This is a genomic window from Pseudomonas sp. GW458-11-26-14-LB4 (assembly GCF_059423925.1).
On sequence record NZ_JBWKYU010000002.1, the window covers coordinates 278023 to 333504 of the forward strand.

Sequence of the window (55482 nt, forward strand, 5' to 3'; positions counted from 1 at the left end):
CGCTGTTGCGCGAAGTCTCTTCCGACGTACTGGTGCTGGCTCTCAAGGGTTCGGACGAAGGCGTCAAGGAGAAGATTTTCAAGAACATGTCCAAGCGTGCCGCCGAACTGCTGCGCGACGACCTCGAGGCCAAGGGCCCGGTGCGCGTCAGCGACGTGGAGACCGCGCAGAAGGAAATCCTCACCATCGCCCGCCGTATGGCCGAAGCCGGAGAAATCGTGCTCGGTGGCAAGGGCGGCGAGGAAATGATCTAAGCCCATGGACAAGCATGACGACGATGTGACGGACCTGATCCGTGCCCGGGACGTCCGTGGTTTCGAATCTTGGGCGTTGCCCAGCTTCGACCCGCCGAAACCTGAGCCCGAGCCGGAACCGGAGCCTGAACCGCCGGAAATGGAAGAGGTGCCGCTGGAAGAGGTCCAGCCACTGACTCTGGAAGAACTCGAAAGCATCCGTCAGGAGGCCTACAACGAGGGCTTCGCCATCGGCGAAAAGGAAGGCTTTCACAGCGCCACCCTCAAGGTGCGCCAGGAAGCCGAAGTGGTCCTGACGGCCAAGGTCAACAGCCTTGAGCAGCTGATGGGCCACCTGTTCGAGCCCATCGCCGAGCAAGACACCCAGATCGAAAAGTCACTGGTCGACCTCGTGCAGCACATCGCCAAGCAGGTGATTCAGCGCGAACTGGCCATCGACTCGACGCAGATCGAACACGTCATGCGCGACGCCCTCAAGCTGCTGCCGCTGGGCGTGGGCAATGTGCGGCTGTACGTCAATCCACAGGATTTCGAACAGGTCAAAGCCCTGCGCGAACGTCATGAAGAAACCTGGCGCATCGTCGAAGACGAATCCCTGCTGCCGGGCGGTTGCCGGGTCGAGACCGACCACAGCCGGATCGACGCCAGCATTGAAACCCGCGTCAGCCAGGTCATGGCCAAGCTGTTCGACCAGTTGCACGAACAGGCCCTGCACCCGGCCGCGCCGGACCTGAGCCTGGACCTGCCGGAAGCGCCGAAACCGGCACCGGTCGCAGAAGAGCCGCTCGCGGACGCCCCCGATGCGCCTTGAACGCACCAGTTTCGCCAAGCGCCTGAGCACCTACGCCGAGGCCACCGAAATCGCCGGTGCGCCGATTCTCGAAGGGCGGCTGCTGCGCATGGTCGGCCTGACGCTGGAAGCCGAAGGCCTGCGCGCCGCCATGGGCACCCGCTGCATGGTGATCAACGACGACACCTATCACCCGTCCCAGGTTGAAGCCGAAGTCATGGGTTTCTCCGGCAGCAAGGTGTTCCTGATGCCGGTCGGCAGTGTGGCTGGCATTGCCCCGGGTGCCCGCGTGGTGCCGCTGGCCGACACGGGTCGCCTGCCGATGGGCATGAGCATGCTCGGTCGCGTGCTCGACGGCGCCGGACGTGCGCTGGACGGCAAGGGCGGCATGAAGGCCGAAGACTGGGTGCCGATGGACGGCCCGACGATCAACCCGCTCAACCGTGACCCGATCAGCGTGCCGCTGGACGTCGGCATCCGTTGCATCAACGGTTTGTTGACGGTCGGTCGCGGCCAGCGTCTGGGTCTGTTCGCCGGTACCGGTGTCGGTAAATCGGTGCTGCTCGGCATGATGACCCGCTTCACCGAGGCCGACATCATTGTCGTCGGCCTGATCGGTGAGCGGGGTCGAGAAGTTAAGGAGTTCATCGAGCACATCCTCGGTGAAGAAGGCCTCAAGCGTTCCGTTGTAGTGGCGTCGCCTGCGGACGATGCGCCGCTGATGCGTCTGCGCGCGGCGATGTACTGCACGCGGATCGCCGAGTATTTCCGCGACAAGGGCAAGAATGTCCTGTTGCTGATGGATTCCCTGACCCGTTTCGCCCAGGCCCAGCGGGAAATCGCCCTGGCCATCGGCGAGCCGCCGGCGACCAAGGGGTATCCGCCGTCGGTTTTTGCCAAATTGCCGAAACTGGTGGAGCGCGCCGGTAATGCGGAGAAGGGCGGGGGTTCGATCACCGCGTTCTACACCGTATTGTCCGAAGGAGATGACCAGCAGGACCCGATCGCCGACTCGGCGCGTGGTGTGCTCGACGGCCACATCGTGCTGTCGCGACGCCTGGCCGAAGAGGGTCATTACCCGGCCATCGATATCGAAGCCTCGATCAGCCGGGTGATGCCGGCGGTGGTGTCGCCGGAGCACATGCAGCGTGCGCAATACTTCAAGCAGCTGTGGTCGCGCTATCAACAGAGTCGCGATCTGATCAGCGTCGGCGCCTATGTCGCGGGCGGTGACCGCGAGACTGACCTTGCCATCAATCTGCAGCCGCAACTGGTCAGATACCTGCGTCAGGGTCTCAACGACAACATCAGCCTGGGTGAAAGCGAAGCGTATCTCGGCACGATTTTCGCCCCGGCGGCCGGCGGGTAACCGGTCATGGCCCTGAGTCGAGCCGCGCGTCTGGCGCCGGTGGTGGACATGGCCGAGAAGGCCGAGAAAACCGCCGTGCAGCGCCTGGGTTACTTTCAGGGGCAGGTGAAGGTGGCCGAGAGCAAGCTCGCCGACCTGCATGCCTTTCGTCTGGATTACTCCGAGCAGTGGATCGTACGCGGCAGCACCGGCGTGTCCGGGCAGTGGCTGCTGGGTTTTCAGGGCTTTCTGGCGCAACTCGACACCGCCGTCGATCAGCAGCGCCAGAGTCTGCAATGGCACCAGAACAATCTGGACAAGGCCCGCGATGCCTGGCAGCAGGCATTCGCCCGGGTCGAAGGTCTGCGCAAGCTTGTACAACGTTATCTGGATGAAGCGCAGCGCGCCGAAGACAAGCGCGAACAGAAGCTGCTGGACGAGTTGTCCCAGCGTTTGCCGCGCCACGAGGCGTTTTGACGGGCAGATCTCGCACAGATCCCGACGCTATCGCGCCTTGCCCATGGCCCCTTCAGGTGCTAAACCTTGTACAGGTTCGTCAAATGACAAGGAAGCCAGTACATGTCAGTCGTTACAGAAGTGTCTGCGGACAAGAAAAAGCTGACGATTTCGGTCAAGGGGCGATTCGATTTCGCCAAGCATCAGGAATTTCGCCAATCCTACGAAAAAGAGCAGCCCGAATCTGTGATTGTCGACCTCAAGGAGGCGACCTATCTCGACAGTTCGGCACTCGGCATGCTGCTTCTGCTGCGTGATCATGTCGGCGGGGACGACTCGGAAATCCGCGTGGTCAATAGCAGTTCCGATGTGAAGAAAATCCTCGCCATCTCCAACTTCGACAAGCTGTTCGACATCAGTTGACGGCCATGCAGCCGCAAGAGCCGCTGACGATCCTGATCGCCGAAGACAGCGCCGCTGACCGGCTGTTGTTGTCGACCATCGTCCGTCGTCAGGGGCATGAAGTGCTGACGGCCACCCACGGTGCGGAGGCGGTCGAGGCATTTATCCGACAAAAGCCGCATCTGGTGCTGATGGACGCCATGATGCCGGTGATGGACGGGTTCGAAGCCGCACGCCAGATCAAGAACCTGGCGGGTGAGAATCTGGTGCCGATCATCTTCCTCACCTCGCTGACGGAAAGTGAAGCGCTGGCCCGCTGCCTTGAGGCTGGCGGTGACGACTTTCTGGCGAAGCCCTACAACCAGGTGATTCTCGCCGCCAAAATCAAGGCGATGGATCGCTTGCGCCGCTTGCAGGCCACGGTTCTTCAGCAACGCGACCTGATCGCCAAGCATCACGACTATCTGCTCAACGAGCAGCGGGTCGCCAAGGCTGTATTCGACAAGGTCGCGCATTCCGGTTGCCTGAGCGCGCCGAATATCCGTTACCTGCAATCACCCTATGCGCTGTTCAATGGCGACCTGCTGTTGGCGGCGTACACCCCGGCCGGCGACATGCATGTGTTGCTCGGTGACTTCACCGGTCACGGCTTGCCGGCGGCGGTCGGCGCCATGCCGCTGGCCGAGGTGTTCTATGGCATGACCGCCAAGGGTTACGGTCTGGCCGAGACCCTTAGGGAAATGAACGCCAAGCTCAAACGCATCCTGCCGGTGGACATGTTCTGTTGCGCGACGCTGTTGTGCCTGAGCTTTCAGCGGCGCTCGGTGGAAGTCTGGAACGGCGGCATGCCCGACGGTTATCTGCATTGCCTGGCTACCGGGGAGCGCAAGCCGCTGGCGGCTCGGCATCTGCCGCTGGGGGTGCTCAGCCCGCAGACCTTCGATGACCGCACCGAGGTTCACTCGATGGCGGTGGGCGATCGGGTGTTTCTGCTCTCCGACGGGGTCATCGACACCTGCGATGCCAACGATCAGTTGTTTGGTGTCGAGCGCTTGCACCAGGTGTTCGCCGCCAATCGCCAGCCGGATCGGCTGTTCGAGGACATCGAGCAGGCCTTGCAGGACTTTCGCGGTGAGGCCCGGGACGATGTGAGCATGGTCGAGGTCAGCCTGCTGGAGATGACGCAGGTCAATCCGTCGGCGCCGGTGTATTCCGACAGTGGTCAGTCCTGTCCGCTGGACTGGTCGGTGAGCTTCGAATTTCGCGGCGCCACGCTCAAGCGCTTCAATCCGTTGCCTTATCTGTTGCAGTTGCTACTGGAAGTGCATGGCTTGCGGGGGCAGAGTGGCGCACTGTACAGCGTGCTGGCCGAGCTTTATTCCAACGCGCTGGAGCATGGCGTGCTGGGCCTGGATTCGAGCCTCAAGCGCGATGCATCGGGTTTCGCCCGTTATTATGAGCAGCGCAATGCGCGCCTCGAGGCCTTGCAGGACGGTTACGTGCGCGTGCATTTGCAGGTGCGGCCGGAAGGTGAGGGCGGTTGTCTGGTGGTGCGGGTCGAAGACAGCGGCCAGGGATTCGATGTCTCGCGCGTGATGGAGCGGCCGCTCGACGGTGTCCGTCTGTCGGGGCGCGGAGTCAGTCTGATCCGGCAATTGGCGCGTAATGCCAGCTGGTCAGACGATGGTCGCAGTGCTCGCGTGGAGTTTTTCTGGGAGGCTCTGGCATAATCCGCGCATTCTTGATCAAGGAGTGAACAAGTGGCTGATACACATGTGGACCACGAGGCGCTAAGCGTGCTGCGGGAAGTGATGGAAGACAGCTATCCGGAACTGCTGGATACCTTCCTCGCCGATTCCGAAAATCGCCTGCGCGAGTTGCAGCAGACTGCCGATGCCGACGCATTGTCTTCCGTTGCGCACAGCTTCAAGGGCAGCAGCAGCAACATGGGTGCAACCCGTCTTGCGGTGCTGTGCCAGGAGCTGGAACAGCATGCCAGAGACAAAAGCCCTTCTGAAATCATCAAACTGGTCGCCGACATCCATAGCGAATTCGCCGATGTGCGGCCCGTTTATGTCGCCGAGCGGCAGCGCTCGCTGACCCACTGATCCTGCCGCCGGGCGGTTTTGTCGGAATTCTGACGAAACTGGCCCGGCACTTGCAGTCATCTATCCCAACTGTACCTACGATCCCAGTGCAGCGGAGACCGTGCCATGCCTGCAAGCCCCAACATTCTTCTTCAGACCGCCGCCCAGGCCAAGGCGCAAGCTGCCTCGTCCAAATCATCGGCAGTGGCCGCAGAGCCCGGGGACAAGGCCTCCAGCTTCGCTCAGGTGTTCGCCGATCAAGGCCCGAACAAGCCCTCGGTGAGCGTCGACAATTCGGCAAAACCTGCCCGTGACAAGGTCGCCGACAACAGCGGCAAGAAAGACCTCGGCAAGGATCAGTCTGCCGCCCCGGAGCCGGCGGTTGCCGATAGCGGCAAAGCCTTGCCCGCCGACAAATCGGCGACGGCGGCAACGGACGACAAGACCGCTACTGATGACGACACTGCCGACACCGCGCCGGCCCCTGTTGCCGAAACGGCGCCGGTGGATCCGGCACTGGTGGCGGCGGTAGAACCTGTCGTTACCGCACCGGTAGCCGCCACCCCTGTCGTCGATACCGCTGCGAAACCGGAAACCGATCAACCTGCCGTGGCGGCATTGCCGGGTATGGTCAAGGATCCGGCGCCGGCCACTGACCCGGCTTTCGACCCCGAGGCGGATCCGCTCGATTCACTGCCCGCCGTGCGCATGGCCATGGAGCAGAGTGGTCACATTTCTGCTTCCAGCCAGTCCCAGCCCAAGGCCACCCCGGCCCAGACTCAGGCTGACGGCGAATTGACCTCGGCGCAGACCTTCGCTGCCGGCATGGCCAGCATGCTCGATGTGCAGGCTGACAAGGACAGCACCAGTCAGGGCGGTGAGAAGGCGTTCAGCGGCCTGATCGATGACGGCCTGAAAGACCTGAAGACCGCCACAAGCGACACTCGTGTCGATGATTTCGCCAACCGTCTGGCGGCGCTGACCCAGGCTGCCACGCCGAAAACCGCCAACGCGGTGCCGGTGAACCAGCCGATTGCCATGCACCAGAACGGCTGGACCGAGGAAGTGGTCAACCGGGTCATGTACCTGTCGAGCAACAACCTGAAGGCGGCTGACATCCAGTTGCAACCGGCCGAGCTCGGACGTCTGGATATCCGGGTGAACATGGTCCCGGACCAGCAGACCCAGGTGACCTTCATGAGTGCGCATCCGAGCGTGCGTGAAGCCCTCGACGGTCAGATGCACCGCCTGCGGGACATGTTCAATCAGCAAGGCATGGGGCAGGTCGACGTCAACGTGTCCGACCAGAACCGTGGCTGGCAGGGCCAGGGTCAGGAACAGGCGCAGCAGGGGCAGAGCGGTCGTACCAGCGCTGCCGGCGGTCACCTGGATTCGGCTGAAGAAGAGTTGACCCCGACGGCTGTCGCTGAAGCCGCGGCCACCGCCACTCACGTGATCGGCTCCAGCGCCGTCGACTACTACGCCTGATCAAATCAAAAGCCCCTCACCCTAGCCCTCTCCCGGAGGGAGAGGGAACTGATTGGGGGATGCTTGAGATGCTCGCTAACCTTATTGTTTGGGCTGAATCCAAGTCGACTCGGTGCCTCAGGTCGATATATCACAACAAGACAACTCGATCGGCTCCCTCTCCCTCCGGGAGAGGGCTGGGGTGAGGGTTGCTTTTGACTTCAGCGTTGTCTCCGCTACTACCTACACTTCTGGCATAACACTTGCTCTTGCCTTGCCGTGCGACTGTGAAAACCCGATTAGTGACGGATTATTGGCATGGCGAAGAGCGAAGCTGCAGCAGTAAAAGACCCCGCAACCAAAGGCAAACTCAAGATGATCATTGCGATCGTGCTCGGGTTGCTGCTGGCCATCGGCGCATCTGTGGGGGCGACCTGGTTCTTCATGCACAGTGCCCAGAGCAAGCCCGAGGCGGCGGCCGAAGCGGCCCCGGTCGGCAAGCAACCGGCGATTTTCGAGCCGATGGCGCCGGCCTTCGTGGCCAACTACAACCAGAACGGCCGTCAGCGCTACATGCAGGTGAGCATCACCATGCTGGCGCGCAATCAGGCGGATCTGGAAGCGCTCAAAGTGCACATGCCGGTGATCCGCAACAACCTGGTGATGCTCTTCTCCGGTCAGGATTTCGCCACGCTGGCGACCCCGGTCGGTCAAGAGATGTTGCGCCAGAAGGCCACAGCCAGCGTCCAGGAAGTGGCGCAGAAAGAGCTGGGCAAAGTGGTGATCGAACAGTTGCTTTTCACTAATTTCGTACTGCAGTAGGAACACGACATGGCCGTGCAGGATCTGCTGTCCCAGGATGAAATCGACGCGCTGTTGCATGGTGTCGACGATGGTCTGGTACAGACCGATAACGCTGCCGAACCCGGCAGTGTCAAAAGCTACGACCTGACCAGCCAGGATCGCATCGTCCGTGGACGCATGCCGACTCTGGAAATGATCAACGAGCGTTTTGCCCGCTACACCCGCATCAGCATGTTCAACATGCTGCGCCGCTCGGCGGACGTTGCCGTCGGTGGCGTACAGGTGATGAAGTTCGGCGAATACGTGCACTCGCTGTACGTGCCGACCAGCCTCAACCTGGTCAAGATCAAACCCCTGCGCGGCACCGCGCTGTTCATCCTCGACGCCAAACTGGTGTTCAAGCTGGTGGACAACTTCTTCGGCGGCGACGGCCGTCACGCCAAGATCGAAGGGCGTGAATTCACCCCGACCGAACTGCGTGTGGTGCGCATGGTGCTGGAGCAGGCGTTCGTCGATTTGAAAGAAGCCTGGCAGGCGATCATGGAAGTCAACTTCGAGTACATCAACTCGGAAGTGAACCCGGCCATGGCCAACATCGTCGGCCCGAGCGAAGCGATCGTGGTCTCCACGTTCCACATCGAACTCGACGGCGGTGGCGGCGATCTGCACGTGACCATGCCGTACTCGATGATCGAGCCGGTGCGCGAAATGCTCGACGCCGGTTTCCAGTCGGACCTCGACGACCAGGACGAGCGCTGGGTCAACGCCCTGCGCCAGGACGTGCTCGACGTCGACGTGCCGATCGGTGCCACCGTGGCTCGCCGCCAGTTGAAACTGCGCGACATCCTGCACATGCAGCCGGGTGACGTGATTCCGGTCGAGATGCCGGAAGACATGATCATGCGCGCCAACGGCGTGCCGGCCTTCAAGGTCAAGATGGGCTCGCACAAAGGCAATCTTGCGTTGCAGGTTATCGAGCCGATCGAGCGCCGCTGAAGCGGCGCCCTCACTCCCTGATTCTTTTACCGGTTTTTTGCCCGCCGAGGACAAATGATGAACGACGATATGAACACCCAGGACGATCAGGCACTGGCCGATGAATGGGCTGCCGCCCTGGAAGAAACCGGTGAAGCCGGGCAGGCCGACATCGACGCGCTGCTGGCCGCCGATGCAGGTGCTTCGAGCTCCAACCGTCTGCCGATGGAAGAGTTCGGCAGCGTGCCGAAGAACAACGATCCGGTGACCCTCGACGGTCCGAACCTCGACGTGATTCTCGACATCCCAGTGTCGATCTCGATGGAAGTGGGCAGCACCGACATCAACATCCGCAACCTGCTGCAACTCAACCAGGGTTCGGTGATCGAGCTTGATCGTCTGGCCGGCGAGCCGCTGGACGTACTGGTCAATGGCACCCTGATCGCTCACGGTGAAGTGGTTGTGGTCAACGAAAAGTTCGGCATCCGTCTGACTGATGTGATCAGCCCGAGCGAACGCATCAAGAAGCTGCGCTGAGTGAAAAAGGTTCTGGGGGCTTTGTTCGGTCTGGCGCTGGCCTTGCCGTTCAGCGTGCTGGCGGCCGAGCCGGTGGCGGCAACTGCGGCCACTGCTGCGCCGGCCGTCAACAGCGGCGTGGCCGGACAGCTGACGCAACTGGTGCTGGGTCTGTTGCTGGTGCTGGGGTTGATCTTCTTCCTCGCCTGGCTGTTGCGCCGGGTGCAGCAGGCAGGTCCCGCCGGCAAGGGCCAGGTGATCGAGCTGATCGGTTCCCGCGCGCTCGGGCCGCGTGACCGTCTGATGCTGGTGCAGGTCGGCAACGAGCAGATTCTGCTCGGTCTCAGCCCCGGAACCATCACTGCGTTGCACGTGCTCAAAGAGCCGGTCGAGGTGCCGAGCACCGCCGACAAAGCGACTCCGGAATTTGCCCAGCATCTGTTGAAGATCCTCGGCAAGGATCAGAAGGATAAGAAGTAATGGGTGCGTTGCGCATCGTCTTGACCCTGGCCTTGATGTTGGCCGCGCCGCTGGCATTCGCCGCCGATCCGTTGTCGATCCCGGCGATCACCCTGGGCACCAACGCCGAGGGCGCGCAGGAGTACTCGGTCAGCCTGCAGATCCTGCTGATCATGACGGCGCTGAGCTTCATTCCGGCCGCCGTCATCCTGATGACCAGTTTCACCCGGATCATCATCGTCTTCTCGATCCTGCGTCAGGCCCTGGGCTTGCAGCAGACGCCGTCGAACCAGATCCTCACCGGCATGGCGCTGTTCCTGACGCTGTTCATCATGGCGCCGGTATTCGACCGCGTGAACAGCGATGCCTTGCAGCCGTACCTCGCGGAAAAGCTGACGGCCCAGCAGGCGGTGGAAAAGGCTCAAGTGCCGATCAAGGACTTCATGCTCGCCCAGACCCGCTCCAGCGATCTTGAGCTGTTCATGCGCCTGTCCAAACGCACCGACATCGCGACGCCGGATCAGGCGCCGCTGACGATTCTGGTGCCGGCGTTCGTGACGTCTGAACTGAAGACCGCGTTCCAGATCGGCTTCATGATCTTCATCCCGTTCCTGATCATCGACCTGGTGGTGGCGAGCGTGCTGATGGCGATGGGTATGATGATGCTCTCGCCGCTGATCATTTCCCTGCCGTTCAAAATCATGCTGTTCGTGCTGGTGGATGGCTGGGCGCTGATCATCGGCACCCTGGCCAGCAGTTTCGGAGGTGTATCGCCATGACGCCAGAAGTAGCGGTCGACATCTTTCGCGAGGCCCTGTGGCTGACCACCATGATGGTGGCGATTCTGGTGGTGCCGAGTCTGTTGGTGGGCCTGCTGGTGTCGATGTTCCAGGCCGCGACCCAGATCAACGAACAGACCCTGAGCTTCCTGCCGCGTCTGCTGGTGATGCTGGTCACGCTGATCGTCGCCGGCCCGTGGCTGGTGCAGACGTTCATGGAATACATCACTCAGCTGTACAAAAACATTCCGATGGTCATCGGCTAAGCCATGCAATCGCTGCTTCAGTTGACCGATACCCAGATCAGTACCTGGGTGGCGTCGTTCATGCTGCCGATGTTTCGCGTCGCCTCGATGTTGATGGTGATGCCCGTCTTCGGAACCACGCTGGTGCCCCGGCGGATCCGTCTGTACTTCGCCTTTGCGATCACCGTGGTGATTACGCCCAACCTGCCGGCGATGCCGGCGGTCAGCCCGCTGGACCTCAGCGGTCTGCTGCTGATCGCCGAGCAGATCCTCGTCGGTGCGGTGCTGGGCTTCTCCTTGCAGTTGTTCTTTCAGGCCTTCGTGGTGGCCGGGCAGATCGTCGCGATCCAGATGGGCATGGGCTTCGCGTCGATGATCGACCCCACCAACGGCGTGTCGGTGGCGGTGATCGGGCAGTTCTTCACGATGCTGGTGACCTTGCTGTTCCTGTCGATGAACGGGCACCTGGTGGTCTTCGAAGTGCTCACCGAGAGCTTCACCACGCTGCCGGTCGGCGGCGGGTTGATGACCACGCATTACTGGGAACTGGCCGGCAAACTCGGCTGGGTGCTGGGCGCCGCGTTGTTGCTGGTGCTGCCGGCAGTCACCGCGCTGCTGGTGGTCAACATCGCGTTTGGTGTGATGACCCGCGCCGCGCCACAGCTCAACATTTTCTCCATCGGCTTTCCGCTGACCCTGGTGCTCGGCCTGTTCATTGTCTGGGTCGGGTTGGCGGACATTCTCAATCAGTATCAACCGCTGGCTACTGAGGCCCTGCAGTTTTTACGCGAACTGGCAAAGGCGCGCTGAGTCATGGCTGAGAGCGAAAGCGGTCAGGACAAAACAGAAGACCCCACGGAGAAGCGCAAAAAGGACTCCCGGGAAAAGGGTGAAATTGCGCGCTCCAAGGAGCTCAACACCCTGGCGATCATGCTCGCCGGCTCTGCCGCGCTGCTGATTTTTGGCGGGATGCTGGCGCAGGAATTGATGGACCTGATGCGCCAGAACTTCACGCTGTCGCGGGAAGTGATCATGGACGAGCGCTCGATGGCGACGTTCCTGATGAGCTCCGGATTGCAGGCGTTGCTGGCGATCCAGCCGATCATGATCACCCTGTTGCTGGCGGCTTTCCTCGGACCGATTGCGCTGGGTGGCTGGCTGTTCGCCGCCGGTTCGCTGGCACCCAAGTTCAGTCGGATGAACCCGGCGGCGGGCCTCAAGCGGATGTTCTCGATGAAGGCTGTGGTCGAGCTGCTCAAGGCGCTGGCCAAGTTCCTTATCACCTTGGGCGTCGCGCTGGTGGTGCTCAATGCGGACATCGACGATCTGCTGCGCATCGCCCACGAGCCGCTGGACCGGGCGATCATTCACAGCTTGCAACTGGTGGGCTGGAGCTCGCTGTGGCTGGCCTGCGGGTTGATCATCATCGCGGCTGTCGACGTGCCCGTGCAGATCTGGGAAAGCATCAAAAAGCTCAAAATGACCAAGCAGGAAGTGCGCGACGAGCACAAGGACCAGGAAGGTCGGCCGGAGGTCAAACAGCGCATTCGCCAGTTGCAGCGCGAGATGTCGCAGCGGCGGATGATGGCGGCGATTCCGGATGCCGACGTGGTCATCACCAACCCGACCCACTACGCCGTGGCGCTCAAGTACGACGCCGAGAAGGGCGGGGCGCCGATGCTGCTGGCCAAGGGCAGCGACTTCCTGGCGCTGAAGATCCGCGAAATCGCCGTGGCCAACAACGTCATGCTCCTCGAATCGCCGGCGCTGGCGCGTTCGATCTATTACTCCACGGAGCTGGAAGAAGAAATCCCCGGCGGCCTGTACCTGGCGGTCGCCCAGGTGCTGGCTTACGTCTACCAGATCCGCCAGCACCGCGCGGGCAAGGGCAAGTTCCCGGAACCGCTCAAGGACGACCTGCCGATCCCGCCGGATTTGCGGCGCGATTCCTGATGGTGATGAAGCAAAAAAACCGCCATCCGGTTAAATCCGGTGGCGGTTTTTTTATGCCTGATGACCTGTGTTGCCTGCCCGCGAAGGCGTCAGCCGCCACGACACCTCTCTCAAGCCTTTACGCGGAAGTCTGCGTCGACGGTATTTCCAGATTATCCAGCACCCGATTCACTGCCAGTTCCCCGAGCATGATCAGTTGCGCAATACCCACCAATGTCCTGCGCTGGGAGGCGGGCATGAGGTGGGTGAAGTCATTGACGATGGTTCTGGCCGAGGCGAGGGTTTCGCAGGCATCGGCCAGCAGCTCTTCGTTTTTGAAGTCCGCGGTGACGGCGTACATTCTGCGGTTCTTGCGCGGTGGTGGCGTGGAGCCGGGCGGGCAGAGATAGTGATCGAGGGCGCGGTCGGCGGCTTCGTGAAGCTTTCTGGAATCGGCGGATTCGTAGGGCGAGGCGGGATCGGTTTCGGGTGGGTTGGGTGTTGGTTTGATCATGGTGAAGCTCCTGAGTTATGGAGCCACTCTCGCCTGTCGCTAAACAAGTGAAGGTGGCAGCTGTACGCAGGTTAGCGAACCGGTCTCAGGCACCCCGGTAGACCCAAAGGTCTCCCGCATACAGCCGCCATAACGTAATTGCGGACGAAGAGTCCCGCAACGAAGCCATGAACGCTGATGCACTGAGATAGTCCGGGTCGCTAAACCCGATCGCTGATTCGTCAGCGACAGATCCACAATAGAACCCGACCCCACAGCGCACAAGCCGGCGGATTCTGGCGTAGCTGTAGGCAACGGCGCAAGGATTCGTAGCCTGTAAGGCGTGTCTGAAGGTGTCTTTTAAACACCCGAGTTTAAAAGACACTTTTTGCTGACTTCTTGCGAAAGCGGCATCCCGCCCAGCAGAAAAACCACGCCCAAACCCCTCTGTTTCAATCATCGGCAAAAGTTGGAAGGCTTCTTGCAGTAGCCGCCGTGCGCCCGCTCTGGGCGTCAAAAGTTTGCTTTAAAGGAACGGGGAAAACCGGTGGATCGCTCTCAGTTATTCAACACTGCTCGCTCGAATGTTGCCGACCTCAGTCGAGGCAATCTGGGTGTGCCGCTGTTGCTGCTGGTCATGCTGGCGATGATGATGTTGCCGGTGCCGCCGTTCCTGCTCGACGTGTTCTTCACCTTCAACATTGCCCTGTCGATCGTCGTGCTGCTGGTCTGCGTATACGCCTTGCGGCCGCTGGATTTCGCGGTGTTCCCGACCATCCTGCTGGTGGCGACGCTGCTGCGGCTGGCGCTGAACGTGGCGTCGACGCGGGTGGTGATGCTCCACGGTCAGGACGGCCACGCCGCCGCCGGTAAGGTGATCCAGGCTTTCGGTGAGGTGGTGATCGGCGGTAACTACGTGGTCGGTATCGTGGTCTTCGCGATCCTGATGATCATCAACTTCGTCGTGGTAACCAAGGGGGCCGGCCGGATCTCCGAAGTGAGCGCGCGTTTCACCCTCGATGCGATGCCCGGCAAGCAAATGGCGATCGACGCCGACCTCAATGCCGGTCTGATCGACCAGGCGCAGGCCAAGGCCCGTCGTTCTGAAGTTGCCCAAGAGGCCGAGTTCTACGGTTCGATGGACGGTGCCAGCAAGTTCGTACGCGGTGACGCCATCGCCGGTCTGCTGATTCTGTTCATCAACCTGATCGGCGGTATGGCCGTCGGTATCTTCCAGCACAACATGACGTTCGCTGACGCGGGCAAGGTTTACGCCTTGCTGACCATCGGTGACGGTTTAGTGGCGCAATTGCCATCACTGTTGTTATCTACAGCGGCAGCGATCATGGTGACCCGTGCTTCCGGTTCGGAAGACATGGGCAAGCAGATCAATCGCCAGATGTTCGCCTCGCCGAAAGCGCTGGCGGTGGCTGCCGGTCTGATGGCGGTCATGGGCCTGGTGCCGGGCATGCCGCACTTCTCGTTCCTGACCATGGCTGCGCTGGCTGCCGGTGGCGCTTACCTGTTCTGGAAGAAGCAGAACGTGGCCAAGGTCATCGCGCTGGAAGAGGTCAAGCGTCAACAGGAACTGCTGCCGTCGCCAGCCCGCGCCATGGAAACCAAGGAGCTGGGCTGGGACGACGTGACCCCGATCGACATGATCGGCCTGGAAGTCGGCTACCGTCTGATTCCGTTGGTGGACCGCAACCAGGGCGGGCAATTGCTGGCGCGGATCAAGGGCGTGCGCAAAAAGCTCTCGCAGGATCTGGGCTTCCTGATGCCGACCGTGCACATCCGCGACAACCTCGACCTGGCGCCGAGCGCCTATCGCCTGACCCTGATGGGCGTGATCCTGGCCGAAGCCGAGATCTACCCGGATCGCGAACTGGCGATCAACCCGGGGCAGGTCTACGGCACGCTCAACGGCATTACCGCCAAAGATCCGGCTTTCGGCCTGGAGGCGGTGTGGATCGAAGTCAGCCAGCGCGCCCAGGCGCAATCGCTCGGTTATACCGTGGTCGATGCCAGCACCGTGGTTGCGACCCACTTGAACCAGATTCTGTACAAGCACTCCAGCGAGCTGATCGGCCACGAAGAAGTCCAGCAACTGATGCAATTGCTGGCCAAGAGCTCGCCGAAACTGGCAGAAGAGCTGGTGCCCGGCGTGGTCACGCTGTCGCAGTTGCTCAAAGTATTGCAGGCGTTGCTGGCCGAGCACGTGCCGGTGCGCGATATCCGCAGCATTGCCGAAGCCATCGCCAACAATGCCGCCAAGAGTCAAGATACCGCCGCTTTGGTGGCCGCTGTGCGGGTCGGCGTATCCCGCGCCATCGTCCAAAGCATTGTAGGGACTGAGTCGGAGCTGCCAGTTATCACGCTGGAGCCAAGGTTGGAACAAATATTGCTCAATAGTCTGCAGAAGGCAGGACAAGGCTCGGAAGAGGGCGTTCTGCTGGAGCCGAGCATGGCCGAGAAGCTGCAGCGTTCGCTGATCGAAGCGGCGCAGCGCCAGGAAATGCAAGGTCAGCCGGTGATCCTGTTGGTAGCAGGCCCGGTTCGCGCGATGCTCTCGCGCTTTGGTCGCCTGGCAGTTCCCGGACTGCATGTGCTGGCCTACCAGGAAATTCCGGACAACAAGCAAGTGACCATCGTTGCGACAGTAGGGCCCAACGGCTGAGGTAGTGGTTTATGCAAGTTAAGCGTTTTTTCGCCGCCGATATGCGTCAGGCCATGAAGCTGGTTCGTGATGAGCTGGGCGCTGATGCCGCCATCATTGGCAACCGCCGCATTGCCGGCGGCGTCGAGCTGACGGCGGCGCTCGATTACAAACTGTCGGCGCTGGCCCCGCGTGTTCCGAACATGGAACTCGAGGATGAGCTGCGCAAGACCCAGTCGCGCATCGTCACCGCCCAGGCCGAACTGAGCTTGCGTGGCGAAGCCGACGGCAACACCAATCGCCAGTTGTTCGCCGGGCTGCCGTTGACGGCCGGCCTGCCGCTGACCGCTGCCGAGCCGCTGACCGAACCGACCTACGAAGCTCCGGCTCGTCCGGCGCCGGCGCCTGCAGCGGTTTCCGCTGGCGTTGACCCGCGTGCACTGGATTCGATGCGTTTCGAACTCAACAGCCTGCGCGAACTGATGGAAGTGCAACTCGGCACCCTGGCCTGGAACCAGCTGCAAGGCAGCCGTCCGGCCCAGGCCAATCTGTACCGTCGTCTGCAACGCATCGGTTTGTCCGGCCCGTTGTCCCGTGATCTGCTGTCGATGATCACCGAGATCGACGAACCTCGTCAGGCCTGGCGCATGCTGCTGGCGCACCTGGCACGAATGATTGCCGTACCGGAAGTCGAGCCGCTGGAAGAGGGTGGGGTGATTGCGATGGTCGGTCCTGCCGGCATGGGCAAGACCACCACGCTGGCCAAACTGGCCGCCCGCTACGTGCTCAAGTACGGCGCGCAGAACATCGCGCTGGTGAGCATGGACAGTTTCCGTATCGGCGCGCAGGAGCAGCTCAAGACTCTGGGTCGCATCCTTAACGTTTCGGTGACTCACGTCGATCCGGGCCAGTCCCTGGTGCAGGCGCTGGATCCACTGCTGCGCAAACGCGTGGTGCTGATCGATACCGCCGGCCTGCAAGCCAGCGATCCGGCCCTGCGCATGCAGCTGGAAAGTCTGGCCGGTCGTGGCATTCGCTCAAAAAATTATCTGGTCCTGGCAACCACCAGCCAGAAACAGGTTCTAACCGCCGCTTATCACAGTTACAAGCGTTGCGGGCTGGCCGGCTGCATCCTGACTAAACTGGATGAGACGGCCAGCCTTGGCGAAGTGCTGAGCCTGGCGATCAGTCACGAACTGCCGGTCGCCTACCTGACCGATGGGCCGCGTATTCCGGATGATCTGCATCTGCCGCGCCGTCATCAACTGGTCAGCCGCGCCGTCAGTGTGCAAATGCAGGAAGAACCCAGCGAAGAAGCCATGGCTGACATGTTCGCTGATATCTACCACAGTCCGACCAAGCAGGTTGGCTGAGGTAATGAACCGTTTTTGTACCTACATCGATGGTCTGCCATGCATTGTTCCGGTTGTGAACGCGCAGCCAGTAATGTGGCCTCCGTCTATGCAAGACAAGGTAAAGAAATAACATGGGCAGCATGCATCCCGTACAGGTGATCGCGGTGACCGGCGGCAAAGGTGGCGTCGGCAAGACTAATGTGTCAGTGAACTTGTCCCTGGCGCTGGCAGAGCTTGGCCGTCGGGTCATGCTGCTGGACGCCGACCTGGGGCTGGCGAACGTCGACGTTCTGCTGGGCCTCACACCCAAACGCACCCTGGCCGACGTGATCGAAGGCCGCTGCGAGCTGCGCGACGTGCTGTTGCAAGGCCCCGGCGGGATCCGCATCGTGCCGGCCGCTTCCGGCACCCAGAGCATGGTTCACCTGAGCCCGGCCCAGCATGCCGGCCTGATTCAGGCGTTCAGCGACATCGGCGACAACCTCGACGTACTGGTGATCGACACCGCTGCGGGTATTGGTGACTCGGTAGTCAGTTTCGTGCGCGCGGCCCAGGAAGTGTTGCTGGTGGTCTGCGACGAGCCGACCTCGATCACCGACGCCTACGCGCTGATCAAACTGCTGAACCGCGATTACGGCATGAATCGCTTCCGCGTCCTGGCCAACATGGCCCAGAGCCCGCAGGAAGGTCGCAATCTGTTCGCCAAGTTGACCAAGGTCACGGATCGCTTCCTCGACGTCGCCCTACAATACGTCGGCGCGGTGCCCTACGACGAAAGCGTGCGCAAGGCGGTGCAGAAGCAGCGTGCGGTCTATGAAGCCTTCCCGCGTTCCAAGTGCGCACTGGCGTTCAAGGCGATCGCACAGAAGGTCGACACCTGGCCGCTGCCCGCCAACCCGCGCGGCCACCTCGAATTTTTCGTCGAGCGCCTCGTGCAGCAAACGGCAGGACCTGTGCTATGACCGCCAGCGGTATGAATTTCTACAAGAAGTCGGCGCGTGACGCGCAGTACGAGCTGATCGAGCGTTACGCGCCACTGGTCAAACGCATCGCCTACCACTTGCTGGCGCGATTGCCGGCCAGTGTGCAGGTCGAAGACCTGATCCAGGCCGGGATGATCGGCCTGCTCGAAGTCTCGACCAAATACGACGCCAGCAAGGGCGCCAGTTTTGAAACGTACGCGGGCATCCGGATCCGCGGTGCGATGCTCGATGAAGTCCGTAAGGGGGACTGGGCGCCACGCTCGGTTCACCGCAATACCCGTATGGTCAGCGACGCAATTCGCTCGATTGAAGCTAAAACCGGCCGTGACGCTAAAGATCACGAAGTTGCGGCCGAACTCCAATTGAGTCTCGACGATTACTACGGGATTTTGAACGACACCCTGGGCAGCCGGCTGTTCAGTTTCGACGACCTGTTGCAGGACGGCGAACACGAAGGGCTGCACGAGGATGGCGCCAGTGCTCATCTGGAGCCGTCGCGCGATCTGGAAGACGAACGTTTCCAGGCCGCGCTGGCGGACGCGATTGCCAATTTGCCGGAGCGTGAGCGACTGGTGTTGGCGCTGTACTACGACGAAGAGCTGAACCTCAAGGAGATCGGTGAAGTCCTTGGCGTCAGTGAATCGCGGGTCAGCCAGTTACACAGCCAGTGCGCGGCCCGCTTGCGGGGGCGTTTGGGGGAGTGGCGAGCGCGCTGAAGGCAGTGTGGGGACACTGCGAACGAGGCTGGTGCGGTGGTGAACGGCACCGGTCTTGATCTGTTGTGCTCCAGACAGTCATCGAGTGTTTTGCCGGATTGATTGAAATGGCGCGTCCAGGTGCTGGGCGCGTTTAAGACTGCTTGGAGGTCGAATTGAACAAAGACATGAAAATCCTCATCGTTGATGACTTCTCAACGATGCGGCGGATCATCAAGAACCTGTTGCGTGATCTGGGGTTCACCAACACCGTTGAAGCCGACGATGGCACCACTGCCATTCCGGTACTCAACAGCGGCAGCATCGACTTTCTGGTGACCGACTGGAACATGCCCGGCATGACCGGTATCGACCTGCTGCGCCACGTGCGTGCCGATGAAAAGCTCAAGCACCTGCCAGTGCTGATGGTGACCGCTGAAGCCAAGCGCGAGCAGATCATCGAAGCGGCCCAGGCCGGCGTTAACGGCTACGTGGTCAAACCTTTCACGGCCCAGGCGTTGAAAGAAAAAATCGAGAAGATTTTCGAACGCATCGGCTGATGAACGCGCGGGGGAGCTATGGAGCATAACGAATCTTCACAGGGCGATTTTGAGTCGACCCTGAAAAAACACGCGGTCGAACTGGTCGAGAGCCTTGAAAAAGGCAAGTTCGGCGACGCTGTGCAACTGATCCATGAGCTCAATCAGACCCGTGACCGTGGCCTGTACCAGGAAGTGGGCAAGCTCACGCGTGAACTGCACAGTGCGATCGTCAATTTCCAGATCGATCCGCACATGCCACAGGCTGAGGAAGTGTCGCAAATCACCGACGCTACCGAGCGCCTGGGCTACGTGGTCAAACTGACCGAAGCTGCCGCCAACCGCACCATGGATCTGGTGGAAAGCGCGACCCCTGTGGTCAATGGCCTGGCTGACGAAGCCCAGGCCTTGAGCGCCGATTGGAGCCGCTTCATGCGCCGTGAGGTCGGGGCTGAAGAGTTCCGTGAACTGGCGCGCCGGGTCGACGGTTTTCTGGCACGCAGCAGCGCGGACAACCGCGCGGTGTCGAGCAATCTGAACGACATTCTGCTCGCCCAGGATTACCAGGACCTCACCGGTCAGGTGATCAAGCGCGTGACCCAATTGGTCACCGAAGTCGAAAGCAACCTGCTCAAGCTCGTGCTCATGGCCAGCCAGGTGGACCGCTTTGCGGGCATCGAACATGACCGTGCGGCGATGCTTGCTGAAAAAGATCCACAAAAACATCTCTCGCAGGGTGAAGGTCCGCAGATTCATGCCGATAAACGAGAAGACGTTGTGTCCGGTCAGGACGATGTGGACGATTTGCTATCCAGCCTTGGATTTTGAGTTTTTTTGGGTTTTTAGACCTGTAGGAGCACCCCATTAATGAGCTTCGGCGCCGATGAAGAGATCCTTCAGGATTTCCTGGTTGAGGCCGGCGAGATTCTTGAGCAACTGTCCGAACAACTGGTCGAGCTGGAAAGCCGCCCGGATGACGCAGATCTGCTCAACGCAATTTTTCGCGGTTTCCACACTGTAAAAGGGGGCGCCGGCTTCCTTCAGCTCAACGAGCTGGTGGAGTGCTGTCACATCGCCGAAAACGTGTTCGACATCCTGCGCAAGGGTGAACGACGCGTCGATGCAGAACTGATGGACGTGGTGCTCGAAGCGCTGGACGCGGTGAACAGCATGTTCAGCGAAGTCCGCGATCGCAGCCCGATCACCGCCGCCACCCCGGAACTGCTGGCCGCCCTGGCGCGTCTGGCCGAACCGCAATCGGCGGATGAAGCCCCGGCTTCGCCTGTCGCCGAGATGATCGAAGAACTGGTCGTCGAAGGTGATTCGGGTGACATCACCGATAACGAATTTGAACAGTTGCTGGACTCGCTGAACGCCGTCAAGGCCGAAGCCGAAGCCCCGGCGGCTGCCGCTGCACCTGCTTCCACCGAAGCGGCCAGCGATGAAATCACCGACGCCGAGTTCGAGTCGCTGCTCGACCAGTTGCATGGCAAAGGCCAGTTCGCGGCCGACGCCGTGGCACCGGCGGCCGCTGCACCTGCTGCTCCGGCGGCGGGCGACAGCTCGGACATCACCGACGACGAATTCGAGGCCTTGCTCGATCAGTTGCACGGCAAGGGCAACTTTGCCGTTGATGCGCTGGAGTCGGCGATTGCTTCGGTTCCTGCAACGGCTGCTCCGGCAGCGGCTGCGGCCGGTAGCGATCTGATCAGCGATCACGAGTTCGAATCGCTGCTCGACGATCTGCATGGCAAAGGCAAGTTCACTGACGTCGCCACCGGTGCGGTCGTGACTGCCGGCAATGCTTCGGCTGTCGCGGCGCCTGCTGCGAAGGCCCCGGCCGCTGCGGCAAAACCTGCTGCGAAAGCGCCTGAGCCGAAAGCCGAACCGGCCAAACCGGCTGCCGCTGCGGCACCGGCTCCGGCCCGTGCACCGGCGACGCCGCCACCGGAAAAACCGGCGAGCGAAGCCGAGACCACCGTGCGTGTGGACACTGCACGTCTCGACGAAATCATGAACATGGTCGGCGAGCTGGTACTGGTGCGTAACCGTCTGGTGCGCCTGGGCTTGAACAGCGGCGACGAGTCGATGCAGAAGGCCGTGTCGAACCTCGACGTGGTCACCGCCGACTTGCAGACCGCGGTCATGAAGACCCGGATGCAGCCGATCAAGAAAGTCTTCGGCCGCTTCCCGCGTCTGGTTCGCGACCTGGCACGCCAGCTCAAGAAAGAGATCAACCTGGAACTGGTGGGCGAAGAGACCGACCTCGACAAGAACCTCGTCGAGGCACTGGCCGACCCGCTGGTCCACTTGGTGCGCAACGCGGTTGACCACGGCATCGAGTCGCCGGAAGAACGTGAAGCTTCGGGCAAGGCCCGTGGCGGCAAGGTGATTCTGGCGGCCGAGCAGGAAGGCGACCACATCCTGCTGTCGATCTCCGACGATGGCAAGGGCATGGACCCGAACGTCCTGCGCGCCATCGCCGTGAAACGCGGTGTGATGGACAAAGATGCCGCCGATCGCCTGAGCGACACCGAGTGCTACAACCTGATTTTCGCCCCGGGTTTCTCGACCAAGACCGAGATCTCCGACGTGTCCGGCCGCGGTGTCGGCATGGACGTGGTGAAGACCAAGATTTCCCAGCTCAACGGTTCGATCAACATCTACTCGACCAAGGGCCAGGGCTCGAAGATCGTCATCAAGGTGCCGCTGACGCTGGCGATCATGCCGACCCTGATGGTGATGCTCGGCAACCAGGCGTTCGCGTTCCCGCTGGTGAACGTCAACGAAATCTTCCACCTCGACCTGTCGACCACCAACGTGGTGGACGGCCAGGAAGTGGTGATCGTGCGGGACAAGGCGCTGCCATTGTTCTACCTCAAGCGCTGGCTGGTCAGCTCTGCCGCTCACGAAGAGCAGCGCGAAGGCCATGTGGTGATCCTTTCGGTGGGCACCCAGCGGATCGGCTTCGTCGTCGATCAACTGGTCGGCCAGGAAGAAGTGGTCATCAAGCCATTGGGCAAGATGCTCCAGGGAACTCCGGGCATGTCCGGCGCCACCATCACCGGTGACGGCCGCATTGCACTGATTCTCGATGTTCCGAGCATGCTCAAGCGTTACGCCGCACGGCGTATTTGAATCCGGGGCGGCGGGGCGACAACGTCCCGCCGCACCTAATGGAGTGTTTATGGCAGTCAAAGTCCTGGTGGTGGACGATTCGGGTTTTTTCCGCCGCCGCGTCTCGGAAATTCTTTCAGCGGATCCGAGCATCCAGGTTGTCGGCACGGCAACCAACGGTAAAGAGGCGATCGATCAGGCCCTGGCCCTCAAGCCGGACGTGATCACCATGGACTACGAGATGCCGATGATGGATGGCATCACGGCCGTGCGGCACATCATGCAGCGCTGCCCGACCCCGGTGTTGATGTTCTCCTCGCTGACGCACGAAGGCGCCCGGGTCACCCTGGATGCGCTGGATGCCGGCGCGGTGGATTTCCTGCCGAAGAATTTCGAAGACATCTCCCGCAATCCGGAGAAGGTCAAGCAACTGCTGTGCGAGAAGGTTCACAGCATCTCGCGCAGTAACCGTCGTTTCAGTGCCTACAGTGCGCCGGCGCCTGCCGCTACACCTGCACCTGCGCCGACTCCGGCAGCAGCGCCGTCGAGCTTTGGCAGCCACAGTGCTCCGGCCCGTCCGGCACCTGCGCCTGCACCGACTCGCGCGCCAGCGGCCAGCGCTTCGTCGCCGGCCCCTAAACGCAAAAACTACAAGCTCGTGGCGATTGGTACATCGACCGGTGGCCCGGTGGCCCTGCAACGGGTTCTGACCCAGTTGCCGGCCAACTTCCCGGCGCCGATCGTGCTGATCCAGCACATGCCGGCGGCCTTCACCAAGGCCTTCGCCGAACGTCTGGACAAGCTGTGCCGCATCAGCGTCAAGGAAGCCGAGGATGGCGACATCCTGCGTCCGGGCCTGGCGCTGCTGGCGCCGGGTGGCAAGCAGATGATGATCGATGGCCGTGGCGCGGTGAAAATCCTGCCGGGCGACGAGCGTCTGAACTACAAGCCGTGCGTGGACATCACCTTCGGTTCTGCAGCCAAATCCTACAGTGACAAAGTTCTGGCGGTGGTACTGACCGGCATGGGCGCCGACGGCCGTGAAGGCGCACGCCTGCTCAAGCAGGGTGGCAGCACGGTCTGGGCTCAGGACGAAGCCAGTTGCGTGATCTACGGCATGCCGATGGCCATCGTCAAAGCTGACCTCGCCGACGCGGTGTACAGCCTGGACGATATCGGCAAGCACATCGTCGAGGCATGCGTCTGATGGATGTTCTAAGCCTTATCGGGATCATCATGGCGTTCGTCGCCATCATCGGCGGCAACTACCTGGAAGGCGGTCACCTCGGCGCGCTGGCCAACGGCCCGGCGGCGCTGATCGTGCTCGGTGGCACCGTCGGTGCCGCGCTGCTGCAATCGCCGATGAGCGCGTTCAAGCGCGCCATGCAGATTCTGGCGTGGATCTTTTTCCCGCCGCGTGTGGATCTGGCCGGCGGTATAGACCGCGTGGTCAACTGGAGCCTCACCGCGCGCAAGGAAGGCCTGCTGGGCCTGGAAGGCGTGGCGGATGCCGAGCCTGATGCCTACTCGCGTAAAGGCCTGCAACTGCTGGTCGACGGCGCCGAGCCGGAAGCGATCCGCAGCATCCTCGAAGTGGATTTCTACACCCAGGAAGCCCGCGATGTCGAAGCAGCCAAAGTGTTTGAAAGCATGGGCGGCTACGCGCCGACCATCGGCATCATCGGTGCGGTGATGGGCCTGATCCACGTGATGGGCAACCTCGCCGATCCGTCGCAACTGGGTAACGGTATCGCGGTCGCATTCGTCGCCACCATCTACGGTGTGGCCAGTGCCAACCTGATCCTGTTGCCGGTGGCTGCCAAGCTCAAGTCAATCGCGTTGCGACAGTCGCGTTATCGCGAAATGTTGTTGGAAGGTATTTTGTCGATCGCTGAAGGTGAAAACCCACGCTCCATCGAGTTGAAGCTTCAGGGCTTCATGGATTAAGGGACTGACCTCATGGCACGTCGTCGCCAGCATGAAGAGCACGTAAACCATGAACGCTGGCTGGTTTCCTACGCCGACTTCATTACCTTGCTCTTTGCCTTTTTCGTGGTGATGTACTCCATCTCGTCGATCAACGAAGGCAAGTACAAGATCATCTCCGAAGCGCTGATCGGGGTCTTCACCGACTCCGACCGCGCGCTTAAGCCGATCCCGATCGGTGAAGAACGACCGAAGACCGTGACCCCGGCCAAGCCGCTGGTCAAGGACGCCGAACAGGTCGACGCCGGCATCGCCGGGGCCAGCGATCCGCTGAAAAGCATCGCCGATGACATCAGCGCCGCGTTCGGTGACCTGATCTCCTCGAACCAGATGACCGTGCGCGGCAACGAGCTGTGGGTCGAGATCGAACTCAACTCCAGCCTGTTGTTCGGCAGCGGTGATGCGATGCCCAGCGATATCGCGTTCAACATCATCGACAAGGTCGCAGCGATTCTCAAACCGTTCGACAACCCGATCCACGTCGAAGGCTTCACCGACGATCAACCGATCCGCACGGCGCAGTACCCGACCAACTGGGAACTGTCCTCGGCGCGTTCGGCGAGCATCGTGCGCATGCTGGCGATGCAGGGTGTCAACCCTGGCCGCATGGCGTCGGTGGGCTACGGCGAATTCCAGCCGGTGGCCAACAACGCCACCGCCGAAGGCCGGGCGAAGAACCGTCGTGTGGTGCTGGTGGTGTCGCGCAATCTTGATGTGCGCCGCAGCCTGACCGGCACCGGAACCGCCCATGCGCAACCGGATGCCGCGTTGAAGCGTGCTGGCACACAAACTGCACCGACCCCGGTCAAGACGCCGGGACGCGAGAGTGCCGTCAATTCTCCGTCGCCCGCATTAATACGCTGAACCATGTCTCGGCCGAGTATCCCGGCCGGGAGGAACGATCTGAATGAGAGTCTGGGCAGTCGCCAATCAAAAGGGTGGTGTTGGTAAAACCACTTCTTCCATCGCTTTAGCCGGTTTGCTGGCAGAGGCGGGCAAGCGCGTGGTCGTGGTCGATCTCGACCCGCACGGCTCGATGACCAGCTATTTCGGTTACGACCCCGACAGCCTGGAACACAGTAACTACGACCTGTTTCTGCATAAGGGCAGCGTGCCGCAAGGCCTGCCGGGCCAGCTGCTGCTGTCGACCAGCGATGAACGCATTTCCCTGTTGCCGTCGAGCACCGCGCTGGCCACCCTCGAGCGCCAGTCGCCGGGGCAGAGTGGCCTGGGTCTGGTGATCGCCAAGAGTCTGGCGCAACTGTGGCAGGACTTCGATTACGCGATCATCGACAGCCCGCCGTTGCTCGGCGTGTTGATGGTCAACGCCTTGGCCGCGAGTCAGCAACTGGTGATCCCGGTGCAGACCGAGCACTTGGCCGTCAAAGGCCTGGAGCGCATGGTCAACACCCTGGCGATGATCAACCGCTCGCGCAAACAGGCGCTGCCGTTCAGCATCGTGCCGACCCTGTTCGACCGCCGCACTCAGGCGTCGATGGGCACCTTGCGCGTGCTGCGCGACAAATTCCCCGACGAGATATGGCAGGGTTACATCCCGGTCGATACCCGTCTGCGCGACGCCAGTCGTGCCGGTGTCACCCCTTCGCAATTCGACGGCAAGAGCCGTGGCGTGCTGGCTTACCGCGCGCTGCTCAAGCATCTGCTGGCGCAGCAACTCGTTCCGCAGGTGGCTTGAGCATGAATCGGCCGATCAAGCTGACGTCGAAGCCGCAACTGGCGCTGCAGTCCTATCTGGACGGCTTGCTGCAGGAAGTGCCGGACGAGGTCGAGCAGCAAATCGCAGCCCCGGTCGAGGTGGTCGAGACCGCCGCGGCGCTCGATGAATTCCAGGCCGCCGTGCTTGAAGAGCAGGCCCGGGATGCGCAAAAAGCCGCCCGGCCGATCGCCCCGGTTGCAGCGCCTGCCGCTGTGGTAGCGAAGGCGCCTGCGACGTTGATCAAAGAGCCTGAGCCGGTGCGCGTGGTATCGACCCTGGCGCCGCTGCTGCAAACCCAGCTTCTGCAAACGCCTCCGGCTCCCGTAGTCCCAGAGCCAGAATCTGAAGCACCTGCGCCAGCCCCGGTCGAGCCGACCCTGGTTGCGCCGCTGGTGGAAGTGCATCTGCCGCCCAGCAACACGCCGCCACCGGTAGAAACCGACGGTCGTCCGGCCTGGGCTTCGGAAGCGTTCGAATGCCTGCTGTTCGACGTCGCCGGGTTGACCCTGGCGGTGCCGCTGGTGTGCCTGGGCTCGATCTATTCGCTGGCCGGCCATGAGCTGACGCCGCTGTTCGGTCAGCCGGAATGGTTCCTCGGGATTCTGCCGAGCCAGGCCGGCAACCTGAAGGTGCTGGACACCGCACGCTGGGTCATGCCGGATCGCTACCGCGATGATTTCCGTCAGGGCCTGCAATACGTGATTTCGGTGCAGGGTTACGAGTGGGGCCTGGCGGTGCATCAGGTCAGTCGCTCGTTGCGTCTGGACCCGAATGAAATCAAATGGAGAAGTCACCGGGGTCAGCGGCCATGGCTCGCCGGCACGGTGATTGAACACATGTGCGCCTTGCTCGATGTTTCCGCACTGGCCGAGTTGATCGCCAGCGGTGGGGCAAAGCACATGTCCGGCAGTAAGCCGAACCACAAACCGACATAAAGACAGTACCGGCATTCAAATGCCGGCGAACGAAACACACACCGCCAGGCGCGGTTTTTCGAGGGGCTAGGGTATGAACGACAAGGCTACGGCGGCAAAGGGTTCCGAAGATCCGATCCTGCAATGGGTGACCTTCAAGCTGGACAACGAAACCTACGGCATCAACGTGATGCGCGTTCAGGAAGTCCTGCGCTACACCGAGATCGCTCCGGTTCCGGGCGCGCCAAGCTACGTGCTGGGCATCATCAACCTGCGCGGCAACGTGGTGACCGTGATCGATACCCGTCAGCGCTTTGGCCTGATGAGCGGTGAAATCAGCGACAACACCCGTATCGTCATCATCGAAGCCGACAAGCAAGTGGTTGGCATCATGGTCGACAGCGTGGCCGAAGTGGTTTACCTGCGTCAGTCGGAAATCGAAACCGCACCGAACGTCGGTAACGAAGAGTCGGCCAAGTTCATCCAGGGCGTGTGCAACAAGAACAACGAGTTGCTGATCCTGGTCGAGCTGGACAAGATGATGAGCGAAGAAGAATGGTCGGAACTGGAGAACATCTGATTGATTCTCGAGGTAGCGGTCATTGTCCTGTTCCTGTTCTGGGCAGGCACGCTGGCGATGTTTCTGGCGTACATCAAGGCGCAGCGGGTGATCGCTGCGCAACAGGCCCAGGGCGATGCGCTGCGTGATCAGCGCATCAAGGACCTGGCCAAGCGTGTCGACGATTACCAGAACGGCAACGTGCGCATGGGCGAAGCCCTGCACGAGCTGCGCTCGGTCGTCGGTCCGATCCCGGACAAACTCGCCCAGCTCGAGCAGCGTGATCCATCCAGCCTGTCATTCGCCCAGGCGGCGAAACTGGTGGGGATGGGCGCGAGTGTCGATGAGCTGACCCAGTCCTGCGGGTTGACCCAGGCTGAGGCGGAGTTGATGCGCAAGCTGCACAGAAGCAGCTAAAAGCTTCAGGTGGGAACGAAAAAACGCAGTCATCGATGACTGCGTTTTTTTTGCCTTCAGTAATCGTCGCCGCGTTCGGTGACGTCTTTCTCGACCATCGGTGCATCCGGGTTGTGTCCCGCCGGGAACTTGCCCTTGAGGTTCCAGGCGAACGCGATGATCTCGGCGATCGTGCGGTACAGCTCTTCGGGGATGCTGTCGCCCAGTTCCATCCGCGCCAGCAACTTCACCAGTTCGGCGTTTTCGTAGATCGGCACTTCACAGTCGCGGGCGATCCGCAGGATTTCTTCGGCCAGTGCTTCGTCGCCCTTGGCGGTGAGGGTCGGGGCGTGGCTGCCGTCGTATTTGAGGGCGATGGCCTGGCGTGGAGCGGTGGTGTCATTCATGCGGTTTCGTCGACCCAGCGGTGTTCGAGGCGGGTTTGGATGCCTTGCGGCGGGGTGCCGAGGTGGCAGTCGATGTCGCCGACGTTCAGCCCGGAATCCAGCAGGCGCTGGCGCAGTGCAGTCAGATTGCTTTCGATCAGGCTCGCGGTGTACGGCCGCTCGGCCCATAGCTGACTGGACAGGCTGCCGCTGATCAATTGCGCCTGAATCTGCATCGGCCCCAGCGGTTCCATGTCGAACGCCAGATCGACGCGCCACAGTTGTTGTTTCGGCTCGCGCTCATCGCGGCGCTGCTCGTTCGCTTCCTGTTTCTCCGGTGCTTCTTCGCGCTGGAACTTGACCTGCAACGGCACGATGTCCTGCAGGTTGCGCATCGGGATTTCCAGTTGCCAGGTGCTCAGCAGGCGGCCGTCGTCGGTGACGCCGGTCTGTTCCAGACTCGACAGCTGATGGCTTTGCAAGCGCGACACGGCGGCTGCGGCGAGGCGCAGCAAATGTTCCAGATCGCCTTCACCTTCCAGACTTTGCAGCAGCCGGTCGGGCAGCGGAAAACTGCTCGGCACCGGTTTCGCGCTGACCTGGCCGAGCATGCCGAGGGCGTTGCGCACGAAACTCGGCAGCGCCTGGGCCAGGGTGTTGGCGGCGATAATTGCGTTCAGGTTGGTGTTGCCGGGCAGGCCGGGTGTGAGTTGGGCGATCAGCTTGAGCAGATCGGCTTTCATGTCCGGGACCAGCGTCGGGTTCTGTCCGGTCAGCAGTTTGGTTTCGAGGAACACGCCGCTGTTGGCCAGCGCCTGGGCCAGACCTTTTGGGGTGCTCAGTTGCTGCACGTCCGGCAGGTTGGCGAGCAGTTTGTCCACGGCGGCACGCAAATCCTGGGAGGTCTGATCGGTGGCGGGGGGCAGGCTCTGGAGCATTTTCAGCAAGCCGTCGAGCGAGCCCTGACGGCTTTGCTGACTGACCAGTTGCTGGCTGACCGCCAGTTGTTCCTGGCGATTGCTCAGCGGCAGGAACTTCAGGGTCTGCGAGTCCTGCACCAGCGCCGACAGCAAGGTGCCGATACGCAACGGTTGCGGGCTGTCGATGCTCAGGGTGGTGCCGCTCAACGCGGTGTTGAGCAGGCTGACCATCGAGCGATACACCGTCGGTTGCCCTGGCACCTGCGGCAAGACCTGAGCCGTGAGCACCTTGCCTTGCAGCAGCGTGCCCACCGGCAGTTGCGCGGTGTCGATGCGGGTGAGGGTGGCAACGCTGCTGGCGATGGCCTGTTGCACGGTGATCGCCAGATTGCCCGCCGACGGTTGGGTGATCGCCAGACTGGTGCCTTGAGGCAGCGGCAGATTGCTGGTCGCCTGCACGGTGGTCTGACGGCCGCTGTCCAGTGTCACCTTGAGCAGCAATTGAAAGGTCTGATCCGCCTGCTTGAGCGACAACACCTCGGCCTTGGCGCTCTGGCCGGCGGCAATCAGCCCGTCGACCGGCGTCAGCAACTTCAGCAACTCACCCACCTGCGGGCGAACGGTCGCCGGGGTGGTGGGCGGGAGCGGGAGGATGTTCATTTCGCCTGTCATACGCGGACACAACCTGAGGAAAATGCACTCTGGAGAGAGGATGGCGACATGTATAATGCCGCCCGTCGTTCCAGGAGTGGCGAAAACATTGCAATTGTTTGACGCAGCTCTCTAGATCGAGCCGTCAATGCATCTATGCTGCAACTCTTTAACGGCCGCGCCAGAGCCGACTTGAACCGTATAAGGCCCGTGAACCCTTGACCAGTCCTGTCCTGCAAACCGTTGCCCTCGCGTGTGAACGTGATCTCAGACTGCTCTTCGACAATCTCGAATTGAGACTGGCCAGTGGCGATATGGTGCAGATCAGCGGCCCCAACGGCAGCGGCAAGACCAGCCTGCTGCGTTTGCTGGCCGGTTTGATGCAGCCGACCGACGGTCAGGTACTGCTCAACGGCAAGCCGCTGGGCGAGCAACGCAGCGAGCTGGCGCGCAACCTGCTGTGGATCGGCCATGCCGCCGGGATCAAGGATCTGCTCACGCCGGAAGAAAACCTCGCCTGGCTCTGCGCCCTGCATCAACCCGCCGAACGCGACGCGATCTGGCAGGCCCTGGCGGCGGTTGGATTGCGCGGTTTCGAGGATGTTCCCTGCCACAGTCTGTCCGCCGGCCAGCAGCGCCGCGTGGCATTGGCGCGGTTGTATCTGGACAGCCCGCCGTTGTGGATTCTCGACGAACCGTTCACCGCCCTCGACAAACAGGGCGTGGCACAGCTTGAAGAACACCTGGCCGGGCACTGCGAACGGGGAGGGCTGGTGGTGCTCACCACGCACCATACGCTGAGCCGGATGCCGGCCGGTTATCGCGACATCGATCTGGGGAATTGGTCGGTATGAGTGTGTTCGGCCTGCTGGTTGCCCGTGAATCCCGACTGCTGTTCCGCCGCCCGGCGGAGCTGGCCAATCCGCTGATTTTCTTCGCCATCGTCATCGCGCTGTTCCCGCTGGCCGTCGGACCGGAAACTCAAGTATTGCAAAACTTGTCCCCGGGGTTAGTCTGGGTGGCGGCACTTTTGTCGGTCCTGCTCTCGCTGGACGGGCTTTTTCGCAGTGATTTCGAAGATGGCTCCCTTGAACAGTGGGTCCTTTCGCCGCACCCCCTGCCACTTCTGGTATTGGCCAAGGTGCTGGCACACTGGCTTTTTTCCGGGCTGGCACTGGTTTTGCTCTCGCCGTTACTGGCGTTGATGCTCGGGTTGCCGGCTGCGTGTCTGCCGGTTTTGCTGCTTTCGTTGCTGCTGGGAACACCGGTGCTGAGCTTGCTCGGCGCGGTGGGCGCGGCGCTGACGGTCGGTCTGAAACGCGGTGGCCTGTTGCTGGCGCTGCTGATTCTGCCGTTGTACATCCCGGTGTTGATCCTCGGCAGTGGCGCCTTGCAGGCGGCATTGCAGGGCATGCCGGCGCTTGGTTATCTGTTGTGGCTTGGCAGCCTGACCGCCCTGGCGATAACCCTGACACCTTTTGCAATAGCGGCTGGCCTGAAGATCAGCGTCGGCGAATAATGAGGTCTGGTTAAAATTTAACCAGCAAAGACCCTGAGACTGCTCACACCGATGAGCGGCACCCGTGATGGAAACAGTATGAACTGGACCTGGTTTCACAAGCTCGGCTCGCCCAAGTGGTTCTACGGCATCAGCAGCAAGTTGCTGCCGTGGTTGAGCCTCGCCGCGTTGTTGCTGATCTGCGTTGGCGTCATCTGGGGCCTGGCCTTCGCGCCGCCGGACTATCAGCAAGGCAACAGCTTTCGCATCATCTATATCCACGTGCCCGCCGCGATGCTCGCTCAGTCGATCTACGTGATGCTGGCGGTGTGCGGGGTGGTCGGGCTGGTGTGGAAGATGAAACTGGCCGATGTCGCCCTGCAGTGCGCCGCACCGATCGGTGCGTGGATGACCGCCGTGGCGCTGGTCACCGGGGCGATCTGGGGCAAACCGACCTGGGGTTCGTGGTGGGTCTGGGACGCGCGTCTGACCTCGATGCTGATTCTGCTGTTCCTGTATTTCGGCGTGATCGCGCTGGGCAACGCCATCAGCAACCGCGACAGCGCCGCCAAGGCCTGCGCGGTGCTGGCCATCGTCGGCGTGATCAACATTCCGATCATCAAATACTCGGTGGAGTGGTGGAACACCCTGCACCAGGGCGCGACCTTCACCCTCACCGAAAAACCGGCGATGCCCGTCGAGATGTGGCTACCGCTGCTGCTGACGGTGCTGGGTTTCTACTGTTTCTTCGGCGCCGTGCTGTTGCTGCGCATGCGCCTTGAAGTGCTCAAGCGCGAAGCCCGCGCCAGTTGGGTGAAAGAAGAAGTGCAGAACAGCCTGGAGGCCGCTCGATGAGTTTCGCGTCATTCGGCGACTTCCTCGCCATGGGCCATCACGGCCTGTATGTCTGGTCGGCCTACGGCATCTGTCTGGCGGTACTGATCCTCAACGTGGCGGCGCCGATCGCGGCCCGCAAGCGTTATCTGCAACAAGAGGCGCGTCGTCTGCGCCGGGAGAACGGCAAGTGAATCCGCTGCGTAAAAAGCGTCTGATCATCATCCTGGCAATTCTGGTCGGGGTCGGCGCTGCCGTCGGCCTGGCCCTGAGCGCCCTGCAGCAGAACATAAACCTGTTTTACACCCCGACCCAGATCGCCAACGGCGAAGCGCCGCAGGACACCCGCATCCGCGCCGGCGGCATGGTCGAGAAGGGCTCGCTGCAACGCTCCACGGATTCGCTGGACGTGAAATTCGTGGTCACTGACTTCAACAAGTCCGTGACCATCACCTACCGTGGAATCCTGCCGGATCTGTTCCGCGAAGGGCAGGGCATCGTCGCGCTCGGCAAGCTCAACGCCGATGGCGTGGTAGTCGCCGATGAAGTGCTGGCCAAGCACGACGAGAAATACATGCCGCCTGAAGTGACCAAAGCCCTGAAGGACAGCGGTCAATCCGCGCCAACCCCTGCGAAGGAGGGTTGATCGATGACATCCAGCATTTTCATTCCTGAGTTAGGCCATCTGGCCATGATTCTGGCGCTGTGTTTTGCGCTGGTGCAGGCCGTGGTGCCGTTGCTCGGTGCCTGGCGCGGCGATCGTCTGTGGATGGGCCTCGCCCAACCGGCGGCGTGGGGGCAGTTCGCATTTCTGCTGTTCGCCTTCGGTTGCCTGACCTACGCCTTCATGACCGACGATTTCTCCGTGGCTTACGTCGCGATGAACTCCAACAGCGCGCTGCCGTGGTACTACAAGTTCAGCGCGGTGTGGGGCGCCCACGAAGGGTCGCTGCTGCTGTGGGCGTTGATCCTTGGCGGCTGGACCTTCGCCGTGTCGGTGTTCTCCCGGCAACTGCCGCAAGTGATGCTCGCTCGCGTGCTGGCGGTGATGGGCATGATCAGCACCGGTTTTCTGCTGTTCCTGATCCTCACCTCGAACCCGTTTTCGCGGATCCTGCCGCAGATCCCGGCCGACGGTCGTGACCTCAACCCATTGCTGCAGGACATCGGTCTGATCGTGCATCCGCCGATGCTGTACATGGGCTACGTCGGTTTCTCGGTGGCCTTCGCGTTCGCCATCGCCGCGTTGCTCGGCGGTCGTCTCGATGCCGCGTGGGCACGCTGGTCGCGTCCGTGGACCATCGTCGCCTGGGCCTTCCTCGGCATCGGCATCACCCTCGGTTCGTGGTGGGCTTATTACGAACTCGGCTGGGGCGGCTGGTGGTTCTGGGACCCGGTGGAAAACGCCTCGTTCATGCCATGGCTGGTGGGCACGGCGCTGATTCACTCGCTGGCGGTCACCGAAAAACGCGGCGTGTTCAAGAGCTGGACGGTGTTGCTGGCGATTGCGGCGTTCTCCCTGAGTCTGCTCGGCACCTTCCTCGTGCGTTCCGGCGTGCTGACCTCGGTGCACGCGTTTGCCTCCGATCCCGAGCGCGGCGTGTTCATCCTGATCTTCCTGCTGTTCGTGGTCGGTGGTTCGCTGACCCTGTTCGCATTGCGCGCTCCGGTGGTCAAGAGCCAGGTCGGCTTCAACCTGTGGTCGCGGGAAACCCTGCTGCTGGGCAATAACCTGGTGCTGGTGGTGGCAGCGTCGATGATCCTGCTCGGCACCCTGTATCCGCTGATTCTCGACGCGATCAGCGGCGCCAAGCTGTCGGTCGGCCCGCCGTACTTCAACGCGTTGTTCATTCCGTTGATGGCGCTGTTGATGCTGGTGATGGCGGTCGGCGTGATCGTGCGCTGGAAAGACACCCCGGTGAAATGGCTGGTCAGCATGCTGACCCCGGTGCTGCTGGGCAGCGTTGCCCTGGCGGTGGTGGCCGGTGTCGCTTACGGCGATTTCAACTGGGCCGTCATCGCGACGTTCCTGCTCGCGGCCTGGGTGTTGCTGGCCGGCGTGCGCGACATCTTCGACAAGACCCGCCACAAAGGTCTGATCAAAGGCCTGCCGACCCTGACCCGCAGTTACTGGGGCATGCAGATCGCCCACCTCGGTATCGCCGTCTGTGCGCTGGGCGTGGTGTTGTCGAGCCAGAACAGTGCCGAACGCGACCTGCGTCTGGCACCAGGCGAGTCGATGGATCTGGCCGGTTATCAGTTCGTGTTCGAAGGCGCCAAGCACTTCGAAGGCCCGAACTTCACCTCCGACAAGGGCACCGTCCGGGTGATCCGCAACGGTCAGGAAGTCAGCGTGCTGCACCCGGAAAAACGTCTGTACACCGTGCAGAACTCGGTGATGACCGAGGCCGGGATCGACGCCGGTTTCACCCGCGATCTCTACGTCGCCTTGGGCGAACCGTTGGGCGATGGCGCCTGGGCGGTGCGGGTTCACGTCAAGCCGTTCGTGCGCTGGATCTGGTTCGGCGGTCTGCTGACCGGTTTCGGTGGTCTGCTGGCGGCGCTGGATCGGCGTTATCGAGTGAAGGTCAAAGCCCGCGTGCGTGAAGCGCTGGGCATGGAAGGAGCCGCTGCATGAGACGTTGGTTGATGCTGGTGCCATTGGCGATTTTCCTGCTGGTGGCCGTATTCCTTTATCGCGGTCTGTATCTGGATCCGGCGGAGCTGCCGTCGGCGATGATCAACAAGCCGTTCCCGGAGTTTTCGCTGCCGGCGGTGCAGGGCGACAAGACCCTGACCAAGGCCGACATTCTCGGCAAACCGGCACTGGTCAACGTCTGGGGCACCTGGTGCATTTCCTGCCGGGTCGAGCACCCGGTGCTGAACAAACTCGCCGAGCGCGGCGTGGTGATCTACGGCATCAACTACAAGGACACCAACGCCGATGCGTTGAAGTGGCTGGCCGAATTCCACAATCCGTATCAACTCGACATCCGCGACGACGAAGGCTCCCTGGGCCTGAACCTCGGTGTCTACGGTGCGCCGGAAACCTTCTTCATCGACGCCAAGGGCATCATCCGCGACAAGTACGTCGGGGTGATCGACGAGCAGGTCTGGCGGGAAAAACTGGCGGCCAAGTATCAGGCGCTGGTCGACGAGGCCAAGCCATGAAGCGCTTTTTAGCTGCCATGGTGCTGGGCTTGAGCCTGGCCGGTGTGGCCCACGCCGCCATCGATACCTACGAGTTCGCCAAAGAAGGCGATCGCGAACGTTTTCGCGAACTGACCAAGGAACTGCGCTGCCCCAAGTGCCAGAACCAGGACATTGCCGACTCCAACGCGCCGATTGCCGCCGACCTGCGCAAAGAGATTTTCCGCATGCTCGGCGAGGGCAAGGATAATCAGCAGATCATCGACTTCATGGTCGACCGCTACGGTGATTTCGTCCGCTACAAACCGGCGCTCAATGCCAAGACCGCTTTGCTCTGGTTCGGCCCGGCCGGCCTGTTGCTGGGTGGCTTCGTGGTGATCGCGGTGATCGTCCGCCGCCGTCGCGGGCAACGCGCCGAGACGCCGCAATCGCTGTCCCCTGAAGAGCGTCAGCGCCTCGACCAACTGTTGGATAAAAACCAAGAATGATTGATTTCTGGCTTGCCGCAGGGCTGTTGCTTCTGGTCGCCCTGAGTTTCCTGCTGATCCCCGTCCTGCGTGAACGTCGCGCCCAGCGTGAAGAGGATCGAACCGCTCTCAACGTCGCGCTGTATCAGGAACGCGTCGCCGAGCTGCAATCGCAGCAGGCCGAAGGCGTCCTCGATGCTGCGCAAATGGACAGTGGCCGTGCCGAAGCAGCCCGTGAGTTGCTTGCCGACACTGAAGGTGCGGCGCCGGCGCGGGTTTCGCGTCTGGGCAAGCCGTTGCCGCTGCTGGCAGCCGTGCTGGTGCCGGTGTTGGGACTCGGTCTGTATCTGCATTTTGGCGCGAGCGACAAGGTTGAACTGACCCGCGAGTTCGCCCAGGCGCCGCAGTCGATGGAAGAGATGACCCAGCGTCTGGAGCGCGCAGTTGCCGCACAACCGGATTCGGCTGAAGGCGTGTATTTCCTCGGTCGCACCTACATGGCTCAGGATCGCCCGGCGGACGCGGCGAAGATGTTCGAACGTGCCGTCAATCTCGCCGGTCGCCAGCCGGAACTGCTCGGCCAGTGGGCGCAGGCCCAGTACTTTGCCGACAACAAAAAATGGTCGGACAAGGTTCAGGCCCTGACCGACGAAGCGCTGAAAGCCGATCCGAAGGAAGTCACCAGTCTCGGCCTGTTGGGCATCGCCGCGTTCGAAGGCGAGCGTTATCAGGAAGCCATCGACTACTGGAACCGTCTGCTGGCGCAACTGCCGCCGCAGGACAAATCCCGCGAGGCCCTGCAAGGCGGCATCACTCGCGCCACCGAAAAACTGCAAGCCAGCGGCGGCAAGGTTGCTCAGGCACCGGCGACTAAAGCGGCGGCGCTGTTGAAAGTGCGTGTGGATCTGGCCAGCGAGCTCAAAGCCAAGGTGCAACCGGGCGACAGCGTGTTCATTTTTGCCCGCGCCACCTCGGGCCCGCCGGCACCGCTGGCGGCCAAGCGCCTGACCGTCGCCGATCTGCCGGTGACCGTCGAACTGGGCGATGCCGACGCGATGATGCCGCAATTGAAACTGTCGAACTTCCCCGAAGTCCAACTGGTTGCGCGCATCTCCCGTGCCGGTCAGCCGACCGCCGGTGAGTGGGTCGGTCGCAGCGGGCCTCTGGCCAGCAGCACCACCGCGCCGCAGACACTGACCATCGACAGCCCGGACAAATAGCCGGAACCAACAGGAAAGCACCGCCATGAACGCCATCGCCCGAATCACAGTCCTCACACTGGCCCTGGGCTTGAGCGCATGTGCGGTGCAACGACCGGAGCCGACCACCAGGCTGCCGCCTATCCCGCCGTCACAACCCAGCCCGACCCCGTCGACCACCCCGACGCCGAGCAAGCCGGGCATCCCGGCCAAACCCGCCAAACCCGTCCCGCGCACCTCCGCCAGCTTCGCCCCGCCCCCGGGCGGCAACAGCCACTGGGACCAGAAACTGGGCGTGTACGTGCTCGACGACCAGACCAACACCTTCTACCGCCAGCGCACCTACTACCGCTGGAACAACGGCTGGAGCCGCTCGATCAGCCCCAACGGCCCGTGGGAAGAAACCAACATCCACGGCGTACCGGCGGGACTGGGCAAGCAGTTCGGGGAGTAATGAAAAACGGCGATCTCAGGATCGCCGTTTTGCTGTCTGGGGTGGTGAGCAATGCCTCACTCGTATCCTGTCATCAACGCCTGAGCTTGCTTTGCGAGAAGCGCCAATGCCAGCTCGCTGGGGCAGTGCATCAATCACATGCTGCAAAACAACCGAACGTCGTGCTGCGAATTTCTGTGCTTGAGTAAAGATAACTCTAGGGTTACTTTTGTTAAGCCGAAGCAAGGAGGCGGTTGGTGCAGAGCAGGTTATTGATCAAGGAGCTGGAGGAGGCAGGCTGGACGCTGGACCGGATAACCGGCAGCCACCACATCTTCACGCACCGTTACAACCCATACACGATTCCCGTCCCGCATCCGAAAAAGGATTTGCCGGTCGGGACGGTCAAGAGCATCAGGAGGCGTGCCGGGTTGTACAACCCGCCAGCCAGTTACAGAGGAGATCCGTAATGCAATACCCAATCTGCATCGAATGGGGTGACGAGAACACCGCCATCGGGATTCAGATCCCCGATATTCCCGGCGCGATTACTGCCGGAGATACGTTTGAGGATGCCTACAACGCGGCCGTCGAGATTGCCCACATCATGCTGCAGGAGATCGCGGCGGATGGTGATTCGATTCCGATGCCGACCTCGGCGGCGACCCATCGCAACAATCCGGAATTTGCCGACATGGGCTGGGGCATGCTGGAGCTGGACATCTCGCCGTACATGGGCAAGACCGAAAAGGTCAATGTGACGTTGCCGGGCTATGTCATCCAGCGCATTGACCGCTATGTGCGTGAACACAATGTCAAAAGCCGCTCCTCTTTTCTGGCGGATGCCGCCATGGAAAAACTGGTCCGGCATTGAACCTCGAGCCCTGTCGGATCAGCGATCCAACAGGGCTTTTCAGGTTCTAGGCCGTTGCCAGAACGGTCTTCTGCGAAGCACTCAAAAACCGCACCAGCGCCAGCAGCGGGAACGCGCTGCCGACAATCACGATCCACAACCAGCCACCATGCTCGTATACCGCACTGGCCACCGACGAGCCGAAGGCGCCGCCGACGAAGATGCTGGTCATGTACAGCGCATTGAGGCGGCCGCGGCTTTTGGCGTCGAGGGAGTAGACCGCGCGCTGGCCGAGCACCATGTTCATCTGCACGCAGAAATCGAGCACCACGCCGGTCACGGCCAGGCCGATCACGCTGTAGGCCGGGTGGATGAAGGCGGGCAGGAAGCTCAGGCTGGCGAACAGCATGGCCAGCAACGAAGCGATGCGGGTGTGGCCGGCGTCGGCCAGGCGTCCGCTGATCGGCGCGGCGATGGCACCGATGGCGCCGACCAGGGCGAAGATCGCGATTTCACTCTGGGACAGGCCATGGTTGCGCGCCAGTTCCAGCGGCACGGCGGTCCAGAACAGGCTGAAGGTGGCGAACATGCAGGCCTGATAAAACGCCCGCTGACGCAGCACCGGTTGTTTGCGCAGCAGCGTCCACAACGAACCCAGCAACTGGCCGTAGGACGCGCTGTGATCCGGTTGGCGCTTGGGCACAGTCAGCGCCAGAACCACGCTGATCGCTGCCATCAAGGCTGCGGCGATCATGAACATCGCCCGCCAGCCGAGATGGTCGGCGACCACGCTCGACACTGGCCGCGCCAGCAGAATCCCCAGCAGCAAACCGCCCATGATCCCGCCGACCACCCGGCCACGGGATTCTTCCGGCGCCAGATGAGCCGCCAATGGAATCAGCACCTGCACCGACACCGAGCTGAACCCCACCAGCAACGAAATCAGCAGGAACACATTCGGTTGATCGGTAAACGCCGCGCCGAGCAGGCTGGCAATCGCCACCACGGTGGTGATGATCATCAGACGACGGTTTTCCAGCAGGTCCGCCAGCGGCACCAGGAAGAACAGGCCCAGCGCATACCCGATCTGGGTCAGCGACACGATGAAACTGGCCATGGTGTCGCTCAGGCCGATGTCCGGCGCGATCAGGCCGATGATCGGCTGGGCGTAGTAGATATTGGCAACGATGGCGCCGCAGCAGAAAGCGAACAGCAGCACCATGCCTCGGGTCATTGCGTGAGTTGTGGCGGTCATAGGGTTTCTCGATCCAGCGAAAAGGAATGCGGTGAGGCTAAGGGACGGGCCGAGCCGGCAGTAGAGGCTTCTGATCGATATCAGTTATTCCGTTGCGGAACAGGTGGCACCGAACAATCCATTGTTCATCGGCGAACCTTGCGTCCGACCGTTGAGCGTCGATGATACATTCACTTACATCTTGTTCGATAGCGTGCTTATGTTGTGACCGGGTTTCAGCGTTCATCAACGGAGGATTGCGATGTTTCGTCAGTTGCTTCGCCACACCACAACGATTGCCCTGGTCAGTCTGCTCGGCGCCACTGCCGCACAGGCCGCCGAAGCGCCCGGCATGCGCATGGGCGTGCGCGGGGAAATTACCGGGGTCAGTTCCGACTCGCTCAAGGTTCACGTCAACAGCGGTGAAAACGTCGTGATCCAGTTGACCCCGGACACCAAGGTCCGCGCGGTCACCCTGGCCAATATCGAAGACATCAAGCCCGGCAGCTACATCGGCTCGGCCGCCATTCCCCAGGAGGATGGCACGCTCAAGGCGCTGGAGGTTCACGTGTTCCCGCCAGAGCTGGCCGGCAGCGGCGACGGTCATCGGCCGTTCGACCTGGCCAAGGGCAGCAGCATGACCAACGGCAGCGTCGGCGATCTGGTGGTGAGCAACGGCCGGGTGCTGACCGTCAACTACAAGGGCGGCCAGCAGAAGATCCTGGTGCCGGAGGACGTGCCGATCGTCAACCTGACGCCGGGTGATCGCAGCCTGCTCAAGGTCGGGGTGAAGATCGTTACCTTCGTGACCCAGAGCGCGGACGGCACGCTGACCGCGCAATCGATCTCGGCAGGCAAGGATGGCGTGAAGCCGCCCATGTAGCCGCCCACAAAAAAGGCGACCTCTGCAGGTCGCCTTTTTCATGTCAGCTCAAGCCTTACTGGCCGCTGTAGATCTGGTCGAAGATCCCGCCATCGTTGAAGTGGGTCTTCTGCACGGTGCGCCAGTCGCCGAAGGTCTTCTCGACCGACAGGAAGTCGACTTTCGGGAAACGGTCGGTGTACTTGGCCAGTACCGCCGGGTCACGTGGACGCAGGTAGTTGGCGGCCGCGATTTCCTGACCTTCCGGCGACCACAGGAACTTCAGGTATTCCTCGGCAGCGGCGCGGGAGCCTTTCTTCTCGACCACTTTGTCGACCACCGACACCGGCGGCTCGGCTTCGGCGGAGACGCTCGGGTAGATGACTTCGAACTGGTCGCGGCCGAACTCGCGGGCGATCATTTCGGCTTCGTTTTCGAAGGTCACCAGCACGTCGCCGATCTGGTTGGTCATGAACGTGGTGGTCGCGGCGCGGCCACCGGTATCCAGCACCGGCGCCTGCTTGAACAGCTTGCCGACGAAGTCTTTCGCCTTGTTCTCGTCACCGCCGTTTTTCAGCACGTAGCCCCAGGCCGACAGGTAGGTGTAGCGGCCGTTGCCCGAGGTTTTCGGGTTCGGCACGATAACCTGCACGCCGTCCTTGAGCAGGTCCGGCCAGTCTTTCAGGGCTTTCGGGTTGCCTTTGCGCACGATGAATACGGTCGCGGAGGTGAATGGCGCACTGTTGTTCGGCAGACGGGTGACCCAGTCCTTCGGCACCAGTTGGCCGTTGTCGGCCAGGGCGTTGATGTCGGTGGCCATGTTCATGGTGATGACGTCAGCCGGCAGGCCGTCGATGACCGAACGGGCTTGCTTGCTCGAACCACCGAAAGACATCTGCACCGTGATGTTTTCGTTGTGTTCGGCCTGCCAGTGTTTCTGGAACGCAGTGTTGTAGTCCTTGTAGAAATCGCGCATCACGTCGTAGGACACGTTGAGCAGGGTCGGTGCAGCCTGAGCCACGCTGCCGAAGGCAAGACCAGCGGCGAGAAGTGAGGCGCCAAAGAGTTTTTTCACTGCGCATTCCTTGTTCTGTGGGGGTGTTTTTACATAGATGAGGCCATTTGCCAGCGACTATAGCGGGGCACGCATAGTCGTTTAAAGATTAAAAAGAACTTTGCTTATTCTATTTTCTTGAATAACTGATTGCCGCATCGCGAACAGAAGGCGGCGCCGCTTTCATGGCTCTTTTTCTGGCAAACCGGGCAGTCGTGTTGCAACTGTTCACCACGCATCGCATTGGCCAGTTCGGCGGTGAAGATTCCGGTGGGTACCGCGATGATCGAGTAACCAGTGATCATCACCAGCGACGAAATCACCTGACCCAATGGAGTCTTCGGCACGATGTCGCCGAAGCCGACGGTGGTCAGGGTCACGATAGCCCAATAGATGCCCTTGGGAATGCTGGTGAATCCGTGTTCCGGGCCTTCGATCACGTACATCAACGTACCGAACACCGTTACGAGTGTGCAGACGCTCACCAGAAACACCACGATCTTCTGCTTGCTGCCGCGCAGCGCCGACATCAGGTAGTTGGCTTGTTTGAGGTAGGGACTTAGTTTGAGGACGCGGAAAATTCGCAGCATCCGGATGATCCGGATAATCAGCAGGTACTGCGCATCGCTGTAGTACAGCGCGAGAATGCCCGGCACGATCGCCAGCAGATCCACCAATCCATAAAAACTGAAGGCATAGCGCAGCGGTTTGGGCGAGCAGTACAGACGCAGAATGTACTCGCCGGCAAAGATGATGGTGAACCCCCACTCGATATACGCCAGCACATCGGCGTAATTGCGGTGAACGCTGTCGATGCTGTCGAGCATCACGATCACCAGGCTGGCCAGAATGATCAGCAGCAGAATGCCGTCGAAACGTCGCCCGGCGGGGGTGTCGCTCTGGAAAATCATGACATAAAGCTGTTCACGCCAGTGCTGGTTACTGTCCATGGATCACGCCTGAATCAAAGATCAGCGCAGCCTAGGTTGATTCTCCCCGTGAGCGCAAGGCGCGCCGTTGATCTGCGGTTGCTGCATCAGGCGAATGCCGGTGCGCAGCAGCCAGCAGGCGAGAATGAACGGTGCCGTGAGGGTTGCCAGACCCAAGGCACTGAACAGCGGCGTCAGCAGCAGCGCCAGGCCGATGCCGAACAGCGGCAGCCACGGTTGCTGGCGCTGGGCGCTGAAGGCGAGGGCGGCGAGCACCGCGTTGTAGCCACCCAACCCCAGCAACGCGACCTGGCTGTCGTGGTGCAACAGACTGGAACCCAGACCGATTACCGAAGCCAGCAGCGCCCAGGCAAAGGCCCGGCGATCGGCGATCAGCAAACCGGCGGCGATCAATCCACCGGCCAACGGATGGTCGAGGAACATCACCTGACCGAAGCCTTTCAGGGCGGCACCGAGCAGGTTCACGGTGTTCAGCTCAAGTGCCGGAGCCGGCGTCGAAGGCTCGGCGAAACACAGGAACACCCAACTCAGCAGCACGAACGGCGCGGTGTAGGCGGGCAGATATTCGGTGAGGCGTGCGCGTTTGAGCCACTGCTGCGTGATCATCGCGCTCAGTCCGCCGGCCGCCAGAATCAGCGGCGGCAGCATCGGCGACCAGGGGAAATACAGGCTCAGCAACAGGCCGACCAGCACGCCGTTGTAGCTGAACAGTCCGGCCTGGCGATCCGCCTTGGCGTAGTTGCGCCGTTGCGCGGTGAGCAAACCGGCGACCGCGCCCAGCAGCGCGCCGGCAAACAGCACCGGCGCGGTGAATAAAATGGCCAGAAGGCACAGGAGTCCACACAGCGGATGACGCTGGAGGAAGATTTGACTGAAGCCGTTGAGCAAGGCCTCGGCCCAGTCAGGGCAGTGGGTGTTGAAATGATTGGCAGGCATGTCTGGAGAATCTGGGTAGTAGGAAAATCAAAAGGTCTTGCGTGAAGCGGTGGCGAGGGAGCTCGTGCCCGGTGAATGCGGTGTCTCTTGTGGAAACCGTCATGCCGGGCGGCGGGAGCACGCTCCCTCGCCACACAGGTGTTGCTTAAATCAATGTTTCGATCCGCAGCGAATTAGTCGACCCCGGCTGCCCGAACGGCACACCCGCGGTGATCAGCAACGTATCGCCACGCTCGGCCATTCCTTGCGCCTGAGCGATTTCCAGCGCGGTCGAGCACACTTCATCCACCTGACGCAGGCGATCATTGACCACCGAATGAATGCCCCACGCCACGCTCAACCGGCGGGCGGTCTGCAGGTTCGGCGTCAGATTGAGGATCGGCGCTTTCGGCCGCTCCCGCGCCGCACGCAGACTCGATGCGCCGGACTCGCTGTAGTTGACCAGCACCGCCACCGGCAGCACGTTGCTGATCCGGCGAATCGCGCAGCTGATGGCATCGGACACGGTCGCTTCGGCTTTCGGCCGGCTGACGTCGAGTTGGGTCTGGTAGTCCGGACCGTTCTCCACCTGACGGATGATCTTGCTCATCATCTGCACGGCTTCCAGCGGGTACTCGCCGGATGCGGTTTCGGCCGACAGCATCACCGCATCGGCGCCTTCGGCTACGGCGTTGGCGACGTCGGTGACTTCAGCGCGGGTCGGCGCCGGCGAGAAGCGCATCGACTCGAGCATCTGCGTCGCCACCACCACCGGTTTGCCGAGCTGGCGGCAGGTAGTGATGATGTTTTTCTGGATCTGCGGCACGCTCTCGGCCGGCACTTCCACGCCCAGGTCGCCGCGAGCCACCATGATCGCGTCGCTCAGTTCGGCGATCTCGCGCAGTTGCTCGACGGCCGACGGCTTCTCGATTTTCGCCATCAGGAACGCCTTGTCGCCGATCAGTTCGCGGGCCTCGATGATGTCTTGCGGGCGCTGCACGAACGACAGCGCGACCCAGTCCACACCCAGCTCCAGACCGAAGCTCAGGTCGCGACGATCCTTGGTGGTCAACGGGCTCAGGTCGAGCACCGCTTGCGGCACGTTCACGCCTTTGCGGTCCGACAGTTCGCCGCCGTTGAGCACGGTGGTGTCGATCGCGTCGGAGTATTTGGTGACGACGCGCAGACGCAGTTTGCCGTCATCGAGCAGCAGATCCATCCCGGCTTCCAGCGCGGCGATGATCTCCGGATGCGGCAGGTTAACCCGGCGTTCGTCGCCCGGTGTTGCGTCCAGATCGAGGCGGAAGGCCTGACCGCGATGCAACTGAACCTTGCCGTCAGCGAACTTGCCGACCCGCAGTTTCGGCCCTTGCAGGTCCATCAGGATCCCGAGCGGGTAGTTGAGCTGGCGCTCGACTTCGCGGATCCACTGATAGCGCTTGGCGTGGTCGGCGTGATCGCCGTGGCTGAAGTTGAGGCGGAAGATATTGACCCCGGCCTCGACCAGCTCGCGGATGTCTTCGATGCCGTCGACGGCAGGCCCGAGGGTGGCGAGGATTTTGACCTTTTTATCAGGCGTCATGATTTAGAGCTCTCGAGGATCAGGATGGCGCGGAAGTCGTTGACGTTGGTGCGGGTCGGCTCGGTGACGATCAGCGCATCGAGCGCCTCGAAGTAGCCGTAGCCGTTGTTGTTATCCAGCTCGTCGCTGGCGCTCAGGCCCAGGGCGGCGGCGCGGGCGTAGCTGTCCGGGGTCATGATCGCGCCGGCGTTGTCTTCCGAGCCGTCGATGCCGTCGGTGTCACCGGCCAGCGCATAAACGCCGGGCTGGCCCTTGAGGCTGTCGGTGAGGCTGAGGAGGAATTCGGCGTTGCGGCCGCCACGGCCATTGCCGCGCACGGTCACCGTGGTTTCACCGCCGGAGAGAATCACGCACGGCGCTGCCAGCGGCTGGCCGTGATGAATGATCTGGCGCGCGATGCCGGCGTGGACTTTCGCCACTTCGCGGGATTCGCCTTCCAGGTCGCCGAGGATCAGCGTGCTGAAACCGGCCTGACGGCATTTCACTGCCGCGGCATCCAGCGATTGCTGAGGGCGGGCGATCAACTGGAAGTGACTGCGGGCCAGGCTCGGATCGCCGGGTTTGACGGTTTCCGATTCAGGGCTTTGCAGCCAGGTGCGCACTGAGGCCGGAATCTCGATGCCGTAGCGCTTGATGATCGCCAGCGCTTCGGCACTGGTGCTCGGGTCGGCCACGGTCGGACCGGAGGCGATGACTGTGGCGAGGTCGCCCGGTACATCGGAAATCGCGTAGGTATAAACAGTCGCCGGCCAGCAGGCCTTGCCCAGACGTCCGCCCTTGATCGCCGAGAGGTGTTTGCGCACGCAGTTCATCTCGCCGATGGTCGCGCCGGATTTGAGCAGGGCTTTGTTGATCGATTGTTTGTCGGCCAGGGTGATGCCTTCGGCCGGCAACGCCAGCAGGGCAGAGCCGCCGCCGGACAACAGGAAGATCACGCGGTCGTCTTCGGTCAGGTTGCTGACCAGTTCCAGCACGCGTTTGGCCACGGCCAGACCGGCAGCATCCGGCACCGGGTGCGCGGCTTCGACCACTTCGATTTTTTCGCACGGGGCGCCGTGACCGTAGCGGGTCACCACAAGGCCCGAGACTTCACCTTCCCAGCAGCGCTCGACCACTTGCGCCATGGCAGCGGCAGCCTTGCCGGCGCCGATGACGATCACGCGACCTGTGCGATCGGCCGGCAGATGCGCTTCGAGGACCTGGTTCGGATGGGCCGCGTCGATGGCTGTGGCAAACAGCTCGCGCAGCAGTTGTTGCGGATCGACCGACATGGCGGGCTCCCGGAATTCTTGTTATTCGAAAGGGCAACTCGGAACCCTGTGGGAGCTAGCCTGCTAGCGATTCAGGCGCTGAGGTCTGGCAGACACTCCGCGTCGATTTCATCGCCAGCAGGCTGGCTCCCACAGGTTTGATGCAGGTTGGGGCAGGGCTTACTTCTTGTCGCGAATCGAGAAGTTGGCCATGTGTTCCAGGCCCTTGATCAGCGCCGAGTGGTCCCAGTTGCTGCCACCGATGGCCGCGCAGGTGCTGAACACTTGCTGGGCGTTGGCGGTGTTCGGCAGGTTGATGTTCAGCTCCTTGGCGCCTTGCAGGGCCAGGTTCAGGTCCTTCTGGTGCAGGCTGATGCGGAAGCCCGGATCGAAGGTGCCCTTGATCATGCGCTCGCCGTGCACTTCGAGGATCTTCGAGGAGGCGAAACCGCCCATCAGCGCTTCACGCACCTTGGCCGGATCGGCACCGTTTTTCGAAGCGAACAGCAGGGCTTCGGCGACAGCCTGAATGTTCAGGGCAACGATGATCTGGTTCGCCACCTTGGCGGTCTGACCGTCGCCATTGCCACCAACCAGGGTGATGTTCTTGCCCATGGCCTGGAACAGCGACAGTGCGCGTTCGAAGGCATCGGCATCGCCACCGACCATGATGCTCAGGGTCGCGGCCTTGGCACCGACTTCACCACCGGACACCGGGGCGTCGAGGTATTGCGCGCCTTTCTCGTTGATCTTCGCAGCGAAAGCCTTGGTGGCGGTCGGCGAGATCGAGCTCATGTCGATCACGACCTTGCCTTTGCCGATGCCGGCCGCGACGCCGTCGGCGCGGAACAGCACGTCTTCGACCTGCGGGGTATCCGGCACCATGACGATGATGAATTCGGCTTCTTGAGCCACGTCACGCGGGTTGGCCAGAGCGACGGCGCCAGCGGCGACCAGGTCGGCAGGGGCGGCGTCGTGGTGCGCCGACAGGAACAGGCTGTGACCGGCTTTCTGCAGGTTCGCCGCCATTGGGTGGCCCATGATGCCGGTGCCGATGAATCCGATTTTAGCCATGAGAAAATCCTCTTGTTTTTGTCTTGCTCAAGCAAATAGGGGTCAGATCGCGTTGTGGCTCTTCAGCCAGCCGAGGCCCGCTTCAGTGGTGGTCAGCGGTTTGTACTCGCAGCCGACCCAGCCCTGATAACCGATGCGATCGAGGTGTTCGAACAGGAAGCGGTAGTTGATCTCGCCGGTGCCCGGCTCGTTGCGGCCCGGGTTGTCGGCCAGCTGCACATGGTTGATCTCGGCCAGGTGCGATTGCAGGGTGCGGGCCAGATCGCCTTCCATGATTTGCATGTGATAGATGTCGTATTGCAGGAACAGGTTGGCGCTGCCGACCTGCTCGCGAATCGACAGGGCCTGCGCCGTGTTGTTCAGGTAGAAGCCCGGGATGTCGCGGGTGTTGATCGCTTCCATCACCAGTTTGATGCCGACGGCTTGCAGCTTGTCGGCGGCGTACTTGAGGTTGGCGACGAAGGTCTTTTCAACAGTGGCATCGTCCACGCCCTGCGGACGGATACCGGCCAGGCAGTTGACCTGGGTGTTGCCCAGAACCTGTGCGTAAGCGATGGCCAGATCGACCCCGGCGCGGAACTCTTCGACCCGGTCCGGCAGGCACGCGATACCGCGCTCGCCCTTGGCCCAGTCACCGGCCGGCAGGTTGAACAGCACTTGGGTCAGACCGTTGGCGTCGAGTTTGGCCTTTATTTCGGCAGAGCTGAAATCGTACGGGAACAGGTACTCGACACCGCTGAAGCCAGCCTTGGCGGCGGCGTCGAAACGGGCAAGGAAATCCTGTTCGGTGAACAGCATGGACAGGTTGGCTGCGAAACGCGGCATGGTGGTCTCCTAAAACAGTTTTGACACGGTTGGTCAGACTGAACGCGATCAAGTCCCCTCTCCCGGAGGGAGAGGGAGCCGGTTACGTTCAGTCGAGCAACGAAATCGCCGTAGGCGCATCGTTGCCGACCAGCGCCAGGTCTTCGAATTCGTTGACGGCGTTGATCTCGGTCCCCATGGAGATGTTGGTCACACGCTCCAGAATGATCTCGACGATCACCGGCACCTTGAACTCTTCGATCAGCTCTTCGGCCTTGCGCAGGGCAGGGGCGATGTCAGCCGGTTCGAACACACGCAGCGCTTTACAGCCCAGGCCTTCGGCGACTGCGACGTGGTCGACACCATAACCGTTGAGTTCCGGCGCGTTCAGGTTATCGAAGGACAGCTGCACGCAGTAGTCCATATCGAACCCTCTCTGGGCCTGACGGATCAGCCCCAGGTACGAGTTGTTCACCACGACGTGGATGTACGGCAGTTTGAACTGAGCGCCGACCGCCAGCTCTTCGATCATGAACTGGAAGTCATAGTCCCCCGACAGGGCCACGACTTTACGGTTCGGATCGGCCTTCACCACGCCCAGCGCTGCCGGAATGGTCCAGCCCAACGGGCCGGCCTGGCCGCAGTTGATCCAGTGACGCGGCTTGTAGACGTGCAGGAACTGCGCGCCGGCAATCTGCGACAGACCGATGGTGCTGACGTAGCAAGTGTCCTTGCCGAACACTTGGTTCATTTCTTCGTAAACGCGCTGCGGCTTGACCGGCACGTTGTCGAAATGGGTCTTGCGGTGCAGGCTGGCTTTGCGCTGCTGGCAATCCTGCAGCCAGGCAGAGCGGTTCTTCAGTTTGCCGGCGGCTTGCCATTCACGGGCGACTTCGATGAACACGGTCAGCGCGGCAGCGGCGTCGGAAACGATGCCCAGGTCCGGGGTGAACACGCGGCCGATCTGGGTCGGTTCAATGTCGACGTGAATGAACTTGCGGCCTTCGGTGTAAACGTCGACCGAACCGGTGTGACGGTTGGCCCAGCGGTTGCCGACGCCCAGTACCACGTCGGATTTCAGCATCGTGGCGTTGCCGTAGCGGTGCGAAGTCTGCAGACCGACCATGCCGACCATCAGCGGGTGATCGTCAGGAATGGTGCCCCAGCCCATCAGGGTCGGGATTACTGGAATGCCGGTCAGCTCGGCGAACTCGACCAGCAGTTCGCTGGCGTCGGCGTTGATGATGCCGCCGCCGGCGACCAGCAATGGACGTTCGGCCTGGTCCAGCATCGCCAGGGCTTTTTCGACTTGCACGCGTGTGGCGCTCGGCTTGGCCAGCGGCAGTGGCTGGTAGGCGTCGATGTCGAATTCGATTTCAGCCATCTGCACATCGAACGGCAGGTCGATCAGCACCGGGCCTGGACGGCCGGAGCGCATTTCGTAGAAGGCTTTCTGGAAGGCGTAAGGCACCTGGCCCGGCTCCAGAACGGTGGTCGCCCACTTGGTCACCGGCTTGACGATGCTGGTGATGTCGACGGCCTGGAAGTCTTCCTTGTGCATACGGGCGCGGGGGGCTTGCCCGGTGATGCAGAGGATCGGGATCGAGTCCGCGGAGGCGCTGTACAGACCGGTGACCATGTCGGTACCGGCCGGGCCGGAAGTACCGATGCACACGCCGATGTTGCCGGCCTTGGTGCGGGTGTAGCCCTCGGCCATGTGCGAGGCGCCTTCAACGTGGCGAGCGAGGACGTGATCGATGCCACCGACTTTCTGCAGGGCGGAGTACAGCGGATTGATTGCAGCGCCTGGAATGCCAAAAGCGGTATCAACCCCTTCACGGCGCATCACCAGAACGGCGGCTTCGATTGCTCTCATTTTGCTCATGGTTTTGTGCCTCTTTACGTTTTGTAATTGTATACAAGTGGCTTTGCGCAGAGTGTATTCACGGCGGACGGCGCAGGTCAATCCATTTTCTCAAGCGCCTGTTTCATTCGTCGGAAGCCCGTTCTGCTGTGGCTTTTCGTCGCATGAGGCGCTTTTAGAGAATTATTGTATACAAAAAAATAATTCATTGTGTTCTATTTGTTGCATCGGGCTGCGGCAGAAAAGCGCAGCCCAACGACTTTCCCAATAACAAAATGAGGACGGCACCATGAGCGCTTTAACCTTGAAAGTCGCAGTCAAGCTGGTCAACGAAGCCATCAATGCAGGGCGGGCCATCTCCGCCGCGCCGCTGACCATCGCGGTACTGGATACCGGCGGCCATCTGGTCACCTTGCAACGCGAAGACGGCGCCAGCCTGCTGCGCCCGAACATCGCCATCGGCAAAGCCTGGGGCGCCATCGCCCTGGGCAAGGGCTCACGCCTGCTGGCGCTGGACGCGCAACAACGTCCGGCGTTCATCGCCGCACTCAATAGCATGGGGCAGGGCAGCGTCGTGCCGGCACCGGGTGGTGTGCTGATTCGTGATCAGGCGGGAAACGTGCTGGGTGCGATCGGCATCAGCGGCGATCTGTCGGACATCGATGAGCAGGTCGCAATCAAGGCCGTGGAGGCCCTAGACCTGCGGGCAGATGCGGGGGGGGCTGCGTGATTTGCGGCGATTGAACTGACGCCATTGCTGGCTGGCTTACTGCGACAGGTGGTCACAGGTAGACACATTTCTATGGCTACCTTAAAGCCCCTGTGGGAGCGAGCCTGCTCGCGATGGCTGCCTGGCAGACACAACCTGATAAGGATCTGAACCGCCCCCCAGCCTTTTCAGGGCTAGCTTTTTTCATGACTGCAATCATGGAGGAGGCTCATCAATGTCCAATTCACCCGCTTCACACCGCCTAAGGATCGGCCGCTATGCCGAACCTGATCGCATTTATTTGCTCACTTCCAATACTTGCCAGAGAAAACCGTTTTTCAGAGATTTTGCTCTGGGCAGGTTAGTGGCCAATCAGTTTGTCTTTGCGCAGAAACAGGGTCATGTGAACTCTCTGGCTTGGGTTGTTATGCCCGATCACTTTCACTGGCTCGTTGAACTGAAGAGGGGATCGCTCGGTGAGTTGATGCAACGGACTAAATCATTCAGTACCAAAGCCGTGAACCAGTCCACTGGCGGAAAAATCAATCTTTGGCAAAAGGGGTTTTATGACCAGGCTCTGCGCCAAGAAGATGACTTGGTGAAAATGGCACGGTATGTCGTGGCTAACCCATTGCGGGCTGGATTGGTGGAAAAGCTGTCTGACTATCCGTTGTGGGATGCCATTTGGGCTCAAGCCAAAATCGAGTCGTCTTCATCGCTAGCAGGCTAGCTCCCACAGGAGAGTTTGCGGATACAGGAGAGTGGGAGCTAGCCTGCTAGCGATTAGGTCACCGCAGTCTTTCAGTCCGGCTCGCAGCCCTTGAGCACCAACCGGATGATGGTTTGTGCTGCCGCTTCATAGTCGGCTTCGTCGAGCTTGTCCTTGCCGGTGACGGCGGAGATCTGCCAGTCGAAGTCGGCGTAGGTCTGGGTTGCGGCCCAGATGCTGAACATCAGGTGGTTGGGGTCGATCGGGGCGATCTGGCCGCGGTCGATCCAGGTCTGGATGCAGTCGATGTTGTGCTTGGCCTGGCCGTTGAGCTGCTCGACCAGGTCGGCGCTCAGGTGCGGGGCGCCGTGCATGATTTCGCTGGCGAAGACCTTGGAGGCGAAGGGCAGGTCGCGGGAGATGCGGATCTTCGAGCGGATGTAGCCGCTCAGCACTTCGCTCGGTACGCCGTCCGGGTTGAACGGGGTCGAGGCCTGCAGGATCGGCACGATGATACTTTCCAGCACCTCGCGGTAGAGGTTTTCCTTGGACTTGAAGTAGTAATAGACGTTGGGCTTGGGCAGTCCTGCCTTGGCGGCGATGTCGCTGGTTTTGGTCGCAGCGAAGCCCTTGTCGGCAAACTCTTCACTGGCTGCACGCAGGATCAGTTCTTTGTTGCGCTCGCGGATTGTGCTCATAAACCCGGTGGTTCCTTGCCTGTTCTGGCGGTTGCGCATGGTAGCACCGGCCTCGCGCGGCGCTCAACAATGCCCCGTGTGGCCCACAGTCGCGGTATGCTGCGCGGCATTATTCACATAAGGAAACATGATTCATGGCAGGAAGCAGTTTGCTGGTGCTGATCGACGACATCGCCACCGTTCTGGACGACGTTGCGTTGATGACCAAAATGGCTGCCAAGAAGACCGCCGGCGTGCTCGGCGACGACTTGGCGCTCAACGCCCAGCAGGTCTCCGGCGTACGCGCGGAGCGGGAAATTCCCGTCGTTTGGGCGGTGGCCAAGGGCTCGTTCGTCAACAAACTGATTCTGGTGCCGTCGGCGCTGGCGATCAGTGCGTTCGTGCCGTGGCTGGTGACGCCGCTGCTGATGGTCGGTGGCGCCTACCTGTGTTTCGAGGGTTTCGAAAAGCTCGCGCACAAGTTCCTGCACAGCAAGGCCGAAGACGAGGCCGAGCATGCGCAACTGGTCGAGGCCGTGGCTGATCCGGCAACCGATCTGGTGGCGTACGAGAAGGACAAGATCAAAGGCGCGATCCGCACCGACTTCATCCTCTCGGCGGAAATCATCGCCATCACCCTCGGCACCGTGGCCGATGCTTCGCTGACCCAGCAAGTGATCGTGATGTCGGGCATCGCCATTGTCATGACCGTGGGCGTTTACGGCCTGGTGGCCGGTATCGTCAAACTCGATGACCTCGGTCTGTGGCTGACTCAGAAGCCCGGCCAGATGGCCAAAAGTATCGGCAACGGCATCCTGCGCGCCGCGCCCTACATGATGAAAAGCCTGTCGGTAATCGGCACCGCAGCGATGTTCCTGGTCGGTGGCGGCATCCTGACCCACGGCGTGCCGGTGGTGCATCACTGGATCGAAAGCGTCGGCGCAGCGGCCGGTGGCGCCGGGTTTGTGGTGCCGATGCTGTTGAACGGCGTGGCGGGGATCATCGCGGGTGCGGTGGTGCTGGCGGGCGTGTCCGTGATCGGCAAAGTCTGGAAAGCGCTGAAGGGTTGAATCCTGAGGCAAACAAAAAGGCCATTCGACTCGCATCGAATGGCCTTTTTTGTGGCCGGCGTTTTTACTCGGCGATCTGCAACTTACGCGACTCGGTGTAGACGTAGCGCACCTTCTCGTACTCGAACGGTGAGTTCAGCTGACCGTAGCGGAAGCTGGTCTGGTAACGCTTGTCGATGCCACGCAGTACCCACACTTCCGGATGGTTGGAGCTGACTTCCGAGACGTTGAGGAAGTTGATCGCGGACTCGGCGGTGTAGTCCACGGCCAGACCTGCAGTATCACGCAGATTCGACGGGCCGAGGATCGGCAGCACGAAGTAGGCGCCGCCCGGTACGCCGTAGAAGCCCAGGGTCTGGCCGAAGTCTTCGTTCTGACGCGGCAGGCCCATGGCGGTGGCCGGATCCCAGAGCCCGGCGATGCCGATGGTGGTGTTGAGCAGCAGGCGCGCGGTGGTTTCCATCGAGCGCTTGCCCTTGAACTGCAACAGGCTGTTGACCAGGTTCGGCACGTCGCCAATGTTGTTGAAGAAGTTGCTCACGCCGGTGCGCACGAAGCTCGGAGTGATGTAGCGATAGCCATCGACCACCGGCAGGAACACCCATTGGTCAAAGCGGTAGTTGAAGTGGTAGACGCGGCGGTTCCACTCTTCCAGCGGGTCGTAGACGTTCAGCGCGTTGAGGGTCGAGCGCTCGAACTCGCGCTGATCCAGCCCCGGGTTGAACTTGAGTTTGGACAGCGGCTCCTTGAAGCCGTCGCTGTCGATGACCACCGGTGCATTGGCTTTGCTGTTGTCGGCCTGGGCCATACCTGCACTGAGGAGCGCTGCAATCAGCAGGAGATATTTAGCCACGGAAGAACTCCAGCATGGCGTCGCTGTTGACGCGGTAGTTAAGGTTGCCGCAATGGCCGCCCAGCGGGTAAACGGTCAGGCGATCGCCGAAGGTGCGGCGCAGGAAACCGAGGTCGCCCGGGCCGAGGATCACGTCGTCGGCGTTGTGCATGACGGCGATTTTCGGGCTGTCGTGCAGGTAATCCTTCAATGCGTACAGGCTCACCTGATCGATCAGTTGCAGCAGGCTGCCGCCGTCGGTGCGGGCGCGCCACATCGGGATCACCTGTTCGGTCAGGTAGCAGTCGAAGTCGCATTGCAGCGCACGCTTGAGGAACGGCGTGAGGCTGGTGCCTTCGGTGATCGGGAATTTCGGCGGGGTGATCAGGCCGCGACGGTTGATCAGGTCCGAAGTGAACGCGATATCCGCCGCCGAGAAGCGGAACGAAGTGCCGATCAGCATCGCCATCTGCTCGTTGCTCAGGTGCTGCTTGGACTGCTGGAAGTCGTAGAGCAGCGCATCGTTGAGGTCGATGTAACCCTTCTGCTGGAAGTAACGGGTCAGTTTGCTCAGCACCAGTTCATAGAAGGTGGTGCTGTTGTTGATGCCCTTGACCTCGGTCTGCACCAGCTTGTCGAGGTTGGTGATCGAGGTGTAGAGGTTGACCGGCGGATTCAGCAGCAGGACTTTCTTGAAGTTGAAGCTGCGGCGGGTTTCATCCAGATGGGCGACGAACGCTGCGTCCAGTGCGCCGAGGCTGTAACCGCTGAGGTAATAGTCGGTGACCGGCAGTTTCGGGTTCTGCGCCCGCACGGCCTGCATCACCCGGTACATGTCTTCGGCGTCTTCCTTGGTCACGCCGGGGGTGGCGAAACGCGAGGCGGCGCTCATGAAGTCGAAGCTGGTCGGCGATGACAACTGCACCACGTGGTAACCGGCCTTGTAATAAAGCTTCTTCAGGTATTCGTTGAGCGTGCTGTCGTAGCGCGCGCCGGTGCCGGCGATCAGGAAGATCAGCGGCGCGGCCTTGTCCTGGGTGGCGATGCGGTAGGTGAGTTTTTTCACCGGCCAGAAATTGTCCGGCAGGATGAATTCGCGCTCGGGGCGCAGGGTGACGCTGCGATCGGTCTGATCGATGTCGTCGTCCAGTGGCAGTTCAGGGCGCAAGTCCGGCGGCGTGGTGGCGATGGTCGCCTCGAACGGATTGGTCAGGGGATAGCCATAGCTGGCGGCGTCGATATCCACCGCCAGCGCGGACGCACTCAGAATAAGGCCGCCAAACAGGGCGGCGAAGCGCAAGGAACGGAGCATGACTAGATCCCTTAGAGGAAGGTGCCGAATGAGGTTCGCAGGCTATGACCACCGGCTTTGCGCCAAAGTGCCATGCCACGGCACCAAACTGACGGAATTCGGAGTAATAGTAGCCGGACGATACACTTTGCAAGGAAGGAATGACCAGTTAAGAGTTGTTAGTCCTTGCGTATGCGCGGCGGCAGATTAAGCTGGCCGCCGATTTCATCGATTGGAGTGTTCCATGTCCCGCCGCTTGCCCGTGATTCTGCTGCTCGTTCTGTTGCCGT

At 61.5% G+C, this 55482-nt stretch carries 62 protein-coding genes (2 of these 62 cut by a window edge); 47 read left to right on the forward strand and 15 right to left on the reverse strand.

What is annotated here, in order from left to right:
• From fliG to flhB, 16 genes are all read left to right on the forward strand, one after another.
• Positions 1–254, forward strand: the 3' portion of a protein-coding gene (gene fliG, locus AC07XZ_RS04040; protein WP_007958288.1) for a flagellar motor switch protein FliG. Its footprint begins 766 nt before the window's first position; only the last 254 of its 1020 coding nucleotides appear in the window; the start codon falls outside the window, past its left edge; its stop codon occupies positions 252–254.
• Between the two features lie 4 nt (positions 255–258).
• On the forward strand, positions 259–1065 hold the full coding sequence (fliH, locus tag AC07XZ_RS04045) for a flagellar assembly protein FliH (RefSeq protein ID WP_102686045.1): 807 nt from the start codon (positions 259–261) through the stop codon (positions 1063–1065).
• The gene (gene fliI / locus AC07XZ_RS04050; RefSeq protein ID WP_085605786.1) at positions 1055–2413 is read left to right on the forward strand and encodes a flagellar protein export ATPase FliI; all 1359 of its coding nucleotides are present in this window, start codon (positions 1055–1057) and stop codon (positions 2411–2413) included. The genes fliH and fliI overlap by 11 nt, the downstream gene beginning before the upstream one ends.
• A gap of 6 nt (positions 2414–2419) precedes the next feature.
• Complete coding sequence (gene fliJ / locus AC07XZ_RS04055) at positions 2420–2869, forward strand: flagellar export protein FliJ (RefSeq protein WP_007951935.1); 450 nt, start codon at positions 2420–2422, stop codon at positions 2867–2869.
• A gap of 102 nt (positions 2870–2971) precedes the next feature.
• Positions 2972–3271, forward strand: coding sequence for an STAS domain-containing protein (locus AC07XZ_RS04060; protein ID WP_011333053.1), 300 nt, complete (start codon positions 2972–2974; stop codon positions 3269–3271).
• A gap of 5 nt (positions 3272–3276) precedes the next feature.
• Positions 3277–4980 carry an ATP-binding SpoIIE family protein phosphatase gene (locus AC07XZ_RS04065; RefSeq protein WP_102686046.1) on the forward strand — a complete coding sequence of 568 codons (1704 nt, stop codon included), beginning with the start codon at positions 3277–3279 and terminating at the stop codon, positions 4978–4980.
• Between the two features lie 30 nt (positions 4981–5010).
• The gene (locus tag AC07XZ_RS04070; RefSeq protein ID WP_102686047.1) at positions 5011–5358 is read left to right on the forward strand and encodes an Hpt domain-containing protein; all 348 of its coding nucleotides are present in this window, start codon (positions 5011–5013) and stop codon (positions 5356–5358) included.
• Between the two features lie 105 nt (positions 5359–5463).
• Complete coding sequence (locus AC07XZ_RS04075) at positions 5464–6825, forward strand: flagellar hook-length control protein FliK (protein ID WP_102686048.1); 1362 nt, start codon at positions 5464–5466, stop codon at positions 6823–6825.
• 297 nt (positions 6826–7122) lie between these two features.
• Positions 7123–7626: a flagellar basal body-associated protein FliL gene (fliL, locus tag AC07XZ_RS04080; RefSeq protein WP_007951946.1), complete on the forward strand. Its 504-nt coding sequence runs from the start codon at positions 7123–7125 to the stop codon at positions 7624–7626.
• 9 nt (positions 7627–7635) lie between these two features.
• The gene (gene fliM, locus AC07XZ_RS04085) at positions 7636–8604 is read left to right on the forward strand and encodes a flagellar motor switch protein FliM (protein ID WP_003222890.1); all 969 of its coding nucleotides are present in this window, start codon (positions 7636–7638) and stop codon (positions 8602–8604) included.
• A 57-nt stretch (positions 8605–8661) separates the two neighbouring features.
• Positions 8662–9120 carry a flagellar motor switch protein FliN gene (gene fliN, locus AC07XZ_RS04090; protein ID WP_007951948.1) on the forward strand — a complete coding sequence of 153 codons (459 nt, stop codon included), beginning with the start codon at positions 8662–8664 and terminating at the stop codon, positions 9118–9120.
• Positions 9121–9579 carry a flagellar biosynthetic protein FliO gene (fliO, locus tag AC07XZ_RS04095; protein ID WP_085747106.1) on the forward strand — a complete coding sequence of 153 codons (459 nt, stop codon included), beginning with the start codon at positions 9121–9123 and terminating at the stop codon, positions 9577–9579.
• Positions 9579–10337 carry a flagellar type III secretion system pore protein FliP gene (gene fliP / locus AC07XZ_RS04100; RefSeq protein ID WP_102686049.1) on the forward strand — a complete coding sequence of 253 codons (759 nt, stop codon included), beginning with the start codon at positions 9579–9581 and terminating at the stop codon, positions 10335–10337. The genes fliO and fliP overlap by 1 nt, the downstream gene beginning before the upstream one ends.
• Positions 10334–10603: a flagellar biosynthesis protein FliQ gene (fliQ, locus tag AC07XZ_RS04105; protein ID WP_007951951.1), complete on the forward strand. Its 270-nt coding sequence runs from the start codon at positions 10334–10336 to the stop codon at positions 10601–10603. The genes fliP and fliQ overlap by 4 nt, the downstream gene beginning before the upstream one ends.
• Before the next feature lie 3 nt (positions 10604–10606).
• Positions 10607–11392: a flagellar biosynthetic protein FliR gene (gene fliR / locus AC07XZ_RS04110; RefSeq protein ID WP_007951952.1), complete on the forward strand. Its 786-nt coding sequence runs from the start codon at positions 10607–10609 to the stop codon at positions 11390–11392.
• A 3-nt stretch (positions 11393–11395) separates the two neighbouring features.
• Positions 11396–12535, forward strand: coding sequence for a flagellar biosynthesis protein FlhB (flhB, locus tag AC07XZ_RS04115; protein WP_102686050.1), 1140 nt, complete (start codon positions 11396–11398; stop codon positions 12533–12535).
• 118 nt (positions 12536–12653) lie between these two features.
• On the opposite strand, the gene AC07XZ_RS04120 is transcribed toward flhB, so the two are convergent.
• Entirely contained in the window at positions 12654–13028 is a 375-nt protein-coding gene (locus AC07XZ_RS04120) for a DUF6124 family protein (RefSeq protein WP_102686051.1), read from the reverse strand.
• 526 nt (positions 13029–13554) lie between these two features.
• Here AC07XZ_RS04120 and flhA point away from each other — a divergent pair.
• The 14 genes from flhA to AC07XZ_RS04190 all read left to right on the forward strand — a co-directional run bounded on the left by flhA (position 13555) and on the right by AC07XZ_RS04190 (position 27945).
• Positions 13555–15684 carry a flagellar biosynthesis protein FlhA gene (flhA, locus tag AC07XZ_RS04125; protein WP_102686052.1) on the forward strand — a complete coding sequence of 710 codons (2130 nt, stop codon included), beginning with the start codon at positions 13555–13557 and terminating at the stop codon, positions 15682–15684.
• Between the two features lie 11 nt (positions 15685–15695).
• Positions 15696–17036: a flagellar biosynthesis GTPase FlhF gene (gene flhF, locus AC07XZ_RS04130; protein WP_007951958.1), complete on the forward strand. Its 1341-nt coding sequence runs from the start codon at positions 15696–15698 to the stop codon at positions 17034–17036.
• A 113-nt stretch (positions 17037–17149) separates the two neighbouring features.
• Positions 17150–17980 carry a flagellar synthesis regulator FleN gene (fleN, locus tag AC07XZ_RS04135; RefSeq protein WP_003222917.1) on the forward strand — a complete coding sequence of 277 codons (831 nt, stop codon included), beginning with the start codon at positions 17150–17152 and terminating at the stop codon, positions 17978–17980.
• Positions 17977–18717 carry an RNA polymerase sigma factor FliA gene (gene fliA / locus AC07XZ_RS04140; protein ID WP_011333070.1) on the forward strand — a complete coding sequence of 247 codons (741 nt, stop codon included), beginning with the start codon at positions 17977–17979 and terminating at the stop codon, positions 18715–18717. The genes fleN and fliA overlap by 4 nt, the downstream gene beginning before the upstream one ends.
• A gap of 167 nt (positions 18718–18884) precedes the next feature.
• Entirely contained in the window at positions 18885–19256 is a 372-nt protein-coding gene (locus AC07XZ_RS04145; RefSeq protein ID WP_003183998.1) for a chemotaxis response regulator CheY, read from the forward strand.
• 18 nt (positions 19257–19274) lie between these two features.
• Positions 19275–20063 carry a protein phosphatase CheZ gene (locus AC07XZ_RS04150; RefSeq protein ID WP_085605803.1) on the forward strand — a complete coding sequence of 263 codons (789 nt, stop codon included), beginning with the start codon at positions 19275–19277 and terminating at the stop codon, positions 20061–20063.
• Between the two features lie 39 nt (positions 20064–20102).
• The gene (locus tag AC07XZ_RS04155; protein ID WP_085605806.1) at positions 20103–22373 is read left to right on the forward strand and encodes a chemotaxis protein CheA; all 2271 of its coding nucleotides are present in this window, start codon (positions 20103–20105) and stop codon (positions 22371–22373) included.
• 49 nt (positions 22374–22422) lie between these two features.
• Positions 22423–23559, forward strand: coding sequence for a protein-glutamate methylesterase/protein-glutamine glutaminase (locus tag AC07XZ_RS04160; protein WP_085747100.1), 1137 nt, complete (start codon positions 22423–22425; stop codon positions 23557–23559).
• Positions 23559–24299: a flagellar motor protein gene (locus AC07XZ_RS04165; RefSeq protein WP_064600715.1), complete on the forward strand. Its 741-nt coding sequence runs from the start codon at positions 23559–23561 to the stop codon at positions 24297–24299. The genes AC07XZ_RS04160 and AC07XZ_RS04165 overlap by 1 nt, the downstream gene beginning before the upstream one ends.
• Before the next feature lie 12 nt (positions 24300–24311).
• Positions 24312–25202 carry a flagellar motor protein MotD gene (gene motD / locus AC07XZ_RS04170; protein ID WP_007959218.1) on the forward strand — a complete coding sequence of 297 codons (891 nt, stop codon included), beginning with the start codon at positions 24312–24314 and terminating at the stop codon, positions 25200–25202.
• Positions 25203–25245: 43 nt separating this feature from the next.
• Positions 25246–26034, forward strand: coding sequence for a ParA family protein (locus AC07XZ_RS04175; RefSeq protein WP_007959220.1), 789 nt, complete (start codon positions 25246–25248; stop codon positions 26032–26034).
• Positions 26035–26036: 2 nt separating this feature from the next.
• Positions 26037–26990: a CheW domain-containing protein gene (locus AC07XZ_RS04180; protein WP_085747098.1), complete on the forward strand. Its 954-nt coding sequence runs from the start codon at positions 26037–26039 to the stop codon at positions 26988–26990.
• Between the two features lie 73 nt (positions 26991–27063).
• Complete coding sequence (locus tag AC07XZ_RS04185; RefSeq protein ID WP_007959223.1) at positions 27064–27549, forward strand: chemotaxis protein CheW; 486 nt, start codon at positions 27064–27066, stop codon at positions 27547–27549.
• Positions 27550–27945: a DUF2802 domain-containing protein gene (locus tag AC07XZ_RS04190; RefSeq protein WP_007959226.1), complete on the forward strand. Its 396-nt coding sequence runs from the start codon at positions 27550–27552 to the stop codon at positions 27943–27945. It begins immediately after the preceding gene.
• Positions 27946–28001: 56 nt separating this feature from the next.
• Here the strand turns inward: AC07XZ_RS04190 and AC07XZ_RS04195 are convergent, their stop codons facing one another.
• Both AC07XZ_RS04195 and fliK read right to left on the reverse strand, forming a co-directional pair.
• On the reverse strand, positions 28002–28331 hold the full coding sequence (locus AC07XZ_RS04195; RefSeq protein ID WP_085747097.1) for an EscU/YscU/HrcU family type III secretion system export apparatus switch protein: 330 nt from the start codon (positions 28329–28331) through the stop codon (positions 28002–28004).
• Positions 28328–29902 (reverse strand): flagellar hook-length control protein FliK, encoded by a 1575-nt coding sequence (gene fliK / locus AC07XZ_RS04200; protein ID WP_102686053.1) that lies wholly within the window; start codon positions 29900–29902, stop codon positions 28328–28330. The genes AC07XZ_RS04195 and fliK overlap by 4 nt, the downstream gene beginning before the upstream one ends.
• A 197-nt stretch (positions 29903–30099) precedes the next feature.
• Here fliK and ccmA point away from each other — a divergent pair, with 197 nt between their 5' ends.
• The 12 genes from ccmA (at position 30100) to AC07XZ_RS04260 (ending at position 38336) form a co-directional block, all read left to right on the forward strand.
• Positions 30100–30735: a cytochrome c biogenesis heme-transporting ATPase CcmA gene (ccmA, locus tag AC07XZ_RS04205; RefSeq protein WP_102686054.1), complete on the forward strand. Its 636-nt coding sequence runs from the start codon at positions 30100–30102 to the stop codon at positions 30733–30735.
• Complete coding sequence (gene ccmB / locus AC07XZ_RS04210; protein WP_011333083.1) at positions 30732–31400, forward strand: heme exporter protein CcmB; 669 nt, start codon at positions 30732–30734, stop codon at positions 31398–31400. Before ccmA ends, ccmB begins: the two co-directional genes overlap by 4 nt.
• A 78-nt stretch (positions 31401–31478) precedes the next feature.
• Positions 31479–32234, forward strand: coding sequence for a heme ABC transporter permease (locus AC07XZ_RS04215; RefSeq protein ID WP_102686055.1), 756 nt, complete (start codon positions 31479–31481; stop codon positions 32232–32234).
• Positions 32231–32407 carry a heme exporter protein CcmD gene (gene ccmD, locus AC07XZ_RS04220; protein ID WP_011333085.1) on the forward strand — a complete coding sequence of 59 codons (177 nt, stop codon included), beginning with the start codon at positions 32231–32233 and terminating at the stop codon, positions 32405–32407. The genes AC07XZ_RS04215 and ccmD overlap by 4 nt, the downstream gene beginning before the upstream one ends.
• A complete protein-coding gene (gene ccmE, locus AC07XZ_RS04225; RefSeq protein WP_011333086.1) occupies positions 32404–32859 on the forward strand; it encodes a cytochrome c maturation protein CcmE in 456 nt (151 codons plus the stop codon). The genes ccmD and ccmE overlap by 4 nt, the downstream gene beginning before the upstream one ends.
• 3 nt (positions 32860–32862) lie before the next feature.
• Positions 32863–34851, forward strand: a complete 1989-nt coding sequence (locus tag AC07XZ_RS04230; protein ID WP_085611515.1) for a heme lyase CcmF/NrfE family subunit — start codon at positions 32863–32865, stop codon at positions 34849–34851.
• On the forward strand, positions 34848–35384 hold the full coding sequence (locus AC07XZ_RS04235) for a DsbE family thiol:disulfide interchange protein (RefSeq protein WP_007959246.1): 537 nt from the start codon (positions 34848–34850) through the stop codon (positions 35382–35384). The genes AC07XZ_RS04230 and AC07XZ_RS04235 overlap by 4 nt, the downstream gene beginning before the upstream one ends.
• Positions 35381–35851, forward strand: coding sequence for a cytochrome c-type biogenesis protein (locus AC07XZ_RS04240; RefSeq protein WP_011333089.1), 471 nt, complete (start codon positions 35381–35383; stop codon positions 35849–35851). Before AC07XZ_RS04235 ends, AC07XZ_RS04240 begins: the two co-directional genes overlap by 4 nt.
• Positions 35848–37050 (forward strand): c-type cytochrome biogenesis protein CcmI, encoded by a 1203-nt coding sequence (gene ccmI, locus AC07XZ_RS04245; protein WP_102686056.1) that lies wholly within the window; start codon positions 35848–35850, stop codon positions 37048–37050. Before AC07XZ_RS04240 ends, ccmI begins: the two co-directional genes overlap by 4 nt.
• A 25-nt stretch (positions 37051–37075) precedes the next feature.
• Positions 37076–37483 (forward strand): hypothetical protein, encoded by a 408-nt coding sequence (locus AC07XZ_RS04250; RefSeq protein WP_085605822.1) that lies wholly within the window; start codon positions 37076–37078, stop codon positions 37481–37483.
• 236 nt (positions 37484–37719) lie between these two features.
• Positions 37720–37932: a type II toxin-antitoxin system HicA family toxin gene (locus AC07XZ_RS04255; RefSeq protein WP_085611511.1), complete on the forward strand. Its 213-nt coding sequence runs from the start codon at positions 37720–37722 to the stop codon at positions 37930–37932.
• Positions 37932–38336 (forward strand): type II toxin-antitoxin system HicB family antitoxin, encoded by a 405-nt coding sequence (locus AC07XZ_RS04260; protein WP_011333093.1) that lies wholly within the window; start codon positions 37932–37934, stop codon positions 38334–38336. The genes AC07XZ_RS04255 and AC07XZ_RS04260 overlap by 1 nt, the downstream gene beginning before the upstream one ends.
• A 46-nt stretch (positions 38337–38382) precedes the next feature.
• Here the strand turns inward: AC07XZ_RS04260 and AC07XZ_RS04265 are convergent, their stop codons facing one another.
• Positions 38383–39570, reverse strand: coding sequence for an MFS transporter (locus AC07XZ_RS04265; protein WP_085666699.1), 1188 nt, complete (start codon positions 39568–39570; stop codon positions 38383–38385).
• Positions 39571–39811: 241 nt separating this feature from the next.
• Between AC07XZ_RS04265 and AC07XZ_RS04270 the strand changes: the two genes are divergently transcribed.
• A complete protein-coding gene (locus tag AC07XZ_RS04270) occupies positions 39812–40432 on the forward strand; it encodes a DUF5666 domain-containing protein (RefSeq protein ID WP_102686057.1) in 621 nt (206 codons plus the stop codon).
• Positions 40433–40487: 55 nt separating this feature from the next.
• Here the strand turns inward: AC07XZ_RS04270 and AC07XZ_RS04275 are convergent, their stop codons facing one another.
• From AC07XZ_RS04275 to gcl, 8 genes are all read right to left on the reverse strand, one after another.
• Positions 40488–41486, reverse strand: a complete 999-nt coding sequence (locus tag AC07XZ_RS04275; protein ID WP_085747093.1) for a sulfate ABC transporter substrate-binding protein — start codon at positions 41484–41486, stop codon at positions 40488–40490.
• Positions 41487–41590: 104 nt separating this feature from the next.
• Positions 41591–42415 carry an ion transporter gene (locus tag AC07XZ_RS04280; protein ID WP_085747092.1) on the reverse strand — a complete coding sequence of 275 codons (825 nt, stop codon included), beginning with the start codon at positions 42413–42415 and terminating at the stop codon, positions 41591–41593.
• A 21-nt stretch (positions 42416–42436) separates the two neighbouring features.
• Positions 42437–43351, reverse strand: coding sequence for an urea transporter (locus AC07XZ_RS04285; RefSeq protein ID WP_085747091.1), 915 nt, complete (start codon positions 43349–43351; stop codon positions 42437–42439).
• A gap of 145 nt (positions 43352–43496) precedes the next feature.
• Positions 43497–44912, reverse strand: a complete 1416-nt coding sequence (pyk, locus tag AC07XZ_RS04290) for a pyruvate kinase (RefSeq protein ID WP_085710519.1) — start codon at positions 44910–44912, stop codon at positions 43497–43499.
• Positions 44909–46183 (reverse strand): glycerate kinase type-2 family protein, encoded by a 1275-nt coding sequence (locus AC07XZ_RS04295; RefSeq protein ID WP_085605834.1) that lies wholly within the window; start codon positions 46181–46183, stop codon positions 44909–44911. Before AC07XZ_RS04295 ends, pyk begins: the two co-directional genes overlap by 4 nt.
• 159 nt (positions 46184–46342) lie before the next feature.
• A complete protein-coding gene (locus tag AC07XZ_RS04300; RefSeq protein WP_102686058.1) occupies positions 46343–47236 on the reverse strand; it encodes a 2-hydroxy-3-oxopropionate reductase in 894 nt (297 codons plus the stop codon).
• 42 nt (positions 47237–47278) lie between these two features.
• Positions 47279–48061, reverse strand: coding sequence for a hydroxypyruvate isomerase (gene hyi / locus AC07XZ_RS04305; protein ID WP_096822135.1), 783 nt, complete (start codon positions 48059–48061; stop codon positions 47279–47281).
• A gap of 88 nt (positions 48062–48149) precedes the next feature.
• Entirely contained in the window at positions 48150–49925 is a 1776-nt protein-coding gene (gene gcl / locus AC07XZ_RS04310) for a glyoxylate carboligase (protein WP_085747087.1), read from the reverse strand.
• A gap of 268 nt (positions 49926–50193) precedes the next feature.
• Here gcl and AC07XZ_RS04315 point away from each other — a divergent pair, with 268 nt between their 5' ends.
• Both AC07XZ_RS04315 and AC07XZ_RS04320 read left to right on the forward strand, forming a co-directional pair.
• Positions 50194–50634 (forward strand): GlcG/HbpS family heme-binding protein, encoded by a 441-nt coding sequence (locus AC07XZ_RS04315; RefSeq protein ID WP_102686059.1) that lies wholly within the window; start codon positions 50194–50196, stop codon positions 50632–50634.
• A 214-nt stretch (positions 50635–50848) separates the two neighbouring features.
• Positions 50849–51343: an REP-associated tyrosine transposase gene (locus AC07XZ_RS04320; protein WP_102686060.1), complete on the forward strand. Its 495-nt coding sequence runs from the start codon at positions 50849–50851 to the stop codon at positions 51341–51343.
• A 71-nt stretch (positions 51344–51414) separates the two neighbouring features.
• Here the strand turns inward: AC07XZ_RS04320 and AC07XZ_RS04325 are convergent, their stop codons facing one another.
• Entirely contained in the window at positions 51415–52020 is a 606-nt protein-coding gene (locus AC07XZ_RS04325; protein WP_007959290.1) for a TetR/AcrR family transcriptional regulator, read from the reverse strand.
• A 134-nt stretch (positions 52021–52154) separates the two neighbouring features.
• On the opposite strand from AC07XZ_RS04325, the gene AC07XZ_RS04330 reads away from it, so the two are divergent.
• Positions 52155–53069 carry a DUF808 domain-containing protein gene (locus tag AC07XZ_RS04330; RefSeq protein WP_007959291.1) on the forward strand — a complete coding sequence of 305 codons (915 nt, stop codon included), beginning with the start codon at positions 52155–52157 and terminating at the stop codon, positions 53067–53069.
• A 64-nt stretch (positions 53070–53133) separates the two neighbouring features.
• On the opposite strand, the gene AC07XZ_RS04335 is transcribed toward AC07XZ_RS04330, so the two are convergent.
• Together AC07XZ_RS04335 and AC07XZ_RS04340 are read right to left on the reverse strand one after the other, a co-directional pair.
• Positions 53134–53922 (reverse strand): MlaA family lipoprotein, encoded by a 789-nt coding sequence (locus AC07XZ_RS04335; protein WP_085747085.1) that lies wholly within the window; start codon positions 53920–53922, stop codon positions 53134–53136.
• Complete coding sequence (locus tag AC07XZ_RS04340) at positions 53915–55213, reverse strand: serine protein kinase PrkA (protein ID WP_007959293.1); 1299 nt, start codon at positions 55211–55213, stop codon at positions 53915–53917. The genes AC07XZ_RS04335 and AC07XZ_RS04340 overlap by 8 nt, the downstream gene beginning before the upstream one ends.
• 223 nt (positions 55214–55436) lie before the next feature.
• Between AC07XZ_RS04340 and AC07XZ_RS04345 the strand changes: the two genes are divergently transcribed.
• On the forward strand, positions 55437–55482 hold the start of the coding sequence (locus tag AC07XZ_RS04345; RefSeq protein WP_102686061.1) for a hypothetical protein. It continues 326 nt past the right edge of the window; only the first 46 of its 372 coding nucleotides appear in the window; it begins with the start codon at positions 55437–55439; the stop codon falls past the right edge of the window.

Coding starts and splice junctions, on each gene's coding strand:
- fliH (WP_102686045.1), top strand. CDS start 259: ATGGACAAGCATGACGACGATGTGACGGACCTGATCCGTGCCCGGGAC.
- fliI (WP_085605786.1), top strand. CDS start 1,055: ATGCGCCTTGAACGCACCAGTTTCGCCAAGCGCCTGAGCACCTACGCC.
- fliJ (WP_007951935.1), top strand. CDS start 2,420: ATGGCCCTGAGTCGAGCCGCGCGTCTGGCGCCGGTGGTGGACATGGCC.
- AC07XZ_RS04060 (WP_011333053.1), top strand. CDS start 2,972: ATGTCAGTCGTTACAGAAGTGTCTGCGGACAAGAAAAAGCTGACGATT.
- AC07XZ_RS04065 (WP_102686046.1), top strand. CDS start 3,277: ATGCAGCCGCAAGAGCCGCTGACGATCCTGATCGCCGAAGACAGCGCC.
- AC07XZ_RS04075 (WP_102686048.1), top strand. CDS start 5,464: ATGCCTGCAAGCCCCAACATTCTTCTTCAGACCGCCGCCCAGGCCAAG.
- fliL (WP_007951946.1), top strand. CDS start 7,123: ATGGCGAAGAGCGAAGCTGCAGCAGTAAAAGACCCCGCAACCAAAGGC.
- fliM (WP_003222890.1), top strand. CDS start 7,636: ATGGCCGTGCAGGATCTGCTGTCCCAGGATGAAATCGACGCGCTGTTG.
- fliN (WP_007951948.1), top strand. CDS start 8,662: ATGAACGACGATATGAACACCCAGGACGATCAGGCACTGGCCGATGAA.
- fliP (WP_102686049.1), top strand. CDS start 9,579: ATGGGTGCGTTGCGCATCGTCTTGACCCTGGCCTTGATGTTGGCCGCG.
- fliQ (WP_007951951.1), top strand. CDS start 10,334: ATGACGCCAGAAGTAGCGGTCGACATCTTTCGCGAGGCCCTGTGGCTG.
- fliR (WP_007951952.1), top strand. CDS start 10,607: ATGCAATCGCTGCTTCAGTTGACCGATACCCAGATCAGTACCTGGGTG.
- flhB (WP_102686050.1), top strand. CDS start 11,396: ATGGCTGAGAGCGAAAGCGGTCAGGACAAAACAGAAGACCCCACGGAG.
- AC07XZ_RS04120 (WP_102686051.1), bottom strand. CDS start 13,028: ATGATCAAACCAACACCCAACCCACCCGAAACCGATCCCGCCTCGCCC.
- flhF (WP_007951958.1), top strand. CDS start 15,696: ATGCAAGTTAAGCGTTTTTTCGCCGCCGATATGCGTCAGGCCATGAAG.
- fleN (WP_003222917.1), top strand. CDS start 17,150: ATGGGCAGCATGCATCCCGTACAGGTGATCGCGGTGACCGGCGGCAAA.
- fliA (WP_011333070.1), top strand. CDS start 17,977: ATGACCGCCAGCGGTATGAATTTCTACAAGAAGTCGGCGCGTGACGCG.
- AC07XZ_RS04145 (WP_003183998.1), top strand. CDS start 18,885: ATGAAAATCCTCATCGTTGATGACTTCTCAACGATGCGGCGGATCATC.
- AC07XZ_RS04150 (WP_085605803.1), top strand. CDS start 19,275: ATGGAGCATAACGAATCTTCACAGGGCGATTTTGAGTCGACCCTGAAA.
- AC07XZ_RS04155 (WP_085605806.1), top strand. CDS start 20,103: ATGAGCTTCGGCGCCGATGAAGAGATCCTTCAGGATTTCCTGGTTGAG.
- AC07XZ_RS04160 (WP_085747100.1), top strand. CDS start 22,423: ATGGCAGTCAAAGTCCTGGTGGTGGACGATTCGGGTTTTTTCCGCCGC.
- AC07XZ_RS04165 (WP_064600715.1), top strand. CDS start 23,559: ATGGATGTTCTAAGCCTTATCGGGATCATCATGGCGTTCGTCGCCATC.
- motD (WP_007959218.1), top strand. CDS start 24,312: ATGGCACGTCGTCGCCAGCATGAAGAGCACGTAAACCATGAACGCTGG.
- AC07XZ_RS04175 (WP_007959220.1), top strand. CDS start 25,246: ATGAGAGTCTGGGCAGTCGCCAATCAAAAGGGTGGTGTTGGTAAAACC.
- AC07XZ_RS04180 (WP_085747098.1), top strand. CDS start 26,037: ATGAATCGGCCGATCAAGCTGACGTCGAAGCCGCAACTGGCGCTGCAG.
- AC07XZ_RS04185 (WP_007959223.1), top strand. CDS start 27,064: ATGAACGACAAGGCTACGGCGGCAAAGGGTTCCGAAGATCCGATCCTG.
- AC07XZ_RS04195 (WP_085747097.1), bottom strand. CDS start 28,331: ATGAATGACACCACCGCTCCACGCCAGGCCATCGCCCTCAAATACGAC.
- fliK (WP_102686053.1), bottom strand. CDS start 29,902: ATGACAGGCGAAATGAACATCCTCCCGCTCCCGCCCACCACCCCGGCG.
- ccmB (WP_011333083.1), top strand. CDS start 30,732: ATGAGTGTGTTCGGCCTGCTGGTTGCCCGTGAATCCCGACTGCTGTTC.
- AC07XZ_RS04215 (WP_102686055.1), top strand. CDS start 31,479: ATGAACTGGACCTGGTTTCACAAGCTCGGCTCGCCCAAGTGGTTCTAC.
- ccmD (WP_011333085.1), top strand. CDS start 32,231: ATGAGTTTCGCGTCATTCGGCGACTTCCTCGCCATGGGCCATCACGGC.
- AC07XZ_RS04230 (WP_085611515.1), top strand. CDS start 32,863: ATGACATCCAGCATTTTCATTCCTGAGTTAGGCCATCTGGCCATGATT.
- AC07XZ_RS04235 (WP_007959246.1), top strand. CDS start 34,848: ATGAGACGTTGGTTGATGCTGGTGCCATTGGCGATTTTCCTGCTGGTG.
- AC07XZ_RS04240 (WP_011333089.1), top strand. CDS start 35,381: ATGAAGCGCTTTTTAGCTGCCATGGTGCTGGGCTTGAGCCTGGCCGGT.
- ccmI (WP_102686056.1), top strand. CDS start 35,848: ATGATTGATTTCTGGCTTGCCGCAGGGCTGTTGCTTCTGGTCGCCCTG.
- AC07XZ_RS04250 (WP_085605822.1), top strand. CDS start 37,076: ATGAACGCCATCGCCCGAATCACAGTCCTCACACTGGCCCTGGGCTTG.
- AC07XZ_RS04260 (WP_011333093.1), top strand. CDS start 37,932: ATGCAATACCCAATCTGCATCGAATGGGGTGACGAGAACACCGCCATC.
- AC07XZ_RS04265 (WP_085666699.1), bottom strand. CDS start 39,570: ATGACCGCCACAACTCACGCAATGACCCGAGGCATGGTGCTGCTGTTC.
- AC07XZ_RS04270 (WP_102686057.1), top strand. CDS start 39,812: ATGTTTCGTCAGTTGCTTCGCCACACCACAACGATTGCCCTGGTCAGT.
- AC07XZ_RS04280 (WP_085747092.1), bottom strand. CDS start 42,415: ATGGACAGTAACCAGCACTGGCGTGAACAGCTTTATGTCATGATTTTC.
- AC07XZ_RS04285 (WP_085747091.1), bottom strand. CDS start 43,351: ATGCCTGCCAATCATTTCAACACCCACTGCCCTGACTGGGCCGAGGCC.
- pyk (WP_085710519.1), bottom strand. CDS start 44,912: ATGACGCCTGATAAAAAGGTCAAAATCCTCGCCACCCTCGGGCCTGCC.
- AC07XZ_RS04295 (WP_085605834.1), bottom strand. CDS start 46,183: ATGTCGGTCGATCCGCAACAACTGCTGCGCGAGCTGTTTGCCACAGCC.
- AC07XZ_RS04300 (WP_102686058.1), bottom strand. CDS start 47,236: ATGGCTAAAATCGGATTCATCGGCACCGGCATCATGGGCCACCCAATG.
- hyi (WP_096822135.1), bottom strand. CDS start 48,061: ATGCCGCGTTTCGCAGCCAACCTGTCCATGCTGTTCACCGAACAGGAT.
- gcl (WP_085747087.1), bottom strand. CDS start 49,925: ATGAGCAAAATGAGAGCAATCGAAGCCGCCGTTCTGGTGATGCGCCGT.
- AC07XZ_RS04315 (WP_102686059.1), top strand. CDS start 50,194: ATGAGCGCTTTAACCTTGAAAGTCGCAGTCAAGCTGGTCAACGAAGCC.
- AC07XZ_RS04320 (WP_102686060.1), top strand. CDS start 50,849: ATGTCCAATTCACCCGCTTCACACCGCCTAAGGATCGGCCGCTATGCC.
- AC07XZ_RS04325 (WP_007959290.1), bottom strand. CDS start 52,020: ATGAGCACAATCCGCGAGCGCAACAAAGAACTGATCCTGCGTGCAGCC.
- AC07XZ_RS04330 (WP_007959291.1), top strand. CDS start 52,155: ATGGCAGGAAGCAGTTTGCTGGTGCTGATCGACGACATCGCCACCGTT.
- AC07XZ_RS04340 (WP_007959293.1), bottom strand. CDS start 55,213: ATGCTCCGTTCCTTGCGCTTCGCCGCCCTGTTTGGCGGCCTTATTCTG.